Genomic DNA, 56059 nt, shown 5'->3' with positions numbered 1-56059 from the left:
CAGGCGGGATTCAGTTGAAATGGTGGAATGGTCAGCCATGGAGGCCTCCTCCCTCGCGGGAAAGTTTCGGCGGGATTGCGCCGGAGCCGTCCGATTACTTGCATGCTGCAGTCGAAATCATTTCGCTCGGAGGAGACTGAGGAGGTTGATGCAGATCAATGGTGAGCCAAGCAGACCAATTGGGTGTCGGCGGCGGCCACCGCGTCCGCCGTGCCTTTGAAACAACGCAATTGCCCACCGGAGCAATGACGTCTCCTAATGGGATGGTCCGGCCGTGCTCCGGCCCTGCCAGCACGAGAAGCTGGCAAGGGGCGCTCAAGACAAGGAGCACGCCATGTCTCAGAAACTCAACGCGGCGATCGCCGTGATCGGCATCGACATCGGCAAAAACTCGTTCCACATCGTGGGTCAGGATCACCGCGGTGCCATCGTGCTGCGGCAGAAGTGGTCGCGCGGCCAGGTGGAAACGCGGCTCGCCAACCTGCCGCCGTGCTTGATCGGTATGGAGGCCTGCGTAGGCGCCCATCATCTCAGCCGCAAACTCCAAGTACTTGGCCACGACGCCCGCCTGATGCCAGCGAAATACGTGCGCCCGTATTCGAAGGGACAGAAGAATGACTTCCGAGATGCGGAAGCCATCGCCGAGGCTGTCCAACGCCCGACCATGAAGTTCGTCGCGACCAAGACCGCCGATCAGCTCGACCTTCAGGCACTGCACCGCGTCCGCGATCGATTGGTCGGTCAGCGTACCGGCGCGATCAATCAGATCCGTGCGTTCCTGCTGGAACGGGGCATCGCCGTGCGGCAAGGCCCGCATTCCCTGCGGTTCGAGTTGCCAGGTATCTTGGCAACACGCACTGATGTGCTCTCGCCTCGCATGTTGCCCATCATCGAGGGTCTGGCGGAAGACTGGCGCCGGCTGGATGAGCGTATCGAGGGTCTATCTGGCGAGATCGAAACACTAGCCCGTCAAGATAGGGCCTGCCAGCGACTGATGACGGTGCCTGGCATTGGCCCAATCATCTCGAGCGCAATGGTGGCTGCGATCGGCACCGGAGACGTGTTCTCGAAAGGCCGCGACTTCGGCGCCTGGCTTGGACTTGTTCCGAAGCAGATATCGACCGGCGACCGCACGATCCTCGGCAGTATATCAAGGCGCGGTAATCGCTACCTGCGCGCGCTGTTCGTGCAAGCCGCGTGGGTTGTTCTGGTAAAGGTCAAGTGCTGGGAGCGCTATGGCCTCAACTCTTGGATCGAAGCCGCCAAGAAGCGATTGCACCACAACGTGCTGGCGATTGCGCTCGCCAACAAGCTCGCCCGGATCGCCTGGGCGGTCCTCAACAAGGGACGCGCCTTCGCGTGCGTCAAGATGGAGGAGACGGTGTCCCGACCTGCTTGATCCTCGCGCCGTGCGCGGGGCCGTCAAGGCGCAGCCTGGCAGCAGGAGAGCAAGACGTCAGGACAGCACGACGGCCGGCTTTGACGGCCCCTTGCGCGCGGCGCGTCTGCGCGCGCAGGCCGGGACGAAGGAACGGCCGCCAGGCACGAACGAAGGAACAGCGCGAAGTGAGGAGCTATCGATGACGTAACAACCCTTACCCGCCGAGGTCTGCGAGAGGATGAGACGACGATGGAGAATCGGTCTTCCCGGCACATGTGAACCCTGGTGACCCAAATGGCCCGGTCGAGGCCTGTCCGCTAACCAGATCACATGCGCGCTGATATCCATGATGGCCCGGAGCACTGCGCTCCAAACAGAGGCCGGATACATTGATGCAAGACCGCATCTACCGGATCGTCGAAATCTTCTTGCACCCCACGGCCGGACCATACATTGGGTCAAAATGCGAAGAACTCGGTTTGAGCAAATCTAGTCCGCTCTGGCTCAACGAACGGACCTCCGTCCGACCGGGCGCAACTTCGCAGCTGGGCCAACAGCGGACTTGCCCATAACCGAACGCCAAAGTAGAGTTCATTATCGTCGTCCCGGAGAAGTTGATGCCGTCGATAAACTTTTGCTCGCTGCCATCCTTGCCCTCGCTGCGAATTCGGCGCTTGGTGCCGGACTTCGCCGCATTGACGTTCCCGCCAGTGCAGAGGGGACCACCATTCAAGCGCTGGTCTGGTATCCCTGCGCAGCTGCGCCGGAGCAAGTCGTCCTCGGACCATTTTCATTGTCCGCCGTGCCAAAGTGTCCCTTCAGCGAAGACAAGCTGCCGCTCATCATCATCTCGCATGGCAGGACCGGCTCGTTTCTGGGGCATCATGATACGGCCGAGACACTCGCCGATAATGGGTTCATTGTCGCTGCGCTCAACCATCCCGGCGACAACGCGCGCGACGTTAGCCGTACCGATGATCTTTCCGTGTGGATCGAGCGCCCGAACGACGTGAAACGGCTGATTGATTTTCTGACCGGCGCGTCTGAATTTTCAGCCGATATCGCTCAGGCTCGCATTGGCTTCTTCGGCTTCTCGCGCGGTGCATATACGGGGCTCGCGTTGATCGGAGCTGACGCCGATTGGGCGGCCACCACCACGTACTGCCAGCAGAGTACATGGAAAGTCTGCCCGCAGGTTCTCAGGAGAGACTTTTCGGCCACGCCACTTGTACACGATCCGCGCATCAAGGCTGCCGTGCTGGCCGATCCGCCCGCGCAATTGTTTTCTGCTAAGAGTTTGGCTTCAATCAATGTGCCTGTGCAGCTTTGGGCCTCAGAATATGGTGGGGACGGTGTTGCTCTTCGCCATGTCGCGACGATACACGAGGCGTTGCGGACGCAGCAGGACTACCGGATCGTCGCGAACGCCGGTCACTTCGCCTTCTTGACACCCTGTCCTGCGGAAATGAGCGCTCGAGTTCCCGAGATTTGCTTGGACGCGACTGGATTCGATCGCCCTGCCTTCCATAAGCTGTTCAATGCGGCCGTGGTTGACTTCCTTCGGGCAACTTTGGGCAGATCGACAGAGTAGGCCTTCACCGATGCGAGCAAAGGCGGAGTTTCTGCACGCGCTCGTATGTTTGTTCTGGGTCAAAAGCGGCGGTTGAGCACGGTGCGCCCCGTCGCCCGGTTTAGCCTCAACAGCCGACGTGGCGGCAGTCAGCGGAAACTTCGGCTCGGGGCCACGAGCGGACATCGCTGCGGCAAAAAATCCCATATGCGCGATTGAGCGGCGCGGAGCAGGCATTTATCGCGTGCGCCTTAGGAGGTGGTTCGTTTGTTCCAATGCTCGGCCGCCTGCCTAACGGAGCTGAACATTCCTTACATACTACGAATTTTGGATCGATGTCGCTGTTGATCCAAGCCTCCGAACCTCCGCAGAAAGGACAGGGCCGCAGCGGTTGTACAGAAACGGGGAATCCGCGCAGTGGATCGACAGCTGGGCTGTCGCTAGGCTTCCTAGGCATCTTAACACGAGCGTTTAGGCAGTAGTTCTGGGCCGATGTCGACGACCTCGACGAAATGATGACCGACGTCGCTGTTGAAGCCGATGAAGTCCCACTTCGCGCCGTCGTCTTGGCAAGTAGTGCCGGTGAAACGTGCCGGCTGCCACTCGGGATGTTTCGTGCTTGAGCGCACAAGGACCCAATAGAAGCGACCTGGAATCAACTGTGTGACGTCAGTCATGGAATCAATTGCGGCCTCGCGCTCACGCCGCCGCCCAGCGCTCGGCCGAGCGCAGCCGCATGCGCTTGCCGCCCGGCGGGTTGCGCGTGGACCGTTCCCATCTAGCGCGCGTAGCGCTTCCCTTTCGTCGATATGAACCGCCGCCTTTAGTCCGTCCGGTGAGCGTAACGCTGGACAGGACGCGATCGCCGAGGCGTCAGAAGCCCATGACGCGAGGATGGCCCGCTTCTCGGCCAGACTCAAATTCGGGTCAGCGACGACCTCGCGCGGATGCGAGAACACCGTGCCGGGGTGAAGAAGAGCATTTAAATCGAAGACGTTATCGTGTGCGGGCGTCGTCCGCATGGCTAAACCTCCCATCATATGTCGCATTAAGGCGGCCGCGCGGGAGCACCCGCGCGGCTGCGATCGGAACCAAGCCGTGGGTTGGTCAGGCGGCCCTGCCCTCGATCTGCTTGACCTGCCCGGCGCTTGCGCCCGCGATGGCGATGCGCCGCGGCTTCATGGCCTCGGGAATCTCGCGTTGAAGCTCGATGACCAACAGACCATTCTCGAAGTGCGCGCCCTTGACCTCGACGTGGTCAGCCAAGGTGAACTGGCGCTTGAACGACCGTGTCGACATTCCGCGATGCAGAAAGGTCTTGTCGTCCTTCTCGGCCTTTTGGCCTTCCAACGTCAGGACATTCTGCTCCACCGTAAGGCCCACCTCGTCCGGTGAGAATCCGGCGAGCGCCACCGAGATTTGGAAGCGGTTCTCGTCGAGCCGCTCGATGTTATAGGGGGGATAGGTCTCTTCGGCGGTCCGCTGGACCTCGTCGAGAACGTCAAACAGGTGGTCGAACCCAATGGTCGACCTCCACAGGGGAGTCCAATCATACCTCATAGCCAAATCCTCCAAAGAGCAAGTTGGGTACGAGCTGGCCCCGGACACCTTCCGGCGCCCGCCTTGATTGCGGGGCCCGAAGGCGCCCCGGCCGCCATGTCTGCGGCGATCAAAAACTCTGCCACGAGCAAAGAAGTTTCAAGAGGGTGACGAAAAATTTCAGCGCCGTAACGGGCGGCCTGGTTTAAGCGTTGTTGTCGTGCAAGGTCACATCCGCTTCGCTGCGCTCTATGGCCGCTCGGGGGCACAAGCGGCGGTCTGCGTCCAAATAGCCGACATGGTAAATGCCTCAGCTCGAGTCGGCTAAGGGCCACGAGGCGACATATGAAAGAGGCCGCCAACTGAGGCGGCCCTACTCTTGCGTGCTTTCTTGGTCTGGATTGATGCCAAGAATCTTGAACGACTGCGCCAATACCTCTCGGGAACGTTGAAGAACTTCACTGGTGTGCACTAGCGCTTGCTGCGCTCGTTCATAGGCCTGCTTCGCAGCCTCGATCTCTTCCCGGGTCACAGTGCCGTAGTAAGGCATAGCATTTTCCTGGAATGCGCCTGCATACCCTTTCATGGCGATTTCATTCTGATGGTAGAAGTCCCGGGGATGTAAGCCACTCGTTCATATGAGAGGCGGTTTCGGCCTGCCGGGCTTTGCGGATCATTTGGTCCCGCGCTGCGCCTGGTGGAAGCAATTTGGCTTCGGTTCTTAGGCGTTTTGCTTGTTCGGAAAGTCGTTCTTCAAGGGATTGTATCTGTTTGAAATGGCGACGCTGCATGACACAACCTCGTACTTACGGGTCGTAATCCGTAGGATTCAGCAGTTCCGATCCTAATATGCAGTCGGGCGCGTTTCGGTTCCCTACTCGGAACGAATTTTCCGCCCGGGTAAGCTTGCGAAGAACTCAGGTTTAGTAAATCTGGTCCGCTCTGCCGCCATGAGCGGACCTCTGTCAGGCGCGGCGCACTTCGCCGGTGGGCCATGTGTGGACGGCTCCGGGTTGGCAAGAAGAATCTTCACTTTGCAGCGTGGTCGGAGCAGCCATGTGTTCGGCCTGTTTGTGCGGTACTCATGACCGCTGGCCATAATGCCCTCCGCGGATCAGGTCCCGGTCAATACCTCGCATTCGATGATGCTGTGGCCCATGTGGGTTGTCCTGATCGCCGGATCGACCGGCACTTCATTACGTGCTGTTCGCCTTCCCAACCGTTACGTCACGCCGGGTTTTCCCGTGTGATCTCATTCACGCCGCGAGAGCGGCGGGTTCCTTGTAACGTTCGTTCCTGGCCATCATCGCCCAAGCCATCCGGGCGAGTTTGTTGGCCAGTGCGATAGCGGCAACCTTGGTGGGGCGCCGGGCCAACAATCGAGTGAGCCAGGGCCGATGATCGGTGCCATGGATCTTGGCATAGCGGATCACGGCGAGCGCGCCAGCCGTGAACAGGCTGCGCAAATAGCGATCGCCTTGCTTGCTGATACTGCCAAGCTTGTCCTTGCCCCCGCTCGAGTTCTGCTTCGGCACGAGCCCCACCCAGGCCGAGAAGTCCCGTCCCGATCGGAAAGCCTTGGGATCCGCAATGCTGGCGACCAAGGCTGTTGCCAACGCCGGCCCGACGCCGGGGATCGCGTCCAGCCGTTTGCTCGTCGCGCTTGATCGATGCCAGGCGATGATGCGTCGGTCGAACTCCAGGATTTGAGCCTTCAGTGCCCGCAACTGACTGCCGAGAGCAGCAAGACACGCACGGGCCACCTCGGGGAGCCGGTGGTCGGCTGGATCGGCGACGACTTCCAGCAATTGCTCGACACCCCTGCGTCCGACAGGGGCGATGATCCCGAACTCGGCAAGATAGGCGCGGATTGAATTGATCACGGCAGTCTGCTGGCGGATGAAGAGATGGCGCGCCCGGTGAAGCATCAAACAGCTCTGTTGCTCGACCGTCTTGGTCGGCACGAACCGCATGTTGGGTCTCGTGACTGCCTCGCAAATCGCCTCCGCGTCGGTGCTGTCGTTCTTCTGCCGCTTGACGTAGGGCTTCACATAGGCCGGAGGCATCAATCGCACCGTATGCCCTAACGCCTGCAGCTCGCGGGACCAATGGTGCGATGATGCGCACGCCTCGATCCCCACCAGGCATGGCGGCAGCTTCTGGAAAAAAGCCAGGACGTGCCGGCGCCTCAACTGGCGGCGTATCACCACCTGGCCGGCTGTATCAACGCCGTGCACTTGGAAGACCGACTTCGCGATGTCCAGACCGATCGTCGAAATTGACTGCATAGGCTGCTCCTCCGAATCGTGGGAGCTTTAAACGGCGCCCACTCCTTGGCACTCTCGTGCCCGTGGAGGAGCCGTCCACAGCATCACTTCCGGACGCCCGCAATGCAACAAGAAAGCCTATGCGGTCCTCACCGGTGCGGAGGGCGCCAGCGCCGCCACGGCATCCGCTATTCCCGCCGCATCTGCATAGGTAACCATGTGACCGGCATCCTCGACCAGATGAAGCAGGGAGCTGGGCAACACCGCGTGGAGGCGGCGACTGGTCGGCCTCGATGAGCCGGTCAGCCTTTCCATGCACGATCCTAACTGGACACCGGATACCCGATATTGAAGCCGCAGCTGTGCAGCAGCTGGAATAAGGAACGCACTCTCCTCGGCGGCCGCCCTCAACTGCTTGGGTCGGAGAGCCAACGAGATCGGAAATTCGTTCTTGAATTCCGGCGGGATGGCGCGCGGCGCGAACAAGGTGCGCATCAGCTTCGGCATAATGGCCCACGATATGATCGGCGGGCTAGTGTAGCGCATCAGATCGCCGAGCAGCGGCATTGCCGGAGCTGACGTGAGCCAAAAGTCCGTCCGAGCGGTTGGAAAATAGTAGCCGGACACAAGCACCAGCCCACTCACGGCATAGCCGCTTCGTAGCGCCAGCGCGATCGCCACCAGCGTGGCCAAGCACCACGGGGTTGCGCACCCCAAGCTGATCAAGAGCCTTCGCGAACAAGGCAGCTTGCCTTGTGGCCGTCCAGATGCGTGTGCGCGGACGGTGGCTGTAGCCAAACCCTGGACGGTCGAAGCAAACGACGCGATAGTTCTGGGCCAGGCGGTCGACCAAACCGCTTAGGACGAGATCCTGAACCATGGTGCCATTCCCATGAAACAGGACCACGCAAGGCGCGGCGGCATCGCCTCGTTCGATATGGTGAAGGCGGACGCCGTCGCAATCGGTAAAGACGCCGATCGGGGGATTGTTTCGCTCCGCGCCACCTGAAACGCGATGTTGGCGAGGATCAGAACGACAAGTCCGGCCAAAACGATCAGCAGCCCGGTTTCAGTTGTGGACATGCTGTCAACCTATTCGCCGATGGCAGGCACTGATTCCACTCCCTCGTTGTGAGCCGCGCTCCCCAGCCGACAGCAACCAACCGTGATCGGCGCGTGCGTGATCCGAGTTTGCGTCCATCCTTTGCCGCCAGTTATCATCCCGGCAGAGCCGTGAGCTCTCGGGGCGGATTGATGCGCCAGAACGGATATGCCGCCAGTTCTTTCGAATGCTGCCCGAACATATCGAACCGCCTGTTTGTAAACTCCGTAATGATGCCGAAAAATTCAGTTGGTGACCTGATCGACGCAAGTCTGAGGCCGAATTCAAAAGCAAATTGCGCGTTGGCCCCGGCAATCTCAAGAAGCTTCGCTTGATACGCCTGCATGTTTGCTGTCGCTAAAGCAAAGGCTTTCATTGGATCGCTACCCGTCATTCTCTGACTGAGGTCATCGGGTAAGGCATCCACCCGAGGCTCTTTAGGATCATCATGAAGCCCAAGAGGCGACTCAATCGGAACTGCCGCAACAGAGCGAAGTAAATCCTCTTTCTGGCTTCGAACAACGGCCTGCTTGTTCCGTTGGGCCTGCGCGGCCATTTTCGGATTGCGGGCGCGCTTTGACGCTGGTGCCGGTTTGCGTTTGCTCATCTGACGCTCCAAGAAATGGGGGGCGACTTCATCTCTGAAGGTCAACAGGCATTGTGATGAGGCGTTCCAAACCCGTGGATTGTTGGAGCTCCGCATAAACCGAGATCACCGCGCGTTCTGCGATGTCGAGATGATTTTAGGTAGCATCTCCAACCAACAAACGTCTAGCTAGCGATCTTCCAGATCTGTGCTCAACTGCGTCACTTTAAGAACAATCAGCCCTCCGCGCGTTGAGTCTCCAAAGGCCGTTTTATCGCCGACATTATCATCACGGACTTCAAGCTGCCGGAGGCATCGACGGATGGCTGATCAAACGTTGCGGAGACCTGAACCGCGTAGGTTTTAAGCAGTGGCGTGCTGCCTGTGAATGGCGACTCAGGGTCAAATGGCTGCCCTCGGCGTCTCCATGATGGCTTTCCGCTCAGCGCTCGAAAGCGGATCGTGCGAGGAGAGGGGAAGTCAGCCACGCACTTGCGGAATTGAAGTGACTGAAGGTCTTCCACGATCTATAGTCGTGGTGCATGACAGCTGCAATCGATGAGAGCCGTTCCAGTCCCGTCAATCCATCCGAAAGAATCGGAAGCATCGATGCGCTTCGTGGCGTGGCGTTGCTCGGCGTCCTGGCTATCAATCTTGTCACCGAATTTCGTGTTTCCATTTTCGAGCAGTTCCTGCCCGCTGCACGGCCCGCAGCTCCGCTGGACCGGGCTGTCGAGACCGTCTTGATGCTGGCGGTCGACATGAAGGCTTTTGCGCTCTTCTCGTTGCTATTCGGATTAGGCCTTGCAATTCAGTTCGAGCATCTTTCGACGAATCCGCATCGCGCACTTCTCTTGTTTCGTCGTCTGATCGTGTTGTTGGCGCTCGGATTCATTCACCTATGCCTCATTTGGAACGGTGACATTCTCACTGAATATGCAATCGCGGGGCTCATCTTTCTGCCATTCCTGTTTGGTCCCCGCTGGCTCTTGGCCAGCGGCGCGGCGACGTTCCTGGGACTGTATCTGGCGCTACAGGTGTGGTCACCGCCTGGATTATTTCCGAGTTTTGCTGCAATCCAACGCGATGTGCAGGAAGCCAATCTCGTCTATGCCTCCGGCAACTTCTGGGAGGTGATGACATTCCGGCTTCGCGAAATCCCTCTGATCGTTCCTCTGCACATTTACGTCTTCCCACGCACCATAGGGCTGTTCTTCCTTGGTGCGTTGATCTGGCGGAGTGACGTTGTACGAAAGCCAGACCGGGCATTCTTATTCTCAACAGCGGTCGCATGCGTTGGTCTGGGCGCAGCTTTGATCTTTCTGAAAGTCAACGGCGTTTTAGCGAGCCGCAGTCTGGACCCGGTGGCCACACCCGCCGGCACGATCCTGCTCGCTCTCGGCTATGGTGCAACAATCGTCGCCATAGCCGAACTAACGAGCGGAAAAACGCTGCTGGGTTGGGCTGTGCCGTTGGGCCGGATGGCATTCACTAACTACCTCGCTCAGTCCGCGATCTTCGGTTGGATTTTCTACGGATATGGCCTGGGCCAATTCGGGCGCCTCGGCGCGGCCGAGGCGCTGGCCATCGGGATTGCCGTGTACGTCGGCCAGGTATTCTTCAGCGCTTGGTGGCTAAGACATTTTCGATATGGCCCGGTCGAATGGTTGTGGCGAACGCTCATGTACGGCGCGCAGCAGCCGATGGCTTTGAAAGGATCTACGTCCGCTGTGAGACGGGGATGTAAGGTTTCAGGCTCCAGAAGGCGATATCTAGGATGACCGCTCAGGCCGGACGGCGACTTGGACATCATAGCTCCTTGGTGAAATGATAGCGCCGAATGCCCCCACCGGAGGTCTTGTTGCTGGGTGCAACCGCGACCTCCTCGCGAACCAATTGATATTCAGCGGCTCTGTAAAGCGAAACTGCTTCGCGCTGTAGCTCAGAGGTGCTCAAAACCATCCGAGGTCAATTGAGCTTGCGACATTCGTCCTCAGCGAACCTCAACATTTGCCGGGCGATACCCCGGCGGCGAACGTCGGGATGGACGTACATGCGGCGCAACTCCATCCCCGCAGATGAAGAAGGTTCAAGTCCAAACATGCCAACGACTTTTTTGCCGAAGACTGCGACCCAGAATCCGCCTTGTCGGCGTCCGTAGTACTGGCTTATCTGACCAACTTCTTCCGGGGCACAGTGGATTCATGAAATCAAATACGACGGCTACCGCATCCAGCTCCACATCAACGGAGATGACCGGAAAGCATTCACCAGGAACGGGCACAACTGGGTTCACAAATTCTCCGTCATCGCCGGCGCCTTCGACATCGAAGTTCAGACGATCGTTGACGGCGAGGTCGTCGTCATTCATGAGGGCCGCACGAACTTCTCAGAACTGCAGGCCGATCTCGCTCGAGGCGACCAAGATCGGCTCGTCTACTTCGTCTTCGATCTCCTTTGGCTTGATGGCCAAGTCCCAGCTTGCCAGGAAGGAGCTGCTGAAGGAGTTGATCGAGAGCAATCAAATCAAGGAGCCGATCCTCTATAGCGAGCATCACGAAGGCGACGGGCAGGCGCTGTTTGAGGCAGCCAGCAGGCTGAGGTACGAGGGCATCATCATCTCCAAGCGTATCGATGCTCCGTACCGATCAGAGCGGGCTGAAGCCTGGCAGAAAATCAAAGCCGTTCAGAAGGGCAGATTCCCCGTCGTCGGCTTCATAAGAGATCCAACCGGTGTTGCCGCTCTCTATCTCGGCAAACAGGAGGGGAAGCAGCTGATCTATATGGGCAAGGTCGGCACGGGTTGGAGCCGAACCACCTCGCGCAAGATCAGGGATGCACTCGACACTGTAGTCAGCCCAAAGAGTAGATTGAGTAAGCAACTCAAAAAGCCCAAGGTACTTGGGTTGAGCCGAAGTTCGTTGCTGAAATTGAGTATCGCGACATAACGTCAGAAGGACTCCTGCGCGCCAGCTCATTCAAAGGTCTAAGCCGGAAATAAACGTATGTTTCTGCGGCCATCTGCACGCTGACGTATCATCGGTAACCGTCATCAGAAGGAACATGCGATGGGATTGAAGCGCAGGCGATTTAAACAGACGGATTCTCTTGGAGCGCGGCTTGAGCAATTTGCACAGGATATGCGTGAGCGAGCGGATGGAGAGCCGCCGGGAGACGAACGTAACGCCTTGCTCAAGCGAGCACGTAATGCTGATCAAGCATCGACATTGAGCGGCAACTTCGTCAGGATCACTAGGAACGCCCGAGAGAGAAGCGGTTTAGCTTGGCTCCTCCCTCTGAAAAATCCTGCCCTCGCTGCTGCCGTGGCGAGGGCCTTTTCGGCGGTTGCCGCTTGATTGCCGATCCGACCATGTAGACAGTCCGGCCCTGCAAGCGTGCCGATGTCCGCCGAAAGCCACGTTTTTCGCAAAGCTCAAACAAAGGACGGGGGAGGGGCCGGTGCCTTGCCTCAACTAAACACAGCATGAGCAAGAATTGCGAAGTAGGCGACGATCAGGAAGAAAGCCACCGTCTGAAGCTCTTTTGCGCGCAGCTCGGCGGCTCGATAACTGAAGGGCTTTTGCCGATGCTCAGCGGAGACAGTCCGCGATGGGCGCGGATGCGACTTCAGATATTCATCGCCTTTCGCACCACCGAGCTCGCCTGAAATCCCTATCGAGTCGTCCTTCCAAGCCAGTCGGCCACAGTTCGATCATCGGGGCGAAGCCAACGAGTTCAGTTGCGTCCAAGTCTTTGGATCGGGGAGAGCGCTGCATCAACAACAATGGCCGCAGCGGCGAACCACTGCGGCCTGCCGGGTTAAAATGTGTGGGTGAAATATGGGATCCAGCCCCGGCGGAAGTAGCCTATCCCGACGATGCCGAGGCGCAAAGTCGTCGATGTCACACTCTGGAAAATGTTGCATCTACGTCAGTCCTACTGACGGGATGGAGGAGAGGGAGAGCCCGCCGGGGCTGGCTATAGCTAGCCCTCAACCTCCACGCGCGAGCTGCCGCCCTCGCAACACACATGCCTGCATGTGATCGCGTCAGATTCGTGTCGAACCGATATCGAAATCTGGCGAACTGGCGTGATCACCGTTGATGCCCGAGGCCAATGCCCAGGGTCTGTGCTTTCTGACGTAACGCGCCTTCGGTTCGCTTAGTCATCTTAGCGAGCTTGATGACCGGGGTCCGAGCCTTCGAGTGCACCTTCAATTCTTTGATGTCTTCCTTCGTCCATTCGCGGCGGACGGTTTCCTTAGTGTTCTTAGCCAAGACGCGCTCCTTCAACGTTGAGGTCGCCGTTTAGCATATGACGCGCGACACGCAAATCTCGGAGCAAAGACTTCGTCTTGTCCTCGAACTTCGGATCGCGTCAGAGGTCGAGATTGCGGAGCCGCCAAAACCAAAGCGCCTGGTGGCGCAGCGTCGAGATTTACGGCAGGAAATGATTGACGCACACCTCCCATTTTTGCGGGTCATGAGGAAGGGAGCGGCTTGCGTAACTGAAAAGTTACGCCTTCTTGCCAGCCTTGGACCATTGCAGATGTCGCAGCCGCGACTCCAAAAGATACGCGTGCACTCAGCTCATAGCTGCTCGGTTGGCAGTCTCTTCTTCGGACAGTCTGCTATGTTGAAGGGCGTTCTTATTGCACTGTAGCGCTGCTGTTTCTGGCGCTTTGTGATCGATACTGGTCAGGTGGCCGCAGTACCGAAGCTGCCTTCGTGCTGGCGAGACAAAACAGGCAATCGTTCAGTGTGTGACCCAGAACGCGTTCAGGCGCTCGAAATGAACGAGGCGGGCTCTCTTACTTCGCTAAACAAGAGGAAATGCCCGGATTGCGCTCAGGATGGATGTCTCCTGGATTGCGAATTGACATCGCGGAGCACCCGACATGCCTCGACTGTCACGCGCGCTTTTACGTTGCTCCGCGCACTCCGCATGCCAGAGCTTTCATCCGACAATAACCATGTCAAGTAGTCCGCTGTAGGTCCTTTGCAGACCTACCGAGACGGCTAGGCCATAGCCCGCTTGCGAACGGAAGGTCGACGTTCAGGGGGCCAAGATGAAAGTCAGGAGCTTAGTCGGAACCTGCCCCAAACTTTTGAGTTAGCTCCACTCCGCCCTTCGAGCTCCAAGAATGAAAAAAACGACCTTCGGGGACGCGCATAACCTCGAACTACTCATCAACGCGATCGTCGATTACGCCATCTTCATGCTCGATACCGAGGGTGCGGTCAGGACCTGGAACAAGGGCGCTGAACGCCTCAAGGGCTATGCTTCTGATGAGATTATAGGAAAGCCTTTTTCAATCTTTTACACGCCCGACGATCGAGAGAAAGGTCTACCGAATAGAGCGCTGACTACAGCCGCGGAGACCGGGCGCTTCGCGTCCGAGGGCTGGCGTGTCAGAAAGGATGGCAGTCGTTTCTGGGCACTCGTTGTGCTCGACGCAATTCGCGACGAAAATGGCCGGCTCATCGGTTTTGCGAAGGTCACGCGAGACATCACCGAGCGGCAACAGGCCCATAACGACCTGCTGGAAAGCGAAAGACGCTATCGCCGGCTCGTTGAAGCCGTCGTCGACTATGCCATTTTCCAGCTCGATCCCTCCGGCAACATCGCGACCTGGAATCCCGGGGCCGAGCGCATCAAGGGTTATCAGCCGGAAGAGATCATCGGTCGACATTTCAGCACGTTCTACACGCCTGAAGATCTTGAAAAAGGGGTGCCGAAGGTGGCGCTGGCTGAGGCCGCTGAGAAAGGACGGTTTGAAGCCGAGGGCTGGCGCATGCGCAAGGACGGCTCGCGATTCTGGGCCTCGGTCGTGATCGACCGAATCACCGACGAGAGCGGCGCGATCATCGGCTTTGCGAAGGTCACGCGTGATCTTACCGAACGCAAGCAGGCGCAAGACGAGCTTCAACGCGTTCAGGATCAGCTCGTTGCGTCGCAGAAGCTCGAAGCGGTCGGACAGCTCAGCGGTGGCATCGCGCACGACTTCAACAATCTGCTCATGATCGTCCTCGGCAATCTGGAAACTGCAGAGCGCAATAGTCGCAATATCGGTGGGCCGAGCCTCCATCGCGCACTGGCGAATGCGAAGCGCGGCGCGCAGCGGGCAGCGGCACTGACAAGTCGCTTACTTGCCTTCTCACGCCGCCAAGCGCTCGATCCCAAGCCAATCAACCTCAACAGCTTCTTGAATGGCCTCCAGGAGTTTCTCCAGCGCACATTGGGCGAACGCATCGAAGTACAGACGGTGGGCGGCGCCGGCCTTTGGCTGATCGAAGCAGACGTGAACCATTTGGAATCGACGGTTGTCAATTTGGCGATTAATGCCCGTGACGCAATGCCGAATGGTGGAAAGCTCACTATCGAGGCGGCCAATGTCTCCGCTGACGAAGACTATTCGCGTGCCAATCCGGAGCTCGCGGCCGGCCAATATGTCGCCATCTGCGTGAGTGATACGGGCTCGGGCATGACGGAAGAGGTCTTAAATCGTGCCTTTGAGCCCTTCTTCACGACCAAAGAGCCTGGGCATGGAACCGGCCTCGGATTGAGCCAAGTCTATGGCTTCGTCAAACAGTCCGGCGGACATGTGAAGATCTACAGCGAAGTGGGAGAAGGTACGAGCATCAAGATGTATTTCCCCCGCTACGCGGGCACTACGCAGCCCGCCTCGGATGATGCGGACGAGCTGATCTCGGAAGGCGCCTCTGTAGAGACCATTCTCGTCGTTGAAGACGACCCCGATCTAAAGGCCTACGTTTCGGAAGTGCTGCGAGATCTCAACTACCGGGTTTTGTCTGCTGGCAGCGCGCAGGCCGCTTTAACAATTCTGTTGCAGGAAGATCAGCAGGTCAATCTCCTTTTAACCGATGTAGTCATGCCCGGAATCAATGGTCGCGAGCTCGGAAGGCGCGCGCAGCAGATTAGGCCTCATCTGAGAATACTTTACATGACGGGTTATTCGCGCAACGCAGTGGTCCACCAAGGGCGGCTCGATGAGGGCGTCGATCTTCTGGAAAAACCCATTACTCAGGCGAGGCTGGCGTTGAAGGTACGCGAGATCTTGGATCGAATTTGACGACAGAGAACGGGTCATAGGCGCAAGCTAGCTTAGGAGAGGTCGACCGCACTCGGCGCCGGAAGTCCGTAGTCTCTGGCTCTTTTCGCGGCCATCTTCCGATACGCTTGCGACTGCGTCCGAAGTTGCGCTTTGAAGTTTTCATCGGCTTCGGTTGCAGCTAACTTCTCGAGCTGAAACGCTCTCTCAAGATATTGCAGCAGTAGTTTCTCTGCGCTCTCCCGCGATGCACAACGGACGCCTATGAATTGTGCATGCGACCACTTTTGTTAACGGCTCACTTGCAAACGGCGACATCGTGCGACAACCTACTTCGCAAGAAGCTCTCTGACGGCGATTTCCGAAAGGGCAACGGCATTACTGACGCCTGACGACCCCACTTCAATAATCTTCCGCGCCACAAGCTCGCACACCGGATCGCCGCGATCGACCAGATTGAGTTTGCACAGGGCGGTATTGAACGCCAGCTCATAGAAGTGACGTTGCTCCGCAGACAGATTGGCCTCCAAAAGCAGGCGACTGATTGGCATGGTGCTCCCCTCTGGTTGGGCGGGAGCACAACCGGTCTCACAGTCACCGATGGCAACCTCGATCCGTTCGGTGATGAGGTAAGTACATTCCACTTTCAAAACAGAGTCCAGGGCGATGGCCGGGCGCTTGACACTCATGATGAGTAGTTTGAGTAATCAGCTCTGCGAGCGCGGTGACATGCGCTCACACTTCAGCTCCAGCTTCTCCGCTTCCAGGGACTCGATGGCGGCCTCGATCATCGCGCGGCTGAACGATTCCAGACCCGGGGAGATCAGCAGGCGGAATTGCCGAACTCGGATATCGATCTGATCGCACTTGTGGCACATGGCACTCGCCGCGTTTGAGCGAGAGCGCGATAGCTCATCACCGATAGATGCCACGGACCGTGCGGTGATGATGTTGCCTAGCAACGCGGCAGGGGGCAGGTCGCTAACAATTGTTAAAATTGGCGGTCGAGCCGGCATTTAATTCAGCTTACGCCGAAATTGATCCTGCAGCTGGCGCTGCTCGTCTGCATACTCCTCGACCGCACTTCGTCGGAGCGGCGCTTGTCCTGGTCTTTATGTTCCGGTGTGGGGTCTTTCGTCATCGCACCATCCTCGGCAAAAGCGGCGCTTTCATTAGACGCCAAGACCGAGAGCCGATGCGATGAAAGTCAGCTCGCAATGCCTCGAGCTGAAGCCATGCTGGCGGCCAGAACCATGAAACGCCAGTCGTTGGAATGGCGGCGGGTTGTGCCAGACTGGCGCAATCGTCGGCCTTGGCCCGCATCTCAGTCGACGCCATATAGCACGACGCCTACCTTCGCCTGTCTTACAGTATGTGAATGACTTGGGAAGTCTCTTGGAGAAGCAGGGCAGGACGATTGAGCCGTTCCGCTGAGCTCCATTAGAGCGAAGAAGGCGAAGGCGATGATCGAGCTCGAGCCGTTCCGATGTTGTTCGCGATTCTTCGTCGCGGGCGAGCCGATCAGGAGGAGGCGTGCTACGAACAGACGCACCGTCTCCGCCGGACTTCCGATCAACTGTCCCAGTTCAGCAATCTGCGTCCACGATTTACCAAACCGGACCGCTTTCGGCCCAGGACTTGCGTGTTTGGCCAGGCCGTTGCAAGTATGCAATCTTGGAATGAGCACAACCTGGTTTGCATCCTATCAGGAGGCAGGACGCAATGGTGAGTGAAGGGCCGAGGGCAGGCAGATTTCTTGTTCGAATGGGCGGAGCCGGCTGGATGGTTTACGATCGAGAGCGCAGAGGTCCAGCACTGATCGGCACCGAGTGGGCAGCCAATTTAACAAGGGAGCAAGCGGAAATAGTGCACCGCACTCTCTCCGGTACTTCGGGAGAAGCTGAAAGGCGTTCGACTTGAACGATCCGGGTCGGAACGGCCCCAAGCCCGTCTCTGGGGCTGGTGAGGGACGAGCCGGGGCCGCCCGCGCACGCTAACCCAACGCATGCGCTGGCAGTAACCTCGGCCCGAGATTTCAATTCGTCTGTACGAAATGAGCCGGATTGCAGATTAAATTCGAGGCGCGGTCGGCTTATAGATGAAAGACGGCTCCGGTTGACCCGGGGGGGACCCGGAGCCGTCCTGCCAACCCTTCATGCCAGCCCGCGTGAAGGGCTAACGTGCAGGGAAATTTTCGACGCCTTGCGTCGTTCCTACTACCTTTGGCGGTGTCTTAGCCTCGATTTTGGCGGAGCTGGAGCAGCCTGCTGTAGCGGGCCGCAATTCGGGGTCTTTATTTTCCCGACATCATTAAATGCCAAGGCGGCCTTCACTATGTTTTTCTCGGTGATGTAGGTGACCATTGCCCCACCGGGCGAGGGCTGAAGATCGTCCAGGTCGGCAGCGCGGTATTCCTGCAGACGGGCAGCCCAGTAGGCTCGCAAGCCTTCTCGGCCAGTGATAACCACGCCTTCACAATCGCAGAACACCACAGCATCTTCGGCATACATTTCCATTATTGCTTCGATATCGCCCGCACGGTAGGCATCAAGCCAATCGACGGCAGCGGCCATAGGATCGAAATTCATACAAGCACCTCCACGCCAGAATTTGGCTTAGAGGCACCCAGCTAAGTCTTTGGCCAAATCGACCGTAAGTTTTTGCTGTTCCGGTTCTGCCAAGCCCATATGCCGCGTGCCATAGGCGGTACCTTGTCCACTGACCTTCGATGTCGCCGTCGATAAAAAGTTAGCAAGCTAGCTCGTCAGCAGGTCTTTGGCTTGCGTCAGCAAGCGAATATAGGTGCCGCTCTCGTGGGGTTCGAGCCAACCCTGCTCGATGGCGTACTTGATGCCCGCGTCGAATTCCGGGCCGCTAGCCTTGAGCGTGTCTTGACGCTCGGAGCAGTGCCGGCAGCGCGTGTACCGTTCCAGCTCGTGGACGGGAATGGTCTTCGAGCGCCTGACGATGTCTAGCGCGACGGTCTGGTGGGTGTCGCAGCCGAGGCACTTCACCTCCAGATAGCGAGGCGAAGGATCACGACAGACGAGGCAGACCGCTGCCGAAATGGCATGGCTGCCGCGTCGTCGGCGACGGCGAGTTGTTTCTGATGAACTGGCAGTCGGACGACTCTCTTGATGGCCGGTATTTTGGATTTCTTCCGGCATCTAGCGTGATCGGCCGTGCGATGCCGGTGTGGACGTGGGAGGAGTGATCGTGCGTATTCGATGTGTATTCCTCGCCATTCCCCTGTTCGATCGATTGCGGTTCAATTCCTCTGTCTCAATCGATATCGGCAGGGCTGGCGCGAGCCCGACCGCGTGCTTGGGTCGGTCAGGCACGCGCGTTTGTTCTGTCGTGCCCATGATGCTTCTTCTGACGGCGTTCGACAGTGCTGCCTTGGCGCAGAGCGGATCAGCCGCCCAGCCGGCGATCAGTCAGACTGCACACTCATTCGCCGGCTTCGTCAATGAAGCCTCACAACGCTTTGCGATTGCGCCGAACTGGATCCGATCAGTCCAAGGCATCGAGAGTGCTGGTGACGTGCACGCCAGATCGCCAAAAGGCGCAATGGGTCTGATGCAAATCATGCCGGCGACTTGGGCGGAACTTCGCGAGCGCTACAATCTCGGGAATGACCCCTACGACCCGCACGACAACATTCTGGCCGGTACGGCGTACTTGCGCGAACTGCTCGATCGGTATGGCTCGCCTGGCGTGTTTGCCGCGTACAACGCGGGACCATCTCGCTATGAAGAGCATCTCGCAGGCGGTTCTCTGCCAGACGAGACGCGAGCATACGTCGCAAAGCTTGCAAATTTGCTTGCCATCGAACTGCCGCCGAGTTGGACGTCCAGCGGCCAGTCATCAGCAACTGCGACGCTGTTCGTCACGCGTTCCGATCTGATGAAAACGCGCGATCGGTTGCCGGCGCTCATGCCGTCCGGCGGTGTCACGACCGCAATTTCGGCGCCCGATGTTTCGCCAATGGTCCCGCGGCCTGTTGGCGTGTTCGTCCCTCGATCGGATGCGGGATTGTCGCAATGACCAACTGTGCGAGTTCGCAAGCCTTGGCGTGCTTCACAAAGCTAGCGGCACGTGCTGATGGCGTACGGGCGATGCCTTCGGCCCGCGCTCTACTCGTCGCTTCGCTCCTCACCGAGCCACCCTTCGGGTGTCTCGGCCCTTCGGGTAACGATCGCTATCGCAAGCGCTCGGAAGCAGTGGGGGCTTCGCGAGTTGGCTGCCCAGTCGCGGCGGCTCTTTCGGGAACCAGCGACTGGGAGACCACGACGTATGCGTCCGGTGCCTGCACATGAGCTCAGGTCTTGACAGGATGCTGAGCGTTCCAGGCCCACGGCAGCAGTTCGTCGAGACGGCTGATCGGGTGTCCATCGACCATTCGCTGCAGCACGTCACGCAGATATGCGTAAGGCTCGACTTCATTGAGCTTGCACGTCTCGATCAGCGAACAGAGGATTGCCCATCGTTCGCCGCCGCCGTCGCTACCGGCAAAGAGATGGTTCTTGCGGCCGAGCGCCACAGGTCGGATCGCCCGCTCGACGGAGTTTGTGTCGAGTTCGATGCGGCCGTCATGGAGGAATCGGGTCAATCCATCCCAGCGCGACAGCGCATATCGGATCGCTTCGGCGAGATTGCCGCGGCCGGGCAGTTGAGGGAGCTGCACCTCGAGCCAAAGGCGAAGGCTGTCAACGATCGGCTTGGCGAGGGCGCGCCGCGTAGCCAACCGATGCGCCGGCGATTGACCACGCACCTGCGCTTCGACGGCATAGAGGCTGGCGATACGACGCAAGGCCTCGTGCGCGTTGGGCGTGTCCTCGGCTTGCGCAATCTCGTAGAACTTGCGCCTGGTGTGCGCCCAACATGCGGCGAGAGTGATATTTCCGGCATCGGTCAGCCGCTCGAATCCCGCGTAGCCGTCGACGTGCAGAACGCCCTTGAAGTGCGCCAGATGCGCCACCGGGCGCTCCGCTTTCCGGTCGGGCGCGAACACATAAACCGCAGCCGGCGGCTCGGGTCCACCCCAGTTCCGTTGATCGCGGGCATACACCCACAGCCGTCCGGTCTTGGTGCGCCCTCGGCCGGGATCGAGCACAGGGATTGGAGTGTCGTCGGCAAACAGGTGATCCGACGCGAACATGTGTTCGCACAGCCGATCGTGCAGGGCCGCAAACCACCAGCACGCGCCGCCGACCCATCCGGCCAATGTCGAGCGCTCCAGTTCGACGCCATGACGGGCAAAAATCTGCGCCTGCCGGTAGAGCGGCGTGTGGTCGCAATATTTGCTGACCAGCACCTGCGCGAGCATGGCTGGCGTGGCCAAACCGCCGGCGATCGGTCGTTCGGGCGCGGGAGCCTGGGTGATCGTTCCGCAGCTGCGGCAGGCATATTTCGGGCGGCAGATGCGCACCACGCGCAACTGCGCTGGCACCCAGTCCAGCATCTCACTGACGCTCTCACCGACCGCATGCAGCGCGCCGCCGCAGCACGCACATCCCTCACTATCGACGTTGAGCACAACCTCTTCGCGGGGCAGATGATCCGGCAGCGGCTTGCGCTTCGGCTGCAGTTTCTGCGTCGGCGCAGACGTCTCAACCGAGGCTTGATCTGCCTCGACAGCCGACAGATCGATGTCCAGGTCTTCCAGTCCAAGGGCGAGTTGATCAGCGTCGAGACGCTCGGAACGACGCCCAAATTGTGCACGCCGAAGCTGTTTGATGATTGCCTGGAGACGCTGGATCTCGCTGTTCCGATGCGCGATGACCGAGGCAATGTCGCGCACCAGGCGATGCAGAAGCGCAGTATCCGACGGCAGATTGTCGAGGTCGAGCTGCATGACCGATTCTACTCGGACACGCTGATTCGACGAAGCAACTTCGCTATATTCTATGCGGGTTTTTGCGATTCAACCCGCGATGGCCGGTCGCCATCGACGCTCGGGTGTGCGCCAATCGATGCCTTCGATCAGCATGGCAAGCTGTGCCGGGGACAGCGTCACGGTGCCGCCGGGATCGCTCATTCTCGGCCAGATGAAGCCGCCCTGGTCGAGCCTCTTACTGAACAGGCAAAGCCCGCTGCCGTCCCAGAACAGGATCTTCAGCGTGCTTGCCTTCTTGCCTCGGAAGGCAAACAGGTGGCCGGAGAATGGATCCTTCTTGAGTTGTTCCTGAACGAGCGCGGCGAGGCCATCCAGGCCCTTGCGCATGTCGGTATACCCCAAAGCCAAATGCACTTTTACGCCGGCCGGCACGATCATCATCGAGCGGTCTCCTGCTCAATGACGTGGCGACGGACTGCATCCGGATCGCTGCCGACCGGTGCGAAGACGCGACGCCCATCGTCCAATTCGATAGCCGTCATGCCGTCGGGCGGCTGTAACAGATCGTTCAGGACGAGCGTTGCGGATTGCGCTCCGGCGACCTTCACAGCCGCCAACTTAGCCCGCACCCGCTTGCTGAACCCGAACTGGACCCGCCACCGGAACAACATGCTGGTGACGATGCCGTGGCGCCGGCAAACCTCGGCGGCGGTGGCGTCGGGGAGCTCGGACTCGGTCACTATCGCGAGCTTTTCCTCGTCACTGAAGCGACGCCGGTTGGCGCGTCCGTCGCTCGGCGGATCGACGGTTGGTGCATCCGTCAAGCGACTTCTGATGCGAGACCCCTTAGCAGCGCTGCTAACACTAGTGCTTATTAGTGGGCGGGCACTCGGATGAAGGTGCGTCCGCCAGTCGATTTCAACCTCATTGGCGTCGATCAGATCGCGCCACCGCCGCAGGCTGTGCTGCGATATGCCATGTGCCCGGGCATACGCTTGCATGCTCAGTCCGCACCACCTCATCGCTTCAACGTGCATCGCCCAGAACGCTTGCACGGCTCTGCAGCGGAGGTCCTTCGACACTGGAGCCCGCTTCTTGCGGAGCCGCTCCCGACGTTCCTCGCGACGCAATTCGGCGCGCATTTTCAACGTCTCGGCGTCAACCAGATGCTGCAGCCAGCGATCGAATGTGCCGCCACTGAGACGGTGCTGACGACAGTATTTGCGCTTGCTGAGACCGCTTCGCCGCCACGCTTCAACGTGTACCGACCAAAAAGAACGACGCGCTTCGTTCTTGAAATATTCCGTACCCACCGGAGATCCTCCAATGCAGCAAGGAACCCGATATGGAACGACGACGCACTCTCGGAAAGTCGTGCAGGATTCGGACGCTTACACCACGACGGCAGGACGGCTCTTCAAATCGGGCTTCGAGAGATCGGTGCACGGGAATAAGACGGCCGTGGCCGAATCCGGAGCCTGGTGCAACGACTTGGAAGGTCGTTGCCACACAGGAGAGCTCCGATGAAACTGTACGTTGGATTGGACGTCGGCCTTGAAGAAACCAGCGTTTGCATCGTCGATAGCGAGGGTCTTACGATCCGCGAAGTTAAGGTCAGCACGGAGCCAGAGGCGATCCGCTCCGCTGTGGAGGGTTACGCGGATCGCCTCGATAGGGTCGGGGTCGAGGCGTCATCGCTGGGTATCTGGCTGTATCGCGAACTGCAGTCAGCCGGGCTTCCAATCATTGTCGTGGAGGCGCGCCACATGCGCGTTTCGCTATCGACAATGCGCAACAAAACCGACCGAAACGATGCGCGCGGCATCGCGCAAATGATGCGGTTGGGCTGGTACCGCGCCGTGCATGTCAAGAATATCGACATGCAAAAAATGCGCACGCTGCTGACGAACCGGAAGCTGCTCAAGCGCAAATTGATCGACCTCGAGAACCATGTTCGGGGCGCACTGCGGGCCTATGGATTGCTCGTCGGAGCGGTCGCGAGAGGTGCCTTTGAGGCCCGCATCCGCGAGCTGATCGAGCACAGCGACCCGATTTTTGTGATGTCGATCCAGGTCATGCTGGACGTGCGTCGCGCCCTCCTCGAAGGTTACGATCGGCTGCATCGTGTGCTCCTGCAGGTGGTCCAGCATGATCCTGTTTGCCGGCGTCTGATGACGGTTCCAGGCGTCGGTCCGGTCGTTGCCTTGTCATTCAAAGTCGGCGTTGATGACCCTCATCGCTTTGCCCGATCCCGCACGGTGGGCGCCCATTTTGGCCTGACGCCGAAGCGCCACCAGTCCGGGACGTCGATCGATTTTGAGGGGCGCATCAGCAAACAAGGCGATATCTCCGTGAGGGAGGCGCTGTGTGAAGCTGCCGCAAGTCTGCTGCTACGGGTCAGAAAATGGTCGGCATTGCGGGCGTGGGGCCTGCGAATTGCCAAGCGGTCGAGCATGCTGTGTGCGATAGCCGCGGTCGCGCGAAAGCTCGCGGGTATTCTCCACCGGATGTGGGTCAGCGAGACCGATTTCCACGTCGGATTCGGTGCCAAGATCACGCAACGGCTGCGCCTAAAGCCGGCGCAGTAGCAGCTACATAGACGAGCATAGGAAGGCGCTGGGACTACTCCCAGCATGTTGAGGAGGGAACGAAATTAGAGATCCGCGCGCGCGGTGAGCGTCCCCTGGCGGGGCCGCGAAACGGGGAATGTCCGCTATCTCTTGCCTGCTGCCGCCCTTCGGGGACGAGAGCGCCGGACTGCTTGGACAGCCCTGTTCACGAACCTGATGAAGAGCATGCGACGGCCGAAGTGCTGAACGCGAAGGAACGCATGGACCCCGCCTGGTGAAGGCCACTGCAACGCGGTGTGGTGACGTTTGTGCGTCGTAGATGGAGGGAAGCAGCGATGCTTATTTTGCGAGGACTCGAGGAAAAACCTAGGAATGAGTTGACTTTGCCCGCCCGATTAGGAAGGCGAGATAAAAGGGGCTCGCCTGTCGAACCGCAAGCCATTGGCATGGCTTGGGTTCTGACGTGCCGGTCGGTCGGGGCGCGTGCCGCGCCTTGCATTTTGACGAATGCAATCAAAGGCGTTTTCGGCACCGTGCGTGCTTTTGATCGTTTGGCCCTGCCGTGAGCGCGGGCGACAGCGATCTGCGTGTTCGGCCTGGGCGCATCCGCAGTACCCGCGCGCCGAAGTCCAAGAGCTTCATCAACCAAGTGCTGCGGGCAGCGAAGAAGGCAGGACACACCTCGGGACAGGCCGCTGCGGGCCGGCGTGCTGCGGCCTATGGGCGCTCGACGTTCGGCCGCGGGCGCCTCGCGTTTAGCCGCGCAAGGTTGTTCAGCCCGACGCGGCGCGTTGTGGTGAAGGCGCGCGTGGTTCGTCATAAGGACCGAGCCTTTCGTTCGGCACCGCTGACCGCCCACCTCTCGTATCTGAAGCGCGACGGCGTGACCCGGAGCGGTGAACGGGCCGAGATGTTTGATGCCGGCAGTGATCGTGCCGATAGCGCGGCTTTCGCGGAACGGTGCAAGGACGACCGGCATCATTTCCGGTTCATCGTCTCGCCCGAGGACGCCGGCGACATGACCGACCTGAAGGCCTTCACCCGCGATCTCGCCCGGCAGATGGAGACCGATCTTGGCACACGGCTCGATTGGGTGGCTGTCGACCATTGGAATACCGACAACCCCCACGTCCATCTTCTCGTTCGGGGAGTAGATGAGGAGGGAGCGGACCTCGTGATCTCCCGCGACTATATCAGCCAGGGTCTGCGCTCACGTGCCGAGGAACTGGTCGCCATCGAACTGGGGCCAAAGCCGGAGCACGAAATCCGCAACTCGCTGGAGATGGAGGTCACGGCGGAACGATGGACCCGGCTCGACCGAGAAATCCGACTGGCGGCTGACGAGGCCGGCTACATTGACTTTCGCCCGGAGAATCCTGGCAAGTCCGATCCCGAGATCAGGCGCCTGATGATCGGCCGCCTTCAACACTTGGAGAAGATGGGCCTTGCCGCACCCGCCGCGTCAGGGGAATGGATGGTCGGGCTTGAGGCCGAGCGAAGCTTGCGCGACCTCGGCATGCGCGGCGACATCATCAAGACCATGCACCGCGCCTTTACCGACCGCGGGGAAGCCCGCGGCATCGCCGATTACGTCATTGAAGGAGGGCAGCCGACGTCCCAGATCATCGGACGACTGGTCGCCCGTGGACTGCATGACGAACTCACCGGCGAGGCCTATGCCCTGATCGACGGGACTGACGGACGGGCGCACCATGTGCGCTTTCGAGGCCTTGAGGCTTTCGACCACGGACCGCCGATCGGCGGAATCGTCGAGGTACGACGCGTGGGTCAAACCGGCGATCCGCGGCCGACCATGGTCCTGGCACTCCGCTCCGATCTCGATCTTGCCGAGCAGGTTGCCGCGAAAGGCGTGACCTGGCTCGACCATAGGCTTGTCGAACGCGCCCCTATGCCGCTCGCCATGGGCGGATTCGGCCGCGAGACCCGCGACGCCATGGAAGCCCGTACCGAGCATCTGATCCAGGAGGGCCTGGCGCGGCGGCAGGGCCAACGCATCATCCTGCAGCGCGATCTCCTGGACACGTTGCGCAGACGCGAACTGGACGAAGTAGCCGCAAAGGTCTCGGCCGACACGCGCCTCCCTTACATGAAGTCTGACTCGGGTGAGCACGTGGGGGGCACATATCGCCAGCGTCTGACGCTCGCTTCGGGACGCTTTGCCATGATCGACAATGGGCTCGGCTTCCAGCTCGTGCCCTGGTCGCGCGAACTCGAGAAGAGGCTCGGTCAACACGTCACCGGAGTCGTGAAGGACGGCGGTGGCATCGAATGGGGCTTTGGTCGCAAGCGCGACCTCGGCCTCTAGCAATCTCGCCAATTCAGTTGCGGAAGGGCATTCGCGATGTCTGGAACTAAAATCCTCTGGGGACAGGTGATCGTCGTCGGCCTGATCGTTTTACTGGCCATCTGGGGAGCCACCCAGTGGACGGCTTGGCGGCTCGCCTGGCAACCGGAGCTTGGGCGACCGTGGTTCGAACTGCTGGGCTTCAAGATCTATTACCCGCCCGTCTTCTTCTGGTGGTGGTTCGTCTACGATGCCTATGCGCCACAGGTTTTTGTCGAGGGCGCCTTCATCGCGGCGTCGGGGACCTTCGTTTCGATCGCGGCGGCGATCGGCATGTCGGTGTGGCGGGCGCGTGAAGCCAAGAATGTCGAGACCTATGGTTCGGCGCGCTGGGCTGGGCTGGAGGAGGTGCGGGCGGCTGGACTTCTCGGTCCTGACGGTGTGGTGCTAGGTAAGCTCGACCGAGACTACCTCCGACATGACGGACCAGAGCACGTATTGTGTTTTGCGCCCACCCGGTCCGGCAAGGGTGTCGGCCTCGTTGTTCCTTCGTTGCTGGCCTGGCCTGGCTCGGCCATCGTTCACGACATCAAGGGCGAGAACTGGCAACTGACCGCGGGCTTCCGCTCGCGGCATGGCCGCGTCCTGTTGTTCGACCCCACCAACCCAAAGTCCTCAGCCTACAATCCGCTCCTCGAAGTCCGGCGCGGGGAATGGGAGGTTCGCGACGTCCAGAACGTCGCCGATGTCCTGGTCGACCCCGAAGGCTCCCTCGACAAGCGGAACCATTGGGAGAAGACCAGTCATTCGCTCCTGGTCGGCGCTATCCTCCATGTCCTCTATGCCGAGGCGGACAAGACCCTGGCCGGCGTGGCGGGCTTTCTGTCCGACCCGAAGCGACCCATCGAGGCGACGCTGAAGGCGATGATGACTACCGCGCATCTTGGTGAGCAGGGCGCCCATCCTGTGGTCGCCTCGACCGGGCGCGAACTCCTCAACAAATCCGAGAATGAACGTTCCGGCGTCCTGTCCACCGCGATGTCGTTCCTCGGGTTGTACCGCGATCCCGTCGTAGCCCAGGTGACCTGCCGCTGTGACTGGAGGATTGCCGATCTGATCGCAGACAGCCGCCCGACGACACTCTATCTCGTCGTGCCGCCCTCCGATATCTCGCGGACCAAGCCTTTGATCCGCCTGGTGCTGAACCAGATTGGCCGGCGCCTGACCGAGGATTTGCATGCCAGTGACCGCCGGCATCGAGTCCTGATGATGCTCGACGAGTTCCCGGCACTCGGGCGGCTAGATTTCTTCGAGTCTGCGCTCGCCTTCATGGCGGGGTACGGCATTAAGAGCTTCTTGATCGCGCAATCGCTCAATCAGATCGAGAAGGCCTACGGGCCAAACAACGCGATCCTCGACAACTGCCATGTCCGGGTAAGCTTCGCGACCAACGACGAGCGGACCGCCAAGCGGGTATCCGACGCGCTCGGTACGGCAACCGAGATGAGGGCGATGAAGAACTACGCTGGTCATAGGTTGAACCCCTGGCTGGGGCACCTGATGGTCTCGCGCCAGGAGACGGCAAGGCCGCTGCTGACCCCGGGTGAGGTCATGCAGCTTCCGCCGATGGACGAGATCGTCATGGTGGCGGGGACGGCGCCGATCCGGGCGAAGAAGGTCCGCTACTACGAGGATCGGCGGTTCAACGAGCGGGTTCTGCCGCCGCCCGATCCGGCGAGCGCCGGCCGATCATCGCGAACAGACGGATGGTCAGCGCTCGGACCTCTGAAGCCGACGGCAGGTCCAACTGACAAAGCTCCTGAGGCCGAGGGAGACACGGCGAACAGCGGACTCCGTCGTGAGCCCGAACTGCCCGATCACGTCGCGATCGCCAAGGAGACGGCCGAACCGACGCCGGCAGAGGAATTTGCAGTCGTTCTCGACGACGAGGAGGATGCGGTCCGTCAGTCCCGGCTCATACGCCAACAGATGCGCGGTGTCGCCCGTCAAGTCGCCATGGACCCGAATGACGGTATGGAGTTTTGAGGCAATATGCGCGACCGGATGAACGTCTATTTCCCGCCTGAGCTTCTGAAACAGATCACGGAGCTCGCCGATCGCAAGAAGCTTTCTCGGTCCGCGATCGTGGAAGCGGCGGTTGCTTCGTTTCTGTCGCCGGACGGAGCGGACAGGCGGGAGGCAGCGTTCGCCCGGCGCCTCGACCGGCTGTCGCGTCAGATGCAGAGGCTGGAGCGCGACGTGGGTTTGACGGCCGAAAGCTTGGCGCTCTTCATTCGTTTCTGGCTAACGATCACGCCGCCGCTACCCAACGACGCGCAGGGGGCCGCGCAGGCAAAGGGTCGGGAGCGGTTTGAAGGATTTGTCGAGGCGCTCGGGCGTCGTCTGCAAAAGGGGCAAAGCTTTCTGCGCGAGATTCCAAATGACTTCCTCCGTCCGGAAACCGCGGAAGAAGCCTAACAGAGCTTCTCTGAGCCTGTCGTTATAAGGTCCGCCTTCCGGGAGGCTCAAATAGATCCTTTCATGTTCCCTCGTTGTTCAAGCCAAGAGCAGAAGGCGAGCGTTCGAGTGTCTGTTTGAAGCGTCTTCGGCACGTACGTGCAATATTCACGCGCACGTAGCGCTGGACCAGAAAATGGCGTCACGAGTCGCCCCGCCGCCAGGTCCTCCGCCACTAAGGCCGTTGGTCCCATCGCGACCCCAACCCCATCCAGCGCAGCTTGGAGTGTGAGATAAAAGTGGTCGAGAACAAGATCTGCTGTGGCTTCCAGATCAGGCGTGCCCGCTTCGGATAGCCAGTCGTGCCATAGTCTCGGCAAACTGAGCGTGTGGAGCAGCGTGTGTCGCCTTAAGTCGACGGTGTGGCCTAGAGGCAACCTGTTTAGCAGTTCTGGACTGCAAACAGGTAATCTCGTTTCCGAGAGGAATGGACGAACCCAATAATCATGAAATGCATCCGGGCCTCCCCGGATGACGACATCGGCGCGTTCCGCTAAAGCATCGATCGGGATGTTCGAGGTTTCGATTCGAACCCTTATCTGCGGGTGCTGAGTTTGGAAGTCCGCAATCTTAGGCACGAGCCAGCGTAAGGAAAAAGTAGCTGGTGCGTTAACGCGCAATATCGTCGCGTCGATTTCGCCGTATTTCACGGTCGCCGACGCTATACGAGCCAATGCTTCTCCAACTTCGTGAAGATAGGCATGGCCGGCCGGTGTGAGCACAACACGACGATTTTGCCGCTCAAAGAGCGGCGCACGCAACCAGTTCTCCAGGAGGCGGATCTGCTGGCTGATTGCTCCTTGTGTTACCCCGAGTTCTCCAGCCGCCGATTTGAAGCTGCCGAGGCGCCCAGCGGCTTCGAAAGCACGGATGGCATTCATGGGAGGAAGCAAACGCGGCATCAAGATAGCTCAGCTAAAGTCATTTGCCAGAATTACTGGTTTGCTCGGGCGGTACGCAAGAGCCAAACTCTCCCGAATGACGAAATCGTTCATCGCCTGGAAGAAATCGGCAGGCTCAAGTTCATTGGCGCCAAGCAGGCGGCGTGGCTTATTGGCCGCCTGTCTCACCCACGCACTGCATGACGGTTATACAGACGGGTTATATGCCTTCCTCCCGGTCTGGCAGGCTCAGTTCGGCCTCTCCTATGCGACACTTGCCGTCGTGCGCGCCGTCTATTTCGGGACAATGGGCGTCGCTCAAATTCCGGTCGACCGAGCGCTTCGGCGCTTATCCCCGCGCACGTCATTGATCCTGTCGACCCTTTTCGCTTCGATCGGACTGATCGTCGCAACGCTCCCGTTCGGTTTTTCGGGGCTTTGCATCGGCTTGGTCGTGGCTGGCATTGGATCGAGCATTCAGCATCCTCGCGGCTCAGCGCTGGTTACAACCAGTTCTGGAGAGGATCCTCGACGCGCCCTGAGTATCTATAATTTCTCAGGTGATCTCGGAAAAGCGGTGCTGCCCGCTCTTGTCGCACTACTCTTACCCATCATCGCCTGGCGTTCAGTCCTAGGCTTGATGGCCGTACTTGGCTTCTGTTTGTCGATCGTCTTGTTAGCGCTGATACCCGCAGTCGTTCAATCAGATCGTGCGGCAAAAAGGACAGCGACCGGTGGTCGACGCGGCGGCTTCAGCATTCTGACAACGATTGGCGCGCTCGATACAGCGGTCCGCATGGGTTACCTCCTATTCCTGCCATTTCTCATCCACGGACAGCACGGCGGGTCATCAGAAGTCGGTCTTGCGCTTGCCCTGCTTTTCACAGGTGGCGCCCTCGGAAAGGCAACGTGTGGATGGCTCGCCGAACGAGTAGGAGTGGTCGGCAGCGTTGTGACCACGGAAGTTGCTACAGCTTTGCTCATCGGGGTGACGCTGGGCACGTCGCTGACACTTACGCTTGTTCTGCTGCCTTTGCTTGGCGTTGTCCTCAATGGGACGTCGTCGGTGCTCTATGGCACGGTGCCTGAACTTTCCAAGGGCGACACCGGGCGATCCTTTGCCATCTTCTACACAAGCGTCATTGGCTCTGGGGGTGTCGCGCCGATCCTCTATGGCGTGATCGCCGATCACAGCACCCAGACAATTGGCGTGCTTGCCGCGGCGGCAACGGCGGCGCTGATCGTGCCGCTCGTGTTGGCTTTGAGGCCGTATCTGACAACTCCCGCTCCACCTATGCCTGAGAATAAATCAGCTCTCAGTCCCACTCCCTCCGATGCAGGAGCATTCACGAAATGAAAACCAATCCACAGGAAGAGCGACATCAGGCATGAATAAAAGGATCGCCATTGTCGGCCCGGGAGCGATCGGCACCACCATCGCCGCTGCGCTACAGCAGGTTGGTCAAGCGCCCATGCTATGCGGTCGCTCGGCTCGCGAGCGCTTAGAGTTACAAGACACGAACGGTTTGGTGCAAATACCCGGTCCAGTGCAGATTGATCCGAGCCAGATCAAGAGCCCGGCCGATCTTGTCTTCTTCGCGGTGAAGGCAACACAAATCGGAGCTGCCGCGCCGTGGTTGGCGGCGCTATGCCATCAGGATACGGTCGTCTGCGTGTTGCAGAATGGCGTCGAGCAAGTATCGGCAATCTCGCCTTTAGCGCCTTGTCGCTCCGTCGTTCCTTCGATCGTTTGGTTTCCGGCGCAAGCCCAACCAGACGGTTCCATTTGGTTGCGTGGTGGAGCTCGCCTAACATTGCCGGAGGACTCCGGATCCCGCATTGTGCTTGAGGCGCTCCGCGGCTCTTTTTGCTCCGTAGAGCTAGATCCAAATTTTGTGTCTCTTGCCTGGCGCAAACTTCTACAGAACGCGGCAGCAGGATTGATGGTGCTTAGCGGCCGTCGCTCGGGCATGTTCCGGCGCGCCGACATCGCTCACCTGGCTACGCAATATCTCCGAGAATGCCTCGAAGTGGCGAGAGCGGAGGGCGCGATCTTGGGCGATGAGGTGCCCGACGAAATCGTTGACAGTTTCCAAGCCAATCCACCTGACATGGGAACATCCATTCTCGCCGATCGCAACGCCAACCGCCCACTTGAGTGGCAAACTCGAAACGGCGTTATACTCCGTCGAGGCAAAGCTCACGGCATCGCCACTCCTGTTAGCGATGTAGTCGTGGCGCTTTTGGCAGCAGCAAGTGACGGACCAGGATGATTCAATTGCAGTCTCAGTCATCAATTCTGCTGTTACGCGGGAAAATCGGCGCTACGTAATGTGGATTTCGAGAGCGCTGGTGTCCAAGACCATTAGCCCCGACCGGCTCGAGGATAAAAATCTGGCACTACTGCAGACGATCGCCAACCGTGAACGGAAAGTCTAGGGGCTTTGAGGTATAGATTGCAATCAGTCCGTTCCGCTACCAATCCGTCACTCCGTCTTGCCTGGGGATGATGATCGGCGACTAAGCGGCTGTCAAATTCCAGTTCTCAATCTTTCTTTTTCTACGCTTGCCTACGATTGCCGAAAGAGCTTGTTGCGCTAAGTCTGCCGGTGCTTTTTCTAATCATCCCCATGTGAGGACGCCCGTTGGACGTCTTCATTCGGTGGGGGCGAACAGTGGCAATCCATTCCATTCAATCGGAAGCGAGTTCGCGCGGTGCGCGAATGCTGCGCAGCGCGCTTGGCTCTGCGATTGCCGGCTACCTTGATGACGAGGCGGTCATCGAGGTGATGCTCAACCCGGATGGGCGATTGTGGATCGACCGATTGTCGAATGGTCTGATCGACACAGGCGAAACTCTGTCCGCAGAGGATGGCGAGCGCATTGTTCGCCTGGTCGCGCATCACGTAGGCGCCGAGGTGCATGCCGGCGCGCCACGGGTTTCGGCAGAACTGCCTGGAACTGGTGAGCGATTCGAAGGCCTTTTGCCTCCGGTCGTTGCGGCACCGGCCTTTGCTATCCGCAAACCGGCCGTCGCCGTGTTTACGCTCGACGACTACGTCGCCAGGGGGATCCTGACCTCGGAGCAGGCCAGGACCCTGAAGGACGCGGTCGCAGCACGGAAAAACATCCTCGTCGCCGGTGGGACATCGACCGGCAAGACAACCTTGACGAACGCGCTCCTGGCCGAGGTTGCAAAGACTGCTGATCGAGTCGTGCTGATCGAAGATACCCGCGAGCTTCAGTGCAAAGCGCCCAATCTTGTAGCTTTGCGGACCAAAGATGGCGTGGCCACGCTGTCGGACCTCGTTCGCTCCTCGCTGCGCCTGCGTCCTGACCGCATCCCGGTTGGCGAAGTCCGCGGCGCCGAAGCGCTTGATTTACTCAAGGCTTGGGGTACCGGCCATCCCGGTGGCATCGGGACCATTCATGCAGGCACCGCGCTCGGTGCGCTGAGGCGGCTCGAGCAGCTCATTCAGGAAGCCGTCATCACGGTTCCGCGTGCCCTCATCGCCGAGACCATCAACCTCGTTGCTGTGCTTGCGGGGCGCGGCGTTGACCGTCGCCTCGTTGAGCTCGCCCTCGTCACGGGGCTTGGGGCCGCCGGCGACTACAGCCTTTCATCAGCAGGAGACTGACATGCGTCAGCAATTTTGTTTTCGTCGAGATGCCGCATCACTAGCCGTATCCGGGATGGTTCTTTTGGCGTCGGCACCGGCATGGGCGGCCGGCTCGAACATGCCGTGGGAACAGCCACTCAATCAGATCTTGCAGTCGGTTGAAGGTCCGGTCGCCAAGATCATCGCCGTCATCATCATCGTGGTGACCGGGCTCACGCTCGCGTTCGGGGACTCGTCAGGTGGTTTCCGCAGGCTGATCCAGATCGTGTTCGGTCTGTCGATCGCGTTCGCAGCCTCGAGCTTCTTCCTGTCGTTCTTCTCCTTCGGCGGCGGCGTGGTGATCTGATGGATGACCCGGTCACAGGCCTTTTCGTGCCCGTTCATCGCGCACTCACCGAGCCAATCCTGATGGGCGGCGCGCCGCGGTCGGTTGCGATCGTCAACGGCACGCTTGCAGCAGCCCTGGGTCTCGGACTTCGGCTCTGGATCGCCGGTCTTGTCCTCTGGTTCATCGGCCACATGGCCGCCGTCTGGGCCGCCAAACGCGATTCCGCCTTTGTCGACGTGGTGCGCCGACATCTGCGCATTCCCGGTCATCTCAATCTCTGAGTACTCGGTCATGATGAACCTTGCAGAATATCGTCATTCCAACGCGCGTCTCGCCGACTTCCTGCCCTGGGCAGCCCTTGTCGACGAAGGAATCGTCCTGAACAAGGACGGCTCGTTCCAGCGGACAGCAAAGTTCCGAGGACCCGACCTCGACAGCGCAGTGCCGGCTGAACTCGTTGCCGTCGCGGGTCGCTTGAATAACGCCTTGCGTCGCCTGGGATCAGGATGGGCCGTATTCGTCGAGGCGCAGCGTCATTTTGCTGGGACCTACCCGCCTAACTCCTTTCCGGATGTCGCGTCTGCGCTGGTTGACGCGGAACGCAGGGCGCAGTTCGAGGAGGCGGGTGCCCATTATGAGTCCAGCTACTTCCTGACCTTACTCTATCTGCCTCCAGAGGAGGGGGCCGCCAGGGCAGAGCAACTACTTTACGAAGGTCGCGACCGTACCGTCGGAGCCGACGCGCGCGAGGTGCTTCGCGGGTTTATCGACCAAACAAACCGTGTGCTTCAACTCGTCGAAGGGTTCATGCCGGAATGCACCTGGCTCGATGATCAGGACACGCTGACTTATCTGCACTCGACGATCTCGACCAAGCGTCATCACGTTCGGGTGCCCGAAGTTCCCATGTACATCGACGCACTCTTGGCCGACCAGCCGTTGACCGGAGGGCTCGAGCCGATGTTGGGTTCAGCGAACGTGCGGGTTCTGACGATCATCGGCTTTCCGGGCGCGACGACCCCGGGAATTCTGGACGACCTGAATCGCCTGGCGTTTTCGTATCGCTGGTCGACCCGCGCGATCATGCTCGACAAGGCCGACGCCACCAAGCTGCTGACCAAAATCCGCCGCCAGTGGTTCGCCAAGAGAAAGTCCATCGGCGCCATCCTCAAGGAAGTCGTGACCAACGAGGCATCGACGTTGCTCGATACCGACGCTCACAACAAGGCGATAGATGCCGACGCGGCTTTGCAGGAACTGGGGTCGGATCAGATCGGACAGGCCTTTGTCACGGCGACCATCACCGTGTGGGACGGCGATCCCGGTGCAGCCGACGAAAAGCTGAGGTTGGTCGAGAAGGTCATTCAGGGCCGCGATTTCACCTGCATGATCGAGACGGTGAACGCCGTCGAAGCCTGGCTTGGCAGCCTGCCGGGGCATGTCTATGCGAACGTGCGGCAGCCACCGGTATCGACCCTCAACCTCGCTCATATGATTCCGATGTCGGCCGTATGGGCGGGTGAGGCGCGGGACCTTCACTTCAAGGGGCCGCCGCTTTTGTTCGGCAAGACCGAGGGATCGACGCCGTTCCGGTTTTCACTCCACGTCGGCGACGTCGGTCATACCCTTGTGGTGGGGCCGACAGGCGCTGGCAAGTCGGTGCTGCTCGCGCTGATGGCGCTGCAGTTCCGCCGTTACCCGAACTCTCAGATCTTTGCGTTCGATTTCGGCGGTTCGATCCGGGCGGCCGCGCTCGCCATGGGTGGCGACTGGCACGATTTGGGTGGTGCCTTGTCAGACGGGGACGAAAACCCCGTTGCCCTGCAGCCGCTGGCTTGGATCGACGATCCTTCAGAGCGCGGATGGGCGACGGAATGGATCGGCGCGATCCTGACACGGGAAAAGGTCGAGATCACCCCGGAGGTCAAGGATCATCTGTGGTCGGCGCTGACATCTCTCGCTTCGGCGCCGAGGGAGGAGCGCACCCTCACGGGCCTGTCAGTCCTGCTCCAATCGAACTCTTTGAAACGCGCCTTGCAACCATACTGCCTCGGCGGTCCGTCCGGGCGCTTGCTTGATGCCGAATTCGAACGTCTCGGCGAGGCGTCGGTCCAGGCGTTTGAGACCGAAGGCTTGATCGGAACGAGTGCGGCGCCGGCCGTGCTGGCGTACCTCTTCCATCGGGTTGGTGATCGTCTCGATGGCCGGCCGACACTCCTGATTGTCGATGAGGGTTGGCTTGCCCTCGATGACGAGGATTTTGCGGGGCAGCTCCGGGAATGGCTGAAGACGCTTCGGAAGAAGAACGCGTCCGTCATCTTCGCCACACAGTCGCTTTCGGACATTGATGGCTCAGCGATTGCGTCGGCAATCATCGAAAGCTGCCCAACGCGCTTGTTGCTGCCGAACGAACGGGCGATCGAACCGCAGATCACTGCCATCTACCGCCGCTTCGGCCTCAATGACCGCCAAATCGAACTTCTGAGCCGGGCAACGCCAAAGCGCGACTACTATTGCCAGTCGCGTCGGGGCAATCGGATGTTCGAACTTGGCCTTGGTGAGGTTGCGCTCGCGTTTACCGCGGCCTCTTCCAAGACAGACCAGGCCGCCATCACGCAACTCATCGCCGAACATGGACCCGACGGCTTCGTGCCTGCCTGGCTCAAGCATCGTGGCGTCGCCTGGGCGACAGATCTGATCCCCAATCTCGTCAATCTGGAGAAATCGCTATGAGACCTCTTGGCCTATTAGCGAGCACGGTCGCCTTCGCGCTGTTGCTTGGCGTCACGGTGCCCGCACGGGCGCTGATCGTCTTCGATCCCACCAACTACGTCCAGAATGTCCTGACGGCCGCGCGGGAACTCCAGCAGATCAATAATCAGATCACCTCGTTGCAGAACGAGGCGCAGATGCTGATCAATCAGGCAAGGAATCTGGCAAACCTGCCGTATTCATCGTTGCAGCAGTTACAATCATCGATCCAGCGGACCCAGCAATTACTGGCACAGGCACAGCGCATTGCTTACGACGTGCAGCAGATCGATCATGCCTTCTCGACAAGCTACGCGCCAGCGACTAGCAGCCAGTCGAACCAGTTGCTGATCTCCAACGCTCAATCGCGATGGCAGAATTCCTATGCCGCAACGCAAGACGCGCTTCGTGTCCAGGCCGGCATCGTTAGCAACCTCGACACCAACCGCGTCCAGACCTCCGCGCTCGTTAGCTCAAGCCAAGGCGCTAGCGGTGCCTTGCAGGCAACACAGGCCGGCAATCAGATTCTGGCATTGAACGCGCAGCAGCTCGCCGACCTCACGGCTGTCGTGACGGCGCAGGGCAGGGCGCAAAGCCTTGAAGCCGCGCAACGCGCGGCGGCCCAGGACCAGGGCCGCGAACAGCTCCGGCGCTTCCTGACACCGGGGCAGGGCTATCAATCATTCAACGTGCAGATGTTCCACTAATGACCGACATCAGGGCTTTCAGGGCGTTGTCGCTGCTTACGACAGTCGGTGTGTTGGTCGTCACTGCCTGCACAATTCAGCTTCGCGGTGGTGTCGAGTCGCTCGCGCCGCCGAAAGCGGAGCAGATGACAGACGCAACCAGCTCAGACCTCGCGCGCTGCCGCAGCGTCGCTGCGGAGCAAGCAGAGGGTTTTGAGCGTTGCAAGCAAGTTTGGGCCGAAAACCGCCGTCGCTTCTTTGGCAAGAACGACCGTGCCGCAACTCCTGTTCACGACGCTTCCGCCCCCGGCGTGGCGCTATTTCCAAAGGACCAAAGCCGGATCCCGCTGGGATATCTAAAACTGGTGGCGCCTGAGGTGAGCAAACCATGACCGGTACGGGGATCATCGACCAGTTCCTGGAAACGTTCACGCGTTACATCGACAACGGCTTCGGGCTGCTGGGGAGCGATGTCGGATATCTCGCAACGACCCTCGCTGCGATCGACATTACGCTCGCAGCGTTGTTCTGGAGTTGGGGAACTGATGAGGACATCATCGCGCGTCTCGTCAAGAAGACGCTGTTCGTAGGGGTCTTCGCCTACCTCATCGGTAACTGGAACAGTCTGGCGCGCATCGTCTTCGAGAGCTTTGCCGGTCTTGGCCTGAAAGCATCAGGCGCAAGCCTCTCCGCATCGGATTTCCTGCGGCCCGGAAAGATCGCTCAAGTCGGCCTTGATGCCGGCCGACCATTGCTTGATTCGATCTCCAACCTGATGGGCTATATCAGTTTCTTCGAGAATTTCGTCCAGATCGTCGTTCTCCTGTTCGCGTGGGTCGTGGTGCTGCTCGCCTTCTTTATTCTGGCGATCCAGCTCTTTGTCACCCTGATCGAATTCAAGCTCACGACACTGGCCGGCTTCGTGCTCATTCCCTTCGGGCTGTTTGGCAAGACCGCCTTCGCGGCGGAGCGCGTTCTGGGCAACGTCATATCTTCCGGCATCAAGATCCTGGCCCTGGCCGTCATCGTCGGCATCGGCTCCACCCTGTTCTCGCAGTTCACCGCAGGTTTCGGCGGTGCACAGCCGACCATCGAAGACGCGATGACGCTGGTGCTCGCGGCGCTTTCCTTGCTCGGCCTCGGCATCTTCGGTCCGGGTATCGCAAACGGCCTGGTGTCGGGCGGACCTCAACTCGGCGCCGGCGCCGCGATTGGAACAGGCCTTGCTGCTGGCGGCATTGTTGCGGCTGGCGCGGGTCTTGCCGCCGGCGGTGTTGGTCTCGCTGGAGGCGCGATTGCTGGGGCCGCGCGCGGCGGGGGCGCCGTCTTGAGTGGAGCGTCCGCCACCTATCGAAGCGAAGGCAGCGCTGGCGTTGCCGAAGCTGGCGCCTTGGCTGCCATGAGCCCGTTGCGTCGTGCAGCCGCCGCACTCGGCGGAGGTGGAGAAACCGGTGCGTCGGCCGCGAGCACTTCGGCCGAAGGGCAACCCGATTGGGCGCGACGCATGAAGCGTGCCGAGGCTATTCGGCACGGTGCATCAGCAGCCGGCCAAGCGGTTCGCTCAGGCGATCATAGTGGCAGCGGCTCATCCGTCGATTTGTCTGAAGGAGAGCGCTGACACCTCACCAGGCAGCGCCTCAAAATCCGAGCCACCGCACGACTTGAAACCGATCACTCGATACCAGGGGCAACCATCGATGTTCAAACGATCATCAGTACACTACGGGCGAATGCCCGAGCCGACTACGCCTTATCAAAAGGCAGCTCAGGTTTGGGACGAACGCATCGGATCGGCGCGAGTGCAAGCGAAGAACTGGCGCCTGATGGCATTCGGTTGCTTGATGCTTTCAGTCGGTCTCGCGGGTGGGCTCGTCTGGCAATCAAATCAAGGCTCGATCACGCCGTGGGTGGTTGAGGTCGATCATCTTGGACAGGCCCAACGGGTTGCGCCGGCCAACGTCGACTATCAACCTACTGACGCTCAGATCGCCTACCATCTGGCGCGCTTTATTGAGGATGTCCGAGGCTTGCCGGCCGACGGCATTGTTCTGCGCCAGAATTGGCTGCGCGCCTATGATTTTACGACCGATCGCGGCGCGGCCGCGCTCAACGACTATGCACGCAACAACGACCCTTTCGCCAAGTTGGGCAAGCTCCAAATCTCCGTCGATGTATCGAGCGTCATTCGTGCGTCTTCGGAAAGCTTTCGGGTCGCGTGGAGTCAACGCAGTTACGACAACGGTTCGCTGAGTTCGACCGAGCGCTGGACTGCCATTCTCACCATCGTGATCGAGACACCGCGCGATGCCGAACGTCTGCGCAAGAATCCCCTTGGCGTCTACGTCCGCGCCATCAACTGGTCAAAGGAGTTGAGTCAGTGAGCAAGACGCCGTCTGACGTTCATTCGAAACGCTCTATCCTGCACAGCAGGCCCAATTCGCCTTGCCCCGAGCTTGTGACTTTGAAGCGGGCAATCCTGTCCTCACTCCTGCTCTGCTCGTCGGCACTCGGTGGGTGCGCGACCTACATTCCGCCGGAGATCAGCTATGACGCGGAAGTCCCGCCGCTGCCGGCGGCTCCGGTGACCCTCGACGACAAATCGCGACCGCTTCACATTCCACCCCTCTGGAAGCCGGCTCTTGGCGGCAAGTCGGGAGGCAAGGAAGATGCTGAACCGGTGAGCCGGGTTGAGACGGCAAACAGCGCAGCCCGTGTTGAACCGCGCAGACGCGGGTATTTCAACGCAGCGCAAATCTATGCCTACAGTCCTGGAGCCCTCTATCAGATTTACGCCGCACCGGGACAGATCACGGATATCGCACTCGAGGAAGGAGAGCAGTTGACTGGATCAGGGCCTATTGCGGCCGGAGATACTGTACGCTGGGTCGTGGGTGATACCGAGAGCGGAAGTGGCGACACGCGACGCGTCCACATCCTTGTCAAGCCGACCCGCGCATCGATCGAGACCAACCTCGTCGTCAATACCGACCGGCGCACTTACCTGATCGAACTCCGCTCCCGCGAGCGGCCATACATGCCGTCCGTTGCCTGGTACTATCCGGAAACAGTGCGTGAACGGTCGCGCTCAGTCGCTCTAAAGCCAATTCTTCCAGATCCCGCGCAGCGTGTCTCCCGCTACGCCATCGAAGGGGACAGTCCACCCTGGCGGCCGCTCGCCGTGTATGACGATGGCCGCAAGGTCTATGTCGAGTTCCCGCAAGGCATCGTGCAAGGTGAGATGCCGCCGCTCTTCGTCATTGGCCCGGACGGTAAAACCGAACTCGTCAACTATCGCGCCTACGGCAACGTTTTGATCGTCGATCGGCTGTTTGCAGCCGCCGAACTCCGGCTCGGCGGTGAGCACCAGCAGAAGGTCAGGATTGTCAGGACCGACGGGAGGCCGTCGTCATGAACACTCGGAATGAAAACGATCACGAGCAAGGAGTTCCGCCGAAGACACAAGGGGAGCAGTCCGAAAGCTTCCGCTTGAGAGCGGAGCATCCGCGCGTGACACGGTTGTCGCGGAAGGTCCTGGCCGGCGGGAGCGCGGCTGCCCTGCTTGTCATCGGCGGAGCAGTGCTGTGGTCGCTGCAGAACAATCGCTTCCGTAATCAGGCGGCCGATGAGCTTTACAGTACCGACCACCACAATGTTGCGGACGGCATTACGACGCTGCCGAAGGACTACGCTGGCGTTCCGCGCCAACCCGTCCCGCAGCTTGGTCCGCCGCTCCCCGGGGATCTCGGTCGACCGATCCTTGCCGCTCAAGGCCAGTTGCCGACGAGCGGCGCTGATCCGGACCAGCAACGCCGCGATCAAGAGACCGAGGCAGCCCGCATCAGTCATTTGTTCGCTTCCACCAATGGACGAGAAGTGCGTCCGCCCGCTGCGGCGGTTGGAAGCGACCGCGTGGTGCCGGCGAGCGCAACGAGCACCGGTGATGACGGATCTGCGCAGAACGGCCAGGACCGCAAGCTTGCCTTCGTGAACGCCACTGCGGACCGTCGTACGGTCAGCCCTGATCGCCTCACCAGGCCTGTTTCACCATATATCGTGCAGGCTGGGACGGTTATTCCAGGAGCCCTGATCACCGGAATCCGATCGGACCTGCCAGGCCAAATTACCGCGCAGGTGACCGAGAATGTCTATGACACGCCGACTGGCCGCTTCCTGCTTGTGCCTCAGGGAGCGCGTCTGATCGGGATCTACGATAGTCAGGTCACCTTCGGCCAGTCACGTGTCACTCGTCTGGACCCGCCTGATCATGCCAAATGGACGTTCTATCGTTCTCGAGCGGCAGCCTGGCACTGATACCGCCGGGTATGCGGGCCTGGAAGACCAGGTCGAAAACCACTGGGGTGAGCTGTTCAAGGCCGCCGCGTTATCGACGTTCTTGGCCGTCGGGACGGAACTAGGCGCAGGCTCTGACACCAATAGCAACGACAGTGCCATCATCCAGGCATTACGACACGGCGCCTCCGACTCACTAAACCAAACCGGACAGCAGGTGGTTCGGCGCAGTCTCAACGTCCAGCCTACTTTGACCGTACGACCTGGCTTTCCAGTTCGAGTTCTCGTCAATCGTGATCTCATACTTGGTCCATACGGAGGTTAACGGCATGCCCAAGCTTAAAATAGCAGCACTGCCCGATGACAAGCCGGTCAAGGTCGCCACTGAACTACCGGCATCAGTGCATCGGGATCTCGTAGCCTATGCAGAGGCCTTGGCACACGAAAGTGGGCAGCGCATCGATCCGGTGAAGCTGATCGCGCCCATGCTGGCGCGCTTTATGGCCACGGATCGCGGATTTGCAAAGGCGAGACGAACTGGTCAGTCCCCAAGGGTCGGCGAGGGTGAGGGATAGCGGTCTGCCAACAGATTGAGGAAACGCTTCAGAGCCGGATTCTCATTGTCGTCGCGCCAATGCGCATAGAAGTCCACCCGGCTTGGTCCCGCTCCGTCCTGCAACTCTCGATACACAAGGCCGGCGAAACTTGCACCAATATCCGATTCCATCGCCAGACTTAGCCCCATGCCCATACTCGTTAAACTCTTGATAATGCCACGGCTCACGTCATGTCGTTCTATCTTGGGGCGATCGTCGGGTAGCACTAGCTTCGAAATCAGAAGATCCTCGAGCTCTCGCCCAGGATCATACTTGCTTAGAAGGATCTTCTCGGTACGCAAATCGGTCCAATAGATGATCTCGCGTGCGGCCAGCCAGTGATCTTGGGGCAGCGAGATCAGGATGCGCTCGCTCCACAGCAGTAGTGATCTGGTGTCTTTTGAAGGCAGACGTCCAGGGCTAACGACAACGTCGACGGTTCCGTTACGGAGAGCGGTCACCAGACGGAAGCGTGAGCGCTCCATCGTTGCCATTTCGAGGCTTGGTAGTAGCTTCTTGAGCTCACCTATCGTCGCTCGCAAATTGCCGGTGGACATAGATGTGAAGAAGCCGATAACAAGATGGCCAGTGTCGCCGCGACCACCGGACCTTCCTGTGTCAAGGAGCATGTCGACTTGTTCCAGAATCAACCGCGCGATTCGCAGAACCTCTCGGCCGGCCATTGTAGGCTTTATTCCCCCACTTGAGCGCTCAAACAGTGAAGTTCCCACCAGGTACTCAAGCTGGCCAATAGAACGGCTAAAGGCGGTGTGCTTCATCGAAAGCGCTTCTGCGGCTCGTCGAAAACTTCCGTGGTCACAAGCGGCAACCGCAAGTCGAAGCTGTTGCAGGTCAACAGCTCTCGCCGCGTTCCGCTGACCGTTCCTAGTTTCAATTTCCGTCATGTTTATAGCTCGGAAGCGAACCGCAAGACGCGGCGTCCCCGCTCTAGGCGGGAACGGGCATATCGTACTGGCCTGCATTGTTCTACGCGGCCGCGAAGATTACTGGCGTCCAAAGGGCCGGTGCCGAAAGCCCGCCGGCTCTACGAAGGGTGACCAGGGTATCGCGCGAGATCTCGAGGTAACCCGCCACGGCTAAGGTGTTGCCAATTGCGGAAGGATTGCCAATGCGCCGCAGGGGCCAACCCGCTCGTCTAAGGATTCGCTCCATACGGACGTCTGTGACGGTAACGATGTCAGTGAGTTGTCTTGAGAGCCCGAACTCTACCATTCCCGCAAATAGCTCGTAAACAGCACGAGTAAGACCGTGATCCCCCTTCGGGGCATCGGCAGCAACATCGATCGCGAATCTACTACTTTCCCAAACGAGAGGAGTTGACGGCGGGGGTTGGCCTTCAAGAAGCGTAGGGAAGGTGTCGCAAAGCATGGTCGGGCCAAGTGTGGGGAGCAGGCGTACGGAACCTTGCACCTGCCCGTTGTCACATAGCTGGACTAGGTAAGCGGGATGCAGTGCATCGAAATCGTCGATCTCCATGTCGCCGCTGGTTTGAACGTCCCATGCCATGCGAAGCTTGAAAACGCGATAACGTAACCGATGCATTTCGACGAGAGTTTCGGCGAACTGGCCATACAAGGGCGGTGTGATTAGCTGAATCATAGTCCCTCCAGGGGTGTACATCGCCACCTTTGGAGCGGATCATGGATCTCAAGTCATTACCTTTAGTTGTAGGGGGCTGCGCCCCTAATTTTGCTGTTTTCTTTTCACAGCGGCTAAGCGGGCTACCGCTTGCACAATCGTCCGAACACCAAGTTTTCTCTTCGCGCCTTCTAGGTAGAAGGCAACCGTGTTGCGCGAGATGCCGAGAATGCATCCAATCTCCCAAGCGCTCTTGCCCCGAGCTGCCCACTCCAAGCATTCGAACTCACGCGGAGATAGGTATGTCCCCTCTATATCGTGTACGTTCGCTAGCTTTCGGCGGGTATGAGCATGGAAATACATCGCCATAAGCTGAAGAACGCGTTCATGCGATTCAATGAACCGTTCGAATTGTGGGCGACTCTGGTCAACGGCAAAGGTCAATGCAGCGATGGGACCGTGGCCATCGTGAATGGGCACCGTAAAGCCAAACCGAATTCCGAATTCCGCGGCCTCTTCGAAAAGCCGATGCTGTGCTTTCGATGTGAACTTCGAGTTGAAATTAGTCCCCCACCGAAAGGGCTCGGGGTTTCGAAGAGCTTCTCCGATGACGGGATCAAGCACTTGATAATTATTTCGTAGATAGTGTGCCACCCACCGCGATGGATACGTAGAGATTAGGCGCGGTTTGCCTTTGCTTGAGTGCTGGAGGGCTAGATAGGCAAAACACGATAGGTCCAAAGCGGTCGCTGTATCCGCCATGGCTTTGGAGAAGTCTTGGAGATCTTCTGCGGTCGCTAGGAGATCAATGAAATTTTGAAAGATGCGGTGCATCGCTGCCAAGCAAGCCGTGCATGGTGCGAGAGCAGAGATCTCGCCCACTTCGTTGATTGTGCCCACAACAAGTGACCAAAGAGCCGCGCTTCGCGGCCGGTGAAGTCAAGGCAAAACCCTCTTGTACCAAACACCACAACGTCGTGCCTCGTACAGTTTGTCTTTGCCTATTCTCATATCGCCCCCGGCATTTTGTGCCGAAATCGCAGCCGTCACCCCCAAAGCGCGGAATGTGATGCGGCTATGCAACTGGCCAGGAGCCTGCATGTGCCGGGACACTGCGTTGACCGGCCAGAAAGGCCAGTTTGCCGACCAAGCTGATCATCGACCAAGAGACTCACCGGATCATCGGCGGTGTGATCGTTGGCCCGCAGGCTGGCGACATGATCGGAGAACCTGTCCGGCGATCGAGATGGGCGCCGATGCAATTGATATCAGCAAAACCATTCATCCGCATCCGACGTTCGGAGAAACAATAGGCCAGGCTGCCGAAGTACGAAGGTGTTTGCACGGATGTGTTGCCGGGTGCGAAGAGGTCGACCAAGCGCGCGAGCCACTAGTAATTCAAAACATGAGCCTGCATCAGGTGTCTCGCTGCCGATCGTTCATATGGGACCCGAATATGGCGGGAACTTCTCGGAGGGAGGTCAAGGTACCTTTGAGCGTTCAGGAGGAGGAATTTGCCGCGGCGTGTCGATACGATACGTCGTTCTGGAGAGAAGACCTGATCTAGCAGCATCCATCGTCATTGTAGACAGCCAGCTCAAAATTGGGAATGATCCGCATGTTCGGTCGCATTTGTAGAACTCGGTCTTGCCAGATTGGTGCGAGTTCTACATCTCGCAATCGAAGGCAAGGCGATGGCGCTGGAAAAAGTGCCTAGGCTCCTGTTCGACCTGTCGAGCTTCAGAAGAAAGACGCTCCGCGCGCTAGGTAGAGACGATCGAGGACAGCGCCTCGGAAAATAGGCGCGATTTCGTCAGCGCGCGATTTAAAGGAATGGACACTCATCATCGCAACGCTAACCCAGGCAGTCATCCTCGGCAGAACCCTCGGCGATCGGGAGCTCTGAATTGCAAAAGCAGGTATGGCGGCGCGGGCATTGCGAGATCTGAGCCGGGCGATGAAATGAGCTGTTCTGGACGTGCCGAGCCTGGGGATCGGGACCCTTCAAGTTTCGCGCGCGCTTTTTTGGTGCAGTCGAAACCGTACCTCGCGTCAAATGCCGAAAATGGCACTGAGAGCTGCGGACTTCAGCACAAAATGCGATCTGATGTGCACGACAGTATTGCTGCTGGATGTCGTTCGTTAGATTTCCGCGATCGAATTCCGCATTCGGCGTTTGCGAAGATATCCGATCTTTCGTTTCCTCCCTCTACTTGGCCCGGCGCGATCGGCGGGCCCTTTCTCAAGGTCTGGCTGCATCTGGTGCCGCGGCGAAACGGCGTTATTTCGCGATTCTTGCTTGCGCTTACGGTAACAAACGCTAGTTGTTTCAATGCTCCGGACTAGACTACGGATCTGAGGGTCGGATGTTCGAATCGTTCCGGGCGCGCCATTCGGCTTTGTTTTCATTAGATTTTCTCGGCGCCGACTGAGCGGGTTACCGAGCGTTACCGTAAAACGCCCATGGTGTTTGGCGGTTCGTTGCGGTTTCCAACATTGACTTGCACCGTCGCAGTCGTTCCGACGATCAGGCGATCGACATCTTTGCGCGGGATGCGGACCCGAACCGGAATGCGCTGGGCGAGCCTGACCCAGGAGAACGATGGATTGACGCTGGCGAGCAGGCTGGACCCCAAACTTCGATCGCGGTCCTCGATTCCGCCAGCGATACTCTCGACCCGACCGCTCAGCGTCGCTCCGCTCATCAGCTTCACGTCAACGGCGTCACCGAGGTGGATCCGCGGGATCTTGGTCTCCTCGAAATAGCCTTCGACACGCACGGTGTCGATGTCGATCAGCGCCATGATGCCGCGCCCCGCGGCGAGATAGGTGCCGGGCCGTAAATCGAAATTGGTCACGCGGCCGTTCGCGGGTGCCCGGATTTCGGATCGATCGAGATCGAGCCGCGCGATCTGAAGGTCGGCCACGGCCTGACCATAAAGCGCCTTGGCTTGCAAATCCGTAGCGCGGATCGTCTCGCGCTGTTGCTGCGACACGACACCTTCGCTCAGCTTCTCGTATCGTGCGCGGTCGCTCGCTGCCTTCTCCGCGGCGGCTTCGCGGTTGGCCAGAGACGCCTCTGCTTGTTGGACGGCGAGGCGGAAACGGTCGGGATTCAGCCGCAGCAAGATATCACCCTTGCGGACGACCTGATTGTCCCGGACCAGCACCTCGTCGACCAGCCCGGAGACATCGGCGGCAACGGCGATGATGTCGGCGCGGACGCGGCCGTCCCGTGTCCATGGCGCCGCCTCATAATGCTCCCACATGCCGATGCCGACCGGTGCCGCGACGCTCACCATCAGGACAGTGAGCATCATGCGGGAAAACATCGAACCCATCGTTGTCATAGCGGCAGCTTTCCCAGAACAGCGTAGAAGATCTTGGTCAGAATGACGAAGACGGCGAAGTCGAACAGCGCGGGGTGCCACGCATACCTTCGAATATGGACGCCGATGAATTTGCGGTTGGCCGCGGAGGCGATAAAGCAGGCCGCGAGCGCACCAGCACAGGCCAGCGCTAACGTCGGAACGTAGACGCCGGCAATGGCGATTTCCTCGTTCATGGCATGGCCTTGCTGGACCAAGCATGAGCATCGGGAAACATCGTCCGACGCAGGCCGATCAGCGCGAGCGTTCGCTGCTGGCAGGCGGTCGTGTCTTTGCGCGTGTCGCACAGCGCGTTGTCGATCGCGGCCAGAAGGGCGCGCGCATCGTCAGGCTTCAGTTTCGCGTTGCCGCGGGCCAGCCAGCGGAATGCCTGCGACAGCATCGGCAGAAGCTGCTGGAGGCCAGGGTCGGTGCGCGCGTCCTCGTGCACTGCGGCTTGCCTGAGCGCGAGCAGATCGAGGCCGATTTGCAGCGCGGCCAAAGGACGGGCTTCCACCGCGATGTCCGTCGTCGCGCCAGCCAGCCGAGGGATCACCAGGCCGAATCGATCAAGCATGATGCTGGTCCATCTGGCGCGGCTCATCGGCCGCCGTGCAGCAGCCAGCCTCGCCAGATCGGACCAGCCGTGGCGCAGCAGACGCTGCGCCGCTCCCGATGCCGACAGTGAACGCAGCAATCGAATTGCGATGAACGCTGTGAGAAGTCCGATCATCGCAGCCGCATTGCTATTGATGAACAGAGCGAAGTCGGCGCTGAATTTGTTCTGGAGGTCGAGCGCGCTGATCAGTCCGAGACCGAGCGCCAGCGCCTTGATGAAATGCCGGGGATTGGCCTGCAGATAGCCGATCACCAGAAAGGTCGGCGCCAGCGAGAACACCAGCATCGGAAAGCCGGTGATGGCCGGGAAGATCACGAACAGGTAGATCGCGGCGATCGGTAGGCAGGCCAGCGTCCAGAGCGCGTAGGAAATCAGCGTTGGCGCGGGATCGTCGAGGCTGCTGTAGAGCGCCGCGGCGATGGCGGCGATTTGCGTGGCGACGCCGCCTTCCGGCCAGGCCGTCGTGATCCAGACCGTGCAGCAGCCGAGCACGGCGACGCCAAGAGCCACGACCGACAGAACGGCAAGGCCGGGATCGCTGTGCAGGCGTCGCCTCACGTGTCGATCCCGCAGGCCAGCTTGGCTCCAAGTGGCAGGGTGAGCACCGCTGTGCAATGCGCGCGACAGGTTTCGCGCGGCAGCCAGCGCTTCGATCAGCGTGGCCAATCTGGCCGCGGTTCCGGCCTCGATCAGCCGATCCCATTCGCTGCGATCGTCGCAACAGGTCGCTTCGAACGATGTGCACTTTCTGATCAGTTCGTCGGAAGTGGCCGGTGATCGCTCCGGCGCACGTGTCCAGTCGGCGAGTTCAGACAGCAGGTGGTTCAACTCGGCCGAGCGCCGCTCTCCCAAGGCGGCGAGTCCGTCCTCCACCGACAGCAGCATCGGCAAGACCAATGCGAGCTGGTCCTGCACGGACCCGATGGCGCGCAGGTCCGGCTTGCTTGCGGCGGTGTCGTAGCGCAGGTGCGTCGACAGGATCTCGATTTGCGTGATGTCCGCAGCGAGCTTCCAGCGTCCCGTATTCGGTGCCTTGTCGACGCGCGCGCAGAGCACATCGGTGGTCCGGGCGAAGGCGTCCGACAATGCGGCGCAGAGGGATTTCAGCACAGGAGTAGTGACGTCGCTCGGGAACAGCAGGGTGTGCACCAGGGTCGCACAGCCGATGCCGAGCAGGATCTCCTCGACACGCGACAGCGCGGTCACAAATACCATCGCCGGAACGTTGACGCTCGAGAACGCGATTGTCGTCGCGGTGTAGCCTGCCAGCAGGAAAGCATAGCTGCGCGGCGTGCGGTCCTGCAAGGAGATATAGAGGCAGAGTCCGGCCCATGCGGTAACGGCAACCGACAATAACGCGGGTTGATCGACCAGGATCGGGACCAGCGCCAGCGCCATGCAGGCGCCCAGCAATGTCCCGACAAAGCGGTAGACGGCGCGTGACCGAACCGCGCCGGCGAGCGGCTGTGCGGTCAGATAGACCGTGAGCATCGCCCAATACGGCCGCTCCAATCCGAGCCGGAAGGCAAAATAGATCGCGAGCATTGCCGCGATGAAGGAGTTCGCCGAGAACAGCGCCCATTTGGGATCGAGCCGGCCGGGCGCTGCTGTTGCGAGAAGCCGAGACAGAAATGGTGAAGGCATGATGTGATCGTCCGTGAGGCACGGAGACCATAGGCGTTGCTGCGTCGAGAGAATTTCGTTATTCTGCCAATTAATTGCTAAAGGATGACAATGCGCGGCACGCTCTATCAGCACTATCGGCGGTTCGATCCTGACATTTTGGACCGTCCGATCGTGGCCGGCATGGTGGATACCCGGGAGCAGGAGGACGAACTGCCGGTTCACATCCATCGCAAGGGACAGCTCGTCCTCGCCCAGCGCGGCGGTGTGACGTGCGAAGTGCCGAGCGGCCTGTGGATGGTCCCGCCGCGCTGCGGCGTCTGGATTCCCGGCGGTATGCCCCACAGCAATCGCGTCAGCGGCAACGCCAGCCTGCTGTTTCTCTATGTGGACATGGATGCGGCGAGCGTGCCGCAGGAATGCTGCACGCTGTCGATCTCACCGCTGTTGCACGAGCTGATCCATCGGATGGCGACGCTGCCCCCGCTCTACGATCCCGACGGCCCGCCTGCGCAGATCGCCGCGGTGCTCCTCAACGAGTTGATCGCCATGCCGACCGAACGGCTGCATCTTCCGATCACGCGGAGTTCGAAACTGCGTATGATCGCCGATGCCTTGATGGACAATCCGGCCGACCGTAGGACCGTGGCGGAGTGGGCGCAAGCCGTCGCGCTCGGCGAGCGGACGCTGATGCGCATTGTGCTCGCCGAGACCGGCATGACCTTCAGTCGCTGGCGTCAGCAGCTTCAGATCATCGTCGCCATCCAGAAATTGTCTGCTGGCAACACGGTTCAGTCCGTGTCCGAGGCGCTCGGCTACGAGTCGGTGAGCGCGTTCATCACCATGTTCAAGAAGGCGCTTGGCAAATCGCCGGCGCGCTACTTCTCCGAGCGCGAGGCCGGCCAGACTGGCCCGGGGGAGACCTGCCGCGAGACGACTGCAAGCTTCGCCGGACGCCTGAGGTGCGGGACGCGCTCAATGGACTTTCGAAACGCGGATGGCTGGAGTTAGAGCGCTTCGTTTCGGACGATCTCGATGCCGAAGCCTGACAGTCCCTTGAAGTGATGCGTCGACGACGTGAGGTGACGGATGGAGCTGATCTTGAGATCCCGCAGGATCTGGGCGCCGACGCCGATCTCGCGCCATTGCCGATTACGGTCGTCTTCGCGCGAACTGATCGGGCCTAGCGGCGCAGGCGGAACGCCCGCCGCGCCGTCGCGCAGATAGACGAGCACGCCGCTGCCATTATCCTTGAAGCGTTGCAGAATGACGTTCATCTTGGCCTGTTCCTGACCCGAGAACAAATCGCGCAGGATGTTGGGTTTGTAGAAGCGCGTGAGGACGTTGGTGCCGTCGCCCAGTTCTCCGTAGATATAGGCGACGTGATGAATGGGGTCGAACGGCGAGCGATACGAATAGCCCTGGAGCGGGCCGATCGAGCTCTCCGCCGTGACGCTCGAGACGCGCTCGATCAGCGTCTCGCGGGCCTGCCGGAAGCTGATGAGGTCTGCGATGGTGACCTGTTTCAGCTTGTGCTTGTCGGCGAACGCCGCGACTTGCGGACCCTTCATCACCGAGCCATCGTCGTTCATCAGTTCGCTGATGACACCGACCGGCTCGAGACCTGCCAGTCTGCACAGGTCGACGGCGGCCTCGGTGTGACCCGAGCGCATGAGTACGCCCCCTTCTTTTGCGATCAGCGGGAAAACGTGTCCCGGCCGGCAAAAATCGCCGGCGCCGACGTTGGGGTTGGCGAGTGCACGGCAGCACGAGGCCCGCTCTTCGGCCGAGATGCCCGTACCGTTATCCGGCCGGTAGTCCACTGACACGGTGAACGCCGTGGTGTGAGCCGAGTCGTTGTTGACAACCATCGGGTCAAGCCGCAGGCGTCTCGCGTCTTCGAGGGTAATCGGAGCGCAGACGATTCCCGATGTATGGCGAATGATGAAGGCCATCTTCTCAGCCGCACACCGCGAGGCGGCAACGACGAGGTCCCCTTCGCCCTCGCGATCGTCGTCGTCGGTGACCACGACGATTTCGCCGTCGGCGAGCGCCTGCAGGGCCGCTTCGATCGATCCCGTCATCTCGGTCGCTCTGCTCGCTGGAACCGACGGGTGCTCGCGTTGGGTCGTGTGCAGATTGTCAGGCTCGCAGCGCCGCTCGAGCACTCTGCCGATCTTAACTTCACCATTATTGCCAACTGGCCGGAGCCCATGGCGGGGCGCCTCATAGCCTTTCCACGCTGTAGCTGGGACGATTGGTGTCGAGCCCGATCGGCGCATCGGACAGCAAAGGACCGGTTGGGTCGTATCGGGGTCTTGGTGATCGCTCCAGAGGGCGCGAGGGGGTGGCGCAAGCCTTGACGGTGACCGGCCGATTGGCGTCGATCGGCAGCACGGTCTTGTGCGAAATGCGCTTGAGGGCCAGATTTGATCGAATGCTGCTGACGCCGGGAATGCGGGATAGTTTGTTGACAATCAGGTCTTCGAGATCTTCGATGTCGGCCGCCATGACGCGGAGCATGTAGTCGCTCTCACCGGTCATGAGATAACATTCCATTACCTGGGCCAGCCGGTCGATGGATCGGGTGAAATTCTCAAGGGACGTCTGGACCTGCTTTTCCAGCTTGATCTGGATGAAAGCCGTTACACCAATGCCGAGCACGGCGGGATCGAGAAGGGCGATCCGTCGATCGATCACGCCGAGTTTTTCGAGTGTTCTGACGCGTGCCAGACACGGCGACGGCGAGAGATTGACGCGTGATGCGAGCTCGACATTGGTCAAGCTCGCATTCTGCTGGAGCTCGTTGAGGATCTTGATATCTATTCTGTCGAGAGAGGTTGTCGACATCGCGTATCTCCCAAGTATGGCAGTCTTCTGCGGCGCGTATCACCGTCGTTTGCGGGGTGATGACAATCGCGTGGTAAAAGCTAACCGCAATTGCGCTTGTGGGATTTCGACAAATCGTCGATTTGTATCGAAAAGCCGTCAACCTTCGCATTGTGCATTGCGATCAGGAGGTTAGTTGCCTACTTCCGATACATTTTTTGCCTATGCGATATGCAGGCCGACGTTGATCCACGGATTCGGTCAAGATGTAATGCCCGCCGCTCCATCGATTGGCTCCCCATGTCACTTGACGGGACGTGCAGCAGAGCTCGATGTCGAGAGCTGCCCTGTTTCGTACAACCGCCTGTCGTCGCGTGTGGCCTCGGTCCCACGTCGCTGACCACGCCGCGGGCGTTGCGCGAGACAAAAGGTTCGGCAGCAACAACGCCCACCCTCGTCAACCAGAAAATGGCAAAGATCGGCCGGATGCAGAGTTGGATCTAGCGACTCGACAAGTCGTTACAGCATAAAATGCCGATGAAGCTTCTGTGACAGGCGTTGTTCAAGCAGTAATGCTGAGAGGCTCGGGCGACTATCCACCCACGATCGCACTTGGGTAGCGACGGTTTGGATGTCGAGCGTGAAACTGAAGCAAGTCTATTTGACAGCGAACGATCCTGGACGCCTGGCCGAGTTCTACGAAGGCCTGGGTCTGAAGGTGCGCTTCGCTGATCCCGGCAAGTGGATCCAGTTCGTGAGCGATGCGGCTGCGTTCTGCGTCGCCGGACCGACGGAGTCGGTCTCGGACCAGCTGCAAGATGCTGTTCTTGTCTTCGATGTCGATGACCTCGATGCCGCCATGGAGCGTGCCACAGCCATGGGGGCGCAAGTCGGCGCGGTCCGGGACATGGAAAGTCACGGCCGTGCGGTGAAGGTGCGGGATCCGGGCGGCAACGTCATCCAGTTCTATCAAGCAGCCGGATAGCTCAGACGTTCACCGGGGCAGCGCTGCATGCCCGGACTCACAACCAGACAAAGAGGGCGCATCCATCCCATGAATCCAAGGGTCGTAGCCATGCCGTCCGCAACACCGCCGCTGTCCGAAACGAGCCCACTCGATGCCGCAGCATTCCGTGCTGCGATGCGCAGCGTGCCGGGCACCGTGTCGATCGTCACGACAGGCCGGGCGCCGAACCGCCATGGTCTGACACTGACGGCGGGCTGCTCGCTGTCGGCGGCTCCGCCCAGCGTGCTGGTTTGCGTCAATCGATCTGCCGGTGCGCACGACACCATTCTCAGCAGTGGGTCGTTCTGCTGGAATATTCTAGGGGTCGAGCATCGCGATCTGGCGCTCAAGTTTTCCGGGCAGGACGGCAGCAAGGGCGATATCCGCTTCGGTGACGGTGTGTGGTGCGATCTCAAAACCGGAGCACCAAGTCTGGTCGGCGCGGTCTGCAGCTTCGATTGCCGCGTGGTGAATGCTTACAGCGACAGTAGTCACACCATTTTCACCGGAGAGGTGGTGGCTCAGACCACGAGGGCCGGATGTGAGTCGCTCGTCTACATCGACGGATGTTTCGCCGCGCCAAAGGCGGTCTGAAACACAGGACGACGTCAGGCGCCGCTACGTTTCCGCTACAGCCAAGATGGAACCGATCAGCATGCAAGGAAGACGAAGACTTTCTATCGCGCATCCATCGGCGGTCGGTCGCTGATGCTGTCGCTCTGGCTCAATGTCATCGCCGGCGGGGTGCTCATCGGGCTGGTTTACGGGCTCGTCGCGCTCGGTCTCACGATCATCTTCGGCGTCATGCGCGTGGTCAATTTCGCTCATGGCGAGATGGTCGTGTTCGGGATCTACATCGGATACTGGACCGTTCGAATCTGGGACATCCCGATCGTTTTAGCCGCCGCGATCGCCGCGGTCGTCATGTTCGTGTTCGGCTATCTGCTAGAGACGCTCGTCGTGAAGCGGTTCGTCAATCGGCCGCATCATTATCAGTTCATCGTCTTCATCGGCCTCTCACTGCTTTTCAGCGGCGTATTGCTGATGTCGTTCGGCCCGGATCCGCGGCCGACGGCGTCTCAGTTGTCCTTCCAGACCGTGAGCGTGGGACCGCTCACCTTGGATTGGGCCCGCATCCAGGCGGCCGCTACGGCCGGACTGCTGATCGCCGCACTGGGAGCCTATCTGAAGTACTCCGCATTCGGCCGATCGCTGCGGGGCGCCGCCAATAATCGACTGGGCGGACTGGTGGTCGGGCTGAATATCCCTCGGGTCTATGCGGTGACCTTCGGCATCGGAGCCGCCTGCGCTGGCGTCGCCGGCGCATTGATCTCGCCGCTGTTCGATGCGCAGCCCTATCTCGCCGTCGACTTCACGCTGCTGGCCTTCGTGACGGTGATCGTCGGCGGTCTCGGCAGCTTCGGCGGCGCTCTTCTGGGCGGCCTGACGATCGGGGTCGCCGAAGCGATCGCGGCCTTGATGTTCACGCCGTCGATGAAAACAGCACTCCCTTACGCGCTCCTGATCATCATCCTGATTTTCCGTCCGAGGGGGTTTTTCGGTGCAAAGGACATCTGATCAAGCCAGCGACAACAAGCGTTGGGGTGCCGGCGCTCTGGTCTTCGCCGCCCTGGCCGTAGTGGGTGGCATGTCCAACGCCTACGTCATCTCGCTTCTGACGATCGTCCTGTTGTTTACCTTCATGGGACAATCGTGGAACCTGATGCTCGGGATCGGCGGGCAGCTATCCATCGGTCACGCGCTGTTCGTTGGAATCGGTGCGTATGCGGAGGCGATCCTGAACATCAAATACGGCGTCACCCCGTGGATCGGTCTGCTGCTGGGCGCGGTGATTGCGGGCTTCGTCGGCGCGGTGCTGGCGTGGCTGAGCTTCCGCTTCGAGGTCCGTGGCATCTATTTCGCGCTGCTCACGATCGCAGCCGCCGAATTCGCCCGGATCATGTTCGGCGGGTGGGACTATGTCGGCGGCATGCAGGGCCTGTTCTATCAGGCGCCGAGCGGCACGATGGACCTCGGGATGCTGCGCGGTGACGCGCGGTTCTACTACTTCGTCGCGCTCGCGCTTGCGGCCATCGGCGTCGCGGGAACGGAGCTGATCTCGCGGTCCTATTGGGGCTATGTCTGGCGGGCGATGCGGGACGACGACGAGGCCGCCCGCGCACTGGGGGTGCGGACGTTTCGCCACAAGGTGCTGGTGGTCTCGATATCGGCCGCGACGGCCGCGGTCGGCGGCGGCGTGCTGGGCTTGGTGCAGGGTGCGATCTTTCCGGATTCGATCATGGGCATGGCGATCTCGGTCGACGTACTGATCGGCCCTGTGGTCGGCGGATTGGGCACTGCGTTCGGCCCGCTGGTCGGCTCGATGGCCGCGATCCCGCTGCATCACGCCATGGGGGCACTCGGCGACAGCCTGGGGCTCCCCGGACTGAACAGCGTCGCCTACGGGGCGGTGCTGATCCTGGTCGTGTGGTTTCTGCCCGATGGCATCTGGCCGGCGATCGTCCGGCTCTACGAGGCGATCCAGCTGCCGGCGCGCGGCCGGATCTCACAATTGCGGAAGGTCGAGGAATGACCGCGCTGCTCGAAGTGAAGAACCTGACCAAAGCGTTCGTTGGATTGGTCGCGGTCAATGACGTCAGCTTCTCACTGCAGGCAGGCCGCATCACCGCCCTGATCGGGCCGAACGGCGCCGGCAAGACCACCTGCTTCAATCTCGTTGCCGGGGCGCTGAGACCGACCGCCGGGCGGGTGCTGTTCGAGAGGCGTTCGCTCGAGCGCGAGCCGCCCGAAGCGGTGTGCCGCATGGGCATTGCGCGCACCTTCCAGATCGTCCGACCGATGAAAGATATGTCGGTGCTCGAGAATGCCATGGTGGGCGCCTTCAGCTGGACGACGAACGTCAAGGAGGCGCGGGACAAGGCGTATGAGTCGCTCGAAAATGTCGGGCTCGCCGGCAAGGCGAATGCCCGGACGGATCAGTTGACGTTGCCCGATCGCAAGATGCTCGAGATGGCGAAGGCGCTCTCGACTCGCCCCAAGTTGCTGCTGCTCGACGAAGTGATGGCGGGGCTGCGTCCGACCGAAGCGGCCGGCG

Annotated in this window: 57 protein-coding genes and 4 pseudogenes (2 of these 61 running past the window's edge); 34 read left to right on the top strand and 27 right to left on the bottom strand. The window is 60.0% G+C overall.

Annotated elements, in window-relative coordinates; translation table 11 throughout:
- Positions 1-39, bottom strand: the 5' end (the start) of a protein-coding gene (locus WN72_RS43870) for a vanadium-dependent haloperoxidase (RefSeq protein ID WP_194482967.1). The gene continues 1749 nt to the left of window position 1, outside the view; 39 of the gene's 1788 nt are visible here — the first part of the coding sequence; its start codon is at positions 37-39; its stop codon lies beyond the left edge, outside the window.
- Positions 40-334: 295 nt separating this feature from the next.
- Between WN72_RS43870 and WN72_RS43865 the strand changes: the two genes are divergently transcribed.
- Complete coding sequence (locus WN72_RS43865; RefSeq protein ID WP_194482925.1) at positions 335-1399, top strand: IS110 family RNA-guided transposase; 1065 nt, start codon at positions 335-337, stop codon at positions 1397-1399.
- Positions 1400-1943: 544 nt separating this feature from the next.
- Positions 1944-2972, top strand: a complete 1029-nt coding sequence (locus WN72_RS43860) for an alpha/beta hydrolase family protein (RefSeq protein WP_244554043.1) — start codon at positions 1944-1946, stop codon at positions 2970-2972.
- A gap of 437 nt (positions 2973-3409) precedes the next feature.
- Here WN72_RS43860 and WN72_RS43855 read toward each other — a convergent pair whose 3' ends face one another.
- From WN72_RS43855 to WN72_RS43825, 8 genes and pseudogenes are all read right to left on the bottom strand, one after another.
- Positions 3410-3628, bottom strand: coding sequence for a hypothetical protein (locus WN72_RS43855; protein WP_092221100.1), 219 nt, complete (start codon positions 3626-3628; stop codon positions 3410-3412).
- A gap of 22 nt (positions 3629-3650) precedes the next feature.
- Positions 3651-3973 (bottom strand): annotated as a pseudogene (locus tag WN72_RS43850) (hypothetical protein).
- Positions 3974-4058: 85 nt separating this feature from the next.
- The gene (locus tag WN72_RS43845; protein WP_092221103.1) at positions 4059-4511 is read right to left on the bottom strand and encodes an Hsp20 family protein; all 453 of its coding nucleotides are present in this window, start codon (positions 4509-4511) and stop codon (positions 4059-4061) included.
- Between the two features lie 352 nt (positions 4512-4863).
- Positions 4864-5076 carry a hypothetical protein gene (locus WN72_RS43840; protein ID WP_092221106.1) on the bottom strand — a complete coding sequence of 71 codons (213 nt, stop codon included), beginning with the start codon at positions 5074-5076 and terminating at the stop codon, positions 4864-4866.
- Between the two features lie 670 nt (positions 5077-5746).
- Positions 5747-6778 (bottom strand): IS110 family RNA-guided transposase, encoded by a 1032-nt coding sequence (locus WN72_RS43835; protein WP_092221157.1) that lies wholly within the window; start codon positions 6776-6778, stop codon positions 5747-5749.
- Between the two features lie 117 nt (positions 6779-6895).
- Positions 6896-7438 carry a hypothetical protein gene (locus WN72_RS47385; RefSeq protein WP_244554044.1) on the bottom strand — a complete coding sequence of 181 codons (543 nt, stop codon included), beginning with the start codon at positions 7436-7438 and terminating at the stop codon, positions 6896-6898.
- Between the two features lie 61 nt (positions 7439-7499).
- Positions 7500-7637, bottom strand: a pseudogene (locus tag WN72_RS47380) (alpha/beta fold hydrolase); the annotation flags it as partial.
- A gap of 337 nt (positions 7638-7974) precedes the next feature.
- Positions 7975-8466: a phasin family protein gene (locus WN72_RS43825; RefSeq protein ID WP_092221128.1), complete on the bottom strand. Its 492-nt coding sequence runs from the start codon at positions 8464-8466 to the stop codon at positions 7975-7977.
- Between the two features lie 521 nt (positions 8467-8987).
- Between WN72_RS43825 and WN72_RS43820 the strand changes: the two genes are divergently transcribed.
- Positions 8988-10226 (top strand): DUF418 domain-containing protein, encoded by a 1239-nt coding sequence (locus WN72_RS43820; RefSeq protein ID WP_194482966.1) that lies wholly within the window; start codon positions 8988-8990, stop codon positions 10224-10226.
- A gap of 187 nt (positions 10227-10413) precedes the next feature.
- On the opposite strand, the gene WN72_RS47375 is transcribed toward WN72_RS43820, so the two are convergent.
- Positions 10414-10617 carry a GNAT family N-acetyltransferase gene (locus WN72_RS47375; protein ID WP_244554027.1) on the bottom strand — a complete coding sequence of 68 codons (204 nt, stop codon included), beginning with the start codon at positions 10615-10617 and terminating at the stop codon, positions 10414-10416.
- 28 nt (positions 10618-10645) lie between these two features.
- On the opposite strand from WN72_RS47375, the gene WN72_RS47370 reads away from it, so the two are divergent.
- From WN72_RS47370 to WN72_RS43805, 4 genes are all read left to right on the top strand, one after another.
- Positions 10646-10993 (top strand): ATP-dependent DNA ligase, encoded by a 348-nt coding sequence (locus WN72_RS47370; protein ID WP_347337511.1) that lies wholly within the window; start codon positions 10646-10648, stop codon positions 10991-10993.
- On the top strand, positions 10911-11393 hold the full coding sequence (locus WN72_RS47365; RefSeq protein WP_244554022.1) for an ATP dependent DNA ligase: 483 nt from the start codon (positions 10911-10913) through the stop codon (positions 11391-11393). The genes WN72_RS47370 and WN72_RS47365 overlap by 83 nt, the downstream gene beginning before the upstream one ends.
- Positions 11375-11446: a hypothetical protein gene (locus tag WN72_RS47360; RefSeq protein WP_244554025.1), complete on the top strand. Its 72-nt coding sequence runs from the start codon at positions 11375-11377 to the stop codon at positions 11444-11446. Before WN72_RS47365 ends, WN72_RS47360 begins: the two co-directional genes overlap by 19 nt.
- 483 nt (positions 11447-11929) lie before the next feature.
- Positions 11930-12112, top strand: coding sequence for a hypothetical protein (locus WN72_RS43805; RefSeq protein ID WP_092220911.1), 183 nt, complete (start codon positions 11930-11932; stop codon positions 12110-12112).
- 427 nt (positions 12113-12539) lie between these two features.
- Here the strand turns inward: WN72_RS43805 and WN72_RS43800 are convergent, their stop codons facing one another.
- Complete coding sequence (locus WN72_RS43800) at positions 12540-12722, bottom strand: hypothetical protein (RefSeq protein ID WP_092220918.1); 183 nt, start codon at positions 12720-12722, stop codon at positions 12540-12542.
- Between the two features lie 866 nt (positions 12723-13588).
- On the opposite strand from WN72_RS43800, the gene WN72_RS43795 reads away from it, so the two are divergent.
- Positions 13589-15538 carry a hybrid sensor histidine kinase/response regulator gene (locus WN72_RS43795; RefSeq protein ID WP_092220908.1) on the top strand — a complete coding sequence of 650 codons (1950 nt, stop codon included), beginning with the start codon at positions 13589-13591 and terminating at the stop codon, positions 15536-15538.
- 308 nt (positions 15539-15846) lie between these two features.
- On the opposite strand, the gene WN72_RS43790 is transcribed toward WN72_RS43795, so the two are convergent.
- From WN72_RS43790 to WN72_RS47355, 4 genes are all read right to left on the bottom strand, one after another.
- Complete coding sequence (locus tag WN72_RS43790; RefSeq protein WP_092220906.1) at positions 15847-16206, bottom strand: hypothetical protein; 360 nt, start codon at positions 16204-16206, stop codon at positions 15847-15849.
- Positions 16207-16224: 18 nt separating this feature from the next.
- Complete coding sequence (locus WN72_RS43785; protein ID WP_167381212.1) at positions 16225-16395, bottom strand: hypothetical protein; 171 nt, start codon at positions 16393-16395, stop codon at positions 16225-16227.
- Positions 16396-17733: 1338 nt separating this feature from the next.
- The gene (locus WN72_RS43780) at positions 17734-18105 is read right to left on the bottom strand and encodes a YybH family protein (protein ID WP_092220904.1); all 372 of its coding nucleotides are present in this window, start codon (positions 18103-18105) and stop codon (positions 17734-17736) included.
- A gap of 168 nt (positions 18106-18273) precedes the next feature.
- A complete protein-coding gene (locus WN72_RS47355; protein WP_244554024.1) occupies positions 18274-18585 on the bottom strand; it encodes a hypothetical protein in 312 nt (103 codons plus the stop codon).
- Here WN72_RS47355 and WN72_RS43775 point away from each other — a divergent pair.
- Positions 18576-18731 carry a S26 family signal peptidase gene (locus WN72_RS43775; RefSeq protein WP_244554023.1) on the top strand — a complete coding sequence of 52 codons (156 nt, stop codon included), beginning with the start codon at positions 18576-18578 and terminating at the stop codon, positions 18729-18731. The two genes, WN72_RS47355 and WN72_RS43775, sit on opposite strands and share 10 nt — an antisense overlap.
- Before the next feature lie 2 nt (positions 18732-18733).
- Positions 18734-19564, top strand: a complete 831-nt coding sequence (locus WN72_RS43770) for a lytic transglycosylase domain-containing protein (protein WP_092220914.1) — start codon at positions 18734-18736, stop codon at positions 19562-19564.
- 274 nt (positions 19565-19838) lie between these two features.
- Here WN72_RS43770 and tnpC read toward each other — a convergent pair whose 3' ends face one another.
- From tnpC to tnpA, 3 genes are all read right to left on the bottom strand, one after another.
- Positions 19839-21374, bottom strand: coding sequence for an IS66 family transposase (tnpC, locus tag WN72_RS43765; protein WP_092215846.1), 1536 nt, complete (start codon positions 21372-21374; stop codon positions 19839-19841).
- Positions 21375-21443: 69 nt separating this feature from the next.
- Positions 21444-21797 carry an IS66 family insertion sequence element accessory protein TnpB gene (gene tnpB, locus WN72_RS43760; RefSeq protein ID WP_092215844.1) on the bottom strand — a complete coding sequence of 118 codons (354 nt, stop codon included), beginning with the start codon at positions 21795-21797 and terminating at the stop codon, positions 21444-21446.
- Complete coding sequence (gene tnpA, locus WN72_RS43755) at positions 21794-22669, bottom strand: IS66 family insertion sequence element accessory protein TnpA (RefSeq protein WP_092215842.1); 876 nt, start codon at positions 22667-22669, stop codon at positions 21794-21796. Before tnpA ends, tnpB begins: the two co-directional genes overlap by 4 nt.
- A gap of 210 nt (positions 22670-22879) precedes the next feature.
- Here tnpA and WN72_RS43750 point away from each other — a divergent pair, with 210 nt between their 5' ends.
- The 4 genes from WN72_RS43750 to WN72_RS43735 all read left to right on the top strand — a co-directional run bounded on the left by WN72_RS43750 (position 22880) and on the right by WN72_RS43735 (position 28709).
- Positions 22880-23944, top strand: coding sequence for an IS110 family RNA-guided transposase (locus WN72_RS43750; protein ID WP_092221147.1), 1065 nt, complete (start codon positions 22880-22882; stop codon positions 23942-23944).
- Between the two features lie 544 nt (positions 23945-24488).
- Complete coding sequence (locus WN72_RS43745; protein ID WP_092215413.1) at positions 24489-26252, top strand: relaxase/mobilization nuclease domain-containing protein; 1764 nt, start codon at positions 24489-24491, stop codon at positions 26250-26252.
- A gap of 36 nt (positions 26253-26288) precedes the next feature.
- Positions 26289-28277 carry a conjugal transfer protein TraG gene (locus WN72_RS43740; protein WP_092215415.1) on the top strand — a complete coding sequence of 663 codons (1989 nt, stop codon included), beginning with the start codon at positions 26289-26291 and terminating at the stop codon, positions 28275-28277.
- A 6-nt stretch (positions 28278-28283) separates the two neighbouring features.
- Complete coding sequence (locus WN72_RS43735; protein WP_092215416.1) at positions 28284-28709, top strand: ribbon-helix-helix domain-containing protein; 426 nt, start codon at positions 28284-28286, stop codon at positions 28707-28709.
- Positions 28710-28756: 47 nt separating this feature from the next.
- On the opposite strand, the gene WN72_RS43730 is transcribed toward WN72_RS43735, so the two are convergent.
- Positions 28757-29650 (bottom strand): LysR substrate-binding domain-containing protein, encoded by an 894-nt coding sequence (locus WN72_RS43730; protein WP_092215417.1) that lies wholly within the window; start codon positions 29648-29650, stop codon positions 28757-28759.
- A gap of 76 nt (positions 29651-29726) precedes the next feature.
- Between WN72_RS43730 and WN72_RS43725 the strand changes: the two genes are divergently transcribed.
- The 13 genes and pseudogenes from WN72_RS43725 (at position 29727) to WN72_RS43665 (ending at position 41879) form a co-directional block, all read left to right on the top strand.
- On the top strand, positions 29727-30986 hold the full coding sequence (locus WN72_RS43725) for an MFS transporter (protein WP_092215419.1): 1260 nt from the start codon (positions 29727-29729) through the stop codon (positions 30984-30986).
- 31 nt (positions 30987-31017) lie between these two features.
- Positions 31018-31902, top strand: coding sequence for an oxidoreductase (locus WN72_RS43720; RefSeq protein WP_092215421.1), 885 nt, complete (start codon positions 31018-31020; stop codon positions 31900-31902).
- A 450-nt stretch (positions 31903-32352) separates the two neighbouring features.
- On the top strand, positions 32353-33267 hold the full coding sequence (trbB, locus tag WN72_RS43715) for a P-type conjugative transfer ATPase TrbB (RefSeq protein ID WP_194483057.1): 915 nt from the start codon (positions 32353-32355) through the stop codon (positions 33265-33267).
- 55 nt (positions 33268-33322) lie between these two features.
- Positions 33323-33595 carry a TrbC/VirB2 family type IV secretion system protein gene (locus tag WN72_RS43710; RefSeq protein WP_244486413.1) on the top strand — a complete coding sequence of 91 codons (273 nt, stop codon included), beginning with the start codon at positions 33323-33325 and terminating at the stop codon, positions 33593-33595.
- Complete coding sequence (locus WN72_RS43705) at positions 33595-33858, top strand: VirB3 family type IV secretion system protein (RefSeq protein ID WP_092215427.1); 264 nt, start codon at positions 33595-33597, stop codon at positions 33856-33858. The genes WN72_RS43710 and WN72_RS43705 overlap by 1 nt, the downstream gene beginning before the upstream one ends.
- Before the next feature lie 10 nt (positions 33859-33868).
- Complete coding sequence (trbE, locus tag WN72_RS43700) at positions 33869-36310, top strand: conjugal transfer protein TrbE (RefSeq protein WP_092215430.1); 2442 nt, start codon at positions 33869-33871, stop codon at positions 36308-36310.
- Positions 36307-37035 carry a P-type conjugative transfer protein TrbJ gene (trbJ, locus tag WN72_RS43695; RefSeq protein WP_092215434.1) on the top strand — a complete coding sequence of 243 codons (729 nt, stop codon included), beginning with the start codon at positions 36307-36309 and terminating at the stop codon, positions 37033-37035. The genes trbE and trbJ overlap by 4 nt, the downstream gene beginning before the upstream one ends.
- Positions 37035-37406 carry a putative entry exclusion protein TrbK-alt gene (trbK-alt, locus tag WN72_RS43690; protein WP_092215437.1) on the top strand — a complete coding sequence of 124 codons (372 nt, stop codon included), beginning with the start codon at positions 37035-37037 and terminating at the stop codon, positions 37404-37406. Before trbJ ends, trbK-alt begins: the two co-directional genes overlap by 1 nt.
- On the top strand, positions 37403-38632 hold the full coding sequence (trbL, locus tag WN72_RS43685) for a P-type conjugative transfer protein TrbL (protein ID WP_092215440.1): 1230 nt from the start codon (positions 37403-37405) through the stop codon (positions 38630-38632). The genes trbK-alt and trbL overlap by 4 nt, the downstream gene beginning before the upstream one ends.
- A 79-nt stretch (positions 38633-38711) precedes the next feature.
- Positions 38712-39395 carry a conjugal transfer protein TrbF gene (gene trbF / locus WN72_RS43680; RefSeq protein ID WP_092215442.1) on the top strand — a complete coding sequence of 228 codons (684 nt, stop codon included), beginning with the start codon at positions 38712-38714 and terminating at the stop codon, positions 39393-39395.
- Positions 39392-40426, top strand: a complete 1035-nt coding sequence (trbG, locus tag WN72_RS43675) for a P-type conjugative transfer protein TrbG (protein ID WP_194482965.1) — start codon at positions 39392-39394, stop codon at positions 40424-40426. The genes trbF and trbG overlap by 4 nt, the downstream gene beginning before the upstream one ends.
- Positions 40423-41629 (top strand): annotated as a pseudogene (locus WN72_RS43670) (TraB/TrbI/VirB10 family type IV secretion system protein). Before trbG ends, WN72_RS43670 begins: the two are co-directional and overlap by 4 nt.
- Positions 41630-41633: 4 nt before the next feature.
- Positions 41634-41879, top strand: a complete 246-nt coding sequence (locus WN72_RS43665) for a DUF2274 domain-containing protein (protein WP_092215446.1) — start codon at positions 41634-41636, stop codon at positions 41877-41879.
- Here WN72_RS43665 and WN72_RS43660 read toward each other — a convergent pair.
- The 3 genes from WN72_RS43660 to WN72_RS43650 all read right to left on the bottom strand — a co-directional run bounded on the left by WN72_RS43660 (position 41846) and on the right by WN72_RS43650 (position 44333).
- Positions 41846-42805: a LysR family transcriptional regulator gene (locus WN72_RS43660; protein WP_092215448.1), complete on the bottom strand. Its 960-nt coding sequence runs from the start codon at positions 42803-42805 to the stop codon at positions 41846-41848. The genes WN72_RS43665 and WN72_RS43660 overlap by 34 nt on opposite strands.
- A gap of 82 nt (positions 42806-42887) precedes the next feature.
- Positions 42888-43520 (bottom strand): acyl-homoserine-lactone synthase, encoded by a 633-nt coding sequence (locus WN72_RS43655; RefSeq protein ID WP_092215807.1) that lies wholly within the window; start codon positions 43518-43520, stop codon positions 42888-42890.
- Positions 43521-43604: 84 nt separating this feature from the next.
- Positions 43605-44333 carry a LuxR family transcriptional regulator gene (locus WN72_RS43650; RefSeq protein ID WP_092215450.1) on the bottom strand — a complete coding sequence of 243 codons (729 nt, stop codon included), beginning with the start codon at positions 44331-44333 and terminating at the stop codon, positions 43605-43607.
- A gap of 311 nt (positions 44334-44644) precedes the next feature.
- Between WN72_RS43650 and WN72_RS43645 the strand changes: the two are divergent.
- Positions 44645-44893: pseudogene (locus WN72_RS43645) on the top strand (dihydrolipoyl dehydrogenase); the annotation flags it as partial.
- A 1053-nt stretch (positions 44894-45946) separates the two neighbouring features.
- Here the strand turns inward: WN72_RS43645 and WN72_RS43640 are convergent.
- Genes WN72_RS43640 through WN72_RS43630 form a run of 3 tightly spaced genes read right to left on the bottom strand, consistent with a single transcriptional unit; the run spans position 45947 to position 49454 of the window.
- Positions 45947-46849: an efflux RND transporter periplasmic adaptor subunit gene (locus WN72_RS43640; protein ID WP_092215452.1), complete on the bottom strand. Its 903-nt coding sequence runs from the start codon at positions 46847-46849 to the stop codon at positions 45947-45949.
- Positions 46846-47064, bottom strand: a complete 219-nt coding sequence (locus WN72_RS43635; RefSeq protein WP_092215454.1) for a DUF1656 domain-containing protein — start codon at positions 47062-47064, stop codon at positions 46846-46848. Before WN72_RS43635 ends, WN72_RS43640 begins: the two co-directional genes overlap by 4 nt.
- Entirely contained in the window at positions 47061-49454 is a 2394-nt protein-coding gene (locus WN72_RS43630; RefSeq protein ID WP_143130585.1) for an FUSC family protein, read from the bottom strand. Before WN72_RS43630 ends, WN72_RS43635 begins: the two co-directional genes overlap by 4 nt.
- Between WN72_RS43630 and WN72_RS43625 the strand changes: the two genes are divergently transcribed.
- The gene (locus WN72_RS43625; RefSeq protein WP_347337473.1) at positions 49446-50120 is read left to right on the top strand and encodes an AraC family transcriptional regulator; all 675 of its coding nucleotides are present in this window, start codon (positions 49446-49448) and stop codon (positions 50118-50120) included. The genes WN72_RS43630 and WN72_RS43625 overlap by 9 nt on opposite strands.
- Here WN72_RS43625 and ribB read toward each other — a convergent pair.
- Entirely contained in the window at positions 50117-51193 is a 1077-nt protein-coding gene (gene ribB / locus WN72_RS43620; protein WP_092215808.1) for a 3,4-dihydroxy-2-butanone-4-phosphate synthase, read from the bottom strand. The two genes, WN72_RS43625 and ribB, sit on opposite strands and share 4 nt — an antisense overlap.
- A 142-nt stretch (positions 51194-51335) precedes the next feature.
- Positions 51336-51893, bottom strand: a complete 558-nt coding sequence (locus WN72_RS43615; RefSeq protein ID WP_240536499.1) for an Lrp/AsnC family transcriptional regulator — start codon at positions 51891-51893, stop codon at positions 51336-51338.
- 676 nt (positions 51894-52569) lie between these two features.
- Between WN72_RS43615 and WN72_RS43610 the strand changes: the two genes are divergently transcribed.
- From WN72_RS43610 to WN72_RS43590, 5 genes are all read left to right on the top strand, one after another.
- Positions 52570-52923 carry a VOC family protein gene (locus WN72_RS43610; protein ID WP_092215461.1) on the top strand — a complete coding sequence of 118 codons (354 nt, stop codon included), beginning with the start codon at positions 52570-52572 and terminating at the stop codon, positions 52921-52923.
- A gap of 90 nt (positions 52924-53013) precedes the next feature.
- The gene (locus WN72_RS43605; protein WP_092215463.1) at positions 53014-53538 is read left to right on the top strand and encodes a flavin reductase family protein; all 525 of its coding nucleotides are present in this window, start codon (positions 53014-53016) and stop codon (positions 53536-53538) included.
- Positions 53539-53652: 114 nt separating this feature from the next.
- Entirely contained in the window at positions 53653-54522 is an 870-nt protein-coding gene (locus tag WN72_RS43600) for a branched-chain amino acid ABC transporter permease (protein WP_092215465.1), read from the top strand.
- 70 nt (positions 54523-54592) lie between these two features.
- Positions 54593-55537 (top strand): branched-chain amino acid ABC transporter permease, encoded by a 945-nt coding sequence (locus tag WN72_RS43595; RefSeq protein WP_092215467.1) that lies wholly within the window; start codon positions 54593-54595, stop codon positions 55535-55537.
- Positions 55534-56059, top strand: partial view of an ABC transporter ATP-binding protein gene (locus WN72_RS43590; RefSeq protein WP_028140599.1) — the 5' portion only. It continues 200 nt past the right edge of the window; 526 of the gene's 726 nt are visible here — the first part of the coding sequence; its start codon is at positions 55534-55536; its stop codon lies off the right edge, out of view. The genes WN72_RS43595 and WN72_RS43590 overlap by 4 nt, the downstream gene beginning before the upstream one ends.

The sequence above is a fragment of the Bradyrhizobium arachidis genome (assembly GCF_015291705.1).
GTDB lineage: Bacteria > Pseudomonadota > Alphaproteobacteria > Rhizobiales > Xanthobacteraceae > Bradyrhizobium > Bradyrhizobium arachidis.
The sequence above is the reverse complement of the archived record's forward strand: the minus strand, read 5'-3'. Positions and strand labels throughout refer to the sequence as shown.

Coding starts and splice junctions, on each gene's coding strand:
- WN72_RS43865 (WP_194482925.1), top strand. CDS start 335: ATGTCTCAGAAACTCAACGCGGCGATCGCCGTGATCGGCATCGACATC.
- WN72_RS43855 (WP_092221100.1), bottom strand. CDS start 3,628: ATGACTGACGTCACACAGTTGATTCCAGGTCGCTTCTATTGGGTCCTT.
- WN72_RS43845 (WP_092221103.1), bottom strand. CDS start 4,511: ATGAGGTATGATTGGACTCCCCTGTGGAGGTCGACCATTGGGTTCGAC.
- WN72_RS43840 (WP_092221106.1), bottom strand. CDS start 5,076: ATGAAAGGGTATGCAGGCGCATTCCAGGAAAATGCTATGCCTTACTAC.
- WN72_RS43835 (WP_092221157.1), bottom strand. CDS start 6,778: ATGCAGTCAATTTCGACGATCGGTCTGGACATCGCGAAGTCGGTCTTC.
- WN72_RS43825 (WP_092221128.1), bottom strand. CDS start 8,466: ATGAGCAAACGCAAACCGGCACCAGCGTCAAAGCGCGCCCGCAATCCG.
- WN72_RS43820 (WP_194482966.1), top strand. CDS start 8,988: ATGACAGCTGCAATCGATGAGAGCCGTTCCAGTCCCGTCAATCCATCC.
- WN72_RS47365 (WP_244554022.1), top strand. CDS start 10,911: ATGGCCAAGTCCCAGCTTGCCAGGAAGGAGCTGCTGAAGGAGTTGATC.
- WN72_RS43805 (WP_092220911.1), top strand. CDS start 11,930: ATGAGCAAGAATTGCGAAGTAGGCGACGATCAGGAAGAAAGCCACCGT.
- WN72_RS43795 (WP_092220908.1), top strand. CDS start 13,589: ATGAAAAAAACGACCTTCGGGGACGCGCATAACCTCGAACTACTCATC.
- WN72_RS43790 (WP_092220906.1), bottom strand. CDS start 16,206: ATGAGTGTCAAGCGCCCGGCCATCGCCCTGGACTCTGTTTTGAAAGTG.
- WN72_RS43785 (WP_167381212.1), bottom strand. CDS start 16,395: ATGTGCCACAAGTGCGATCAGATCGATATCCGAGTTCGGCAATTCCGC.
- WN72_RS43780 (WP_092220904.1), bottom strand. CDS start 18,105: ATGAATTTCGATCCTATGGCCGCTGCCGTCGATTGGCTTGATGCCTAC.
- tnpC (WP_092215846.1), bottom strand. CDS start 21,374: ATGCAGCTCGACCTCGACAATCTGCCGTCGGATACTGCGCTTCTGCAT.
- tnpB (WP_092215844.1), bottom strand. CDS start 21,797: ATGATGATCGTGCCGGCCGGCGTAAAAGTGCATTTGGCTTTGGGGTAT.
- WN72_RS43750 (WP_092221147.1), top strand. CDS start 22,880: ATGAAACTGTACGTTGGATTGGACGTCGGCCTTGAAGAAACCAGCGTT.
- WN72_RS43740 (WP_092215415.1), top strand. CDS start 26,289: ATGTCTGGAACTAAAATCCTCTGGGGACAGGTGATCGTCGTCGGCCTG.
- WN72_RS43735 (WP_092215416.1), top strand. CDS start 28,284: ATGCGCGACCGGATGAACGTCTATTTCCCGCCTGAGCTTCTGAAACAG.
- WN72_RS43730 (WP_092215417.1), bottom strand. CDS start 29,650: ATGCCGCGTTTGCTTCCTCCCATGAATGCCATCCGTGCTTTCGAAGCC.
- WN72_RS43725 (WP_092215419.1), top strand. CDS start 29,727: ATGACGAAATCGTTCATCGCCTGGAAGAAATCGGCAGGCTCAAGTTCA.
- WN72_RS43720 (WP_092215421.1), top strand. CDS start 31,018: ATGAATAAAAGGATCGCCATTGTCGGCCCGGGAGCGATCGGCACCACC.
- trbB (WP_194483057.1), top strand. CDS start 32,353: ATGCTGCGCAGCGCGCTTGGCTCTGCGATTGCCGGCTACCTTGATGAC.
- WN72_RS43710 (WP_244486413.1), top strand. CDS start 33,323: ATGGTTCTTTTGGCGTCGGCACCGGCATGGGCGGCCGGCTCGAACATG.
- WN72_RS43705 (WP_092215427.1), top strand. CDS start 33,595: ATGGATGACCCGGTCACAGGCCTTTTCGTGCCCGTTCATCGCGCACTC.
- trbE (WP_092215430.1), top strand. CDS start 33,869: ATGATGAACCTTGCAGAATATCGTCATTCCAACGCGCGTCTCGCCGAC.
- trbJ (WP_092215434.1), top strand. CDS start 36,307: ATGAGACCTCTTGGCCTATTAGCGAGCACGGTCGCCTTCGCGCTGTTG.
- trbK-alt (WP_092215437.1), top strand. CDS start 37,035: ATGACCGACATCAGGGCTTTCAGGGCGTTGTCGCTGCTTACGACAGTC.
- trbL (WP_092215440.1), top strand. CDS start 37,403: ATGACCGGTACGGGGATCATCGACCAGTTCCTGGAAACGTTCACGCGT.
- trbF (WP_092215442.1), top strand. CDS start 38,712: ATGTTCAAACGATCATCAGTACACTACGGGCGAATGCCCGAGCCGACT.
- WN72_RS43665 (WP_092215446.1), top strand. CDS start 41,634: ATGCCCAAGCTTAAAATAGCAGCACTGCCCGATGACAAGCCGGTCAAG.
- WN72_RS43660 (WP_092215448.1), bottom strand. CDS start 42,805: ATGACGGAAATTGAAACTAGGAACGGTCAGCGGAACGCGGCGAGAGCT.
- WN72_RS43655 (WP_092215807.1), bottom strand. CDS start 43,520: ATGATTCAGCTAATCACACCGCCCTTGTATGGCCAGTTCGCCGAAACT.
- WN72_RS43650 (WP_092215450.1), bottom strand. CDS start 44,333: ATGCACCGCATCTTTCAAAATTTCATTGATCTCCTAGCGACCGCAGAA.
- WN72_RS43640 (WP_092215452.1), bottom strand. CDS start 46,849: ATGACAACGATGGGTTCGATGTTTTCCCGCATGATGCTCACTGTCCTG.
- WN72_RS43635 (WP_092215454.1), bottom strand. CDS start 47,064: ATGAACGAGGAAATCGCCATTGCCGGCGTCTACGTTCCGACGTTAGCG.
- WN72_RS43625 (WP_347337473.1), top strand. CDS start 49,446: ATGCCCCACAGCAATCGCGTCAGCGGCAACGCCAGCCTGCTGTTTCTC.
- ribB (WP_092215808.1), bottom strand. CDS start 51,193: ATGACGGGATCGATCGAAGCGGCCCTGCAGGCGCTCGCCGACGGCGAA.
- WN72_RS43610 (WP_092215461.1), top strand. CDS start 52,570: ATGTCGAGCGTGAAACTGAAGCAAGTCTATTTGACAGCGAACGATCCT.
- WN72_RS43605 (WP_092215463.1), top strand. CDS start 53,014: ATGCCGTCCGCAACACCGCCGCTGTCCGAAACGAGCCCACTCGATGCC.
- WN72_RS43600 (WP_092215465.1), top strand. CDS start 53,653: ATGCTGTCGCTCTGGCTCAATGTCATCGCCGGCGGGGTGCTCATCGGG.
- WN72_RS43595 (WP_092215467.1), top strand. CDS start 54,593: ATGTCCAACGCCTACGTCATCTCGCTTCTGACGATCGTCCTGTTGTTT.